At 71.0% G+C, this 57,376-nt stretch carries 46 protein-coding genes and 1 pseudogene (2 of these 47 only partly in view); 16 read left to right on the top strand and 31 right to left on the bottom strand.

All coding sequences use genetic code 11. From position 1 onward, the window contains the following. Positions 1–151, bottom strand: partial view of a class A beta-lactamase gene (gene bla / locus ACYQPG_RS03835; RefSeq protein ID WP_461230286.1) — the 5' end (the start) only. The gene continues 749 nt to the left of window position 1, outside the view; only the first 151 of its 900 coding nucleotides appear in the window; its start codon is at positions 149–151; its stop codon lies beyond the left edge, outside the window. 173 nt (positions 152–324) lie between these two features. Here bla and mnmE point away from each other — a divergent pair, with 173 nt between their 5' ends. Continuing rightward, a complete protein-coding gene (gene mnmE, locus ACYQPG_RS03830) occupies positions 325–1,650 on the top strand; it encodes a tRNA uridine-5-carboxymethylaminomethyl(34) synthesis GTPase MnmE (protein ID WP_461230285.1) in 1,326 nt (441 codons plus the stop codon). Positions 1,651–1,795: 145 nt separating this feature from the next. Here mnmE and ACYQPG_RS03825 read toward each other — a convergent pair whose 3' ends face one another. Further along, positions 1,796–2,275: a hypothetical protein gene (locus ACYQPG_RS03825; protein WP_461230284.1), complete on the bottom strand. Its 480-nt coding sequence runs from the start codon at positions 2,273–2,275 to the stop codon at positions 1,796–1,798. Positions 2,276–2,456: 181 nt separating this feature from the next. Then, complete coding sequence (locus ACYQPG_RS03820; protein ID WP_147941328.1) at positions 2,457–4,079, bottom strand: ABC-F family ATP-binding cassette domain-containing protein; 1,623 nt, start codon at positions 4,077–4,079, stop codon at positions 2,457–2,459. Positions 4,080–4,255: 176 nt separating this feature from the next. Between ACYQPG_RS03820 and ACYQPG_RS03815 the strand changes: the two genes are divergently transcribed. After that, a complete protein-coding gene (locus tag ACYQPG_RS03815; protein WP_147910434.1) occupies positions 4,256–4,516 on the top strand; it encodes a hypothetical protein in 261 nt (86 codons plus the stop codon). Positions 4,517–5,241: 725 nt separating this feature from the next. On the opposite strand, the gene ypfJ is transcribed toward ACYQPG_RS03815, so the two are convergent. Together ypfJ and ACYQPG_RS03805 are read right to left on the bottom strand one after the other, a co-directional pair. Then, positions 5,242–6,153, bottom strand: coding sequence for a KPN_02809 family neutral zinc metallopeptidase (gene ypfJ, locus ACYQPG_RS03810; RefSeq protein WP_147941327.1), 912 nt, complete (start codon positions 6,151–6,153; stop codon positions 5,242–5,244). A gap of 137 nt (positions 6,154–6,290) precedes the next feature. Next, on the bottom strand, positions 6,291–7,178 hold the full coding sequence (locus ACYQPG_RS03805; protein ID WP_461230283.1) for a uracil-DNA glycosylase: 888 nt from the start codon (positions 7,176–7,178) through the stop codon (positions 6,291–6,293). Between the two features lie 280 nt (positions 7,179–7,458). Between ACYQPG_RS03805 and ACYQPG_RS03800 the strand changes: the two genes are divergently transcribed. From ACYQPG_RS03800 to ACYQPG_RS03790, 3 genes are all read left to right on the top strand, one after another. Continuing rightward, positions 7,459–9,132: an electron transfer flavoprotein-ubiquinone oxidoreductase gene (locus ACYQPG_RS03800; RefSeq protein ID WP_147941730.1), complete on the top strand. Its 1,674-nt coding sequence runs from the start codon at positions 7,459–7,461 to the stop codon at positions 9,130–9,132. 743 nt (positions 9,133–9,875) lie between these two features. Then, complete coding sequence (locus ACYQPG_RS03795; RefSeq protein WP_147941729.1) at positions 9,876–11,744, top strand: tetratricopeptide repeat protein; 1,869 nt, start codon at positions 9,876–9,878, stop codon at positions 11,742–11,744. Between the two features lie 257 nt (positions 11,745–12,001). Next, a complete protein-coding gene (locus ACYQPG_RS03790) occupies positions 12,002–13,675 on the top strand; it encodes a formate--tetrahydrofolate ligase (RefSeq protein ID WP_461230282.1) in 1,674 nt (557 codons plus the stop codon). A gap of 338 nt (positions 13,676–14,013) precedes the next feature. Here the strand turns inward: ACYQPG_RS03790 and ACYQPG_RS03785 are convergent, their stop codons facing one another. Next, a complete protein-coding gene (locus ACYQPG_RS03785; protein ID WP_461230281.1) occupies positions 14,014–15,378 on the bottom strand; it encodes an 8-oxoguanine deaminase in 1,365 nt (454 codons plus the stop codon). Between the two features lie 273 nt (positions 15,379–15,651). On the opposite strand from ACYQPG_RS03785, the gene ACYQPG_RS03780 reads away from it, so the two are divergent. Both ACYQPG_RS03780 and ACYQPG_RS03775 read left to right on the top strand, forming a co-directional pair. Next, a complete protein-coding gene (locus ACYQPG_RS03780; RefSeq protein ID WP_147910186.1) occupies positions 15,652–16,143 on the top strand; it encodes a MarR family winged helix-turn-helix transcriptional regulator in 492 nt (163 codons plus the stop codon). Then, positions 16,140–16,847, top strand: a complete 708-nt coding sequence (locus ACYQPG_RS03775) for a response regulator (RefSeq protein WP_419828719.1) — start codon at positions 16,140–16,142, stop codon at positions 16,845–16,847. The genes ACYQPG_RS03780 and ACYQPG_RS03775 overlap by 4 nt, the downstream gene beginning before the upstream one ends. Before the next feature lie 10 nt (positions 16,848–16,857). Here ACYQPG_RS03775 and ACYQPG_RS03770 read toward each other — a convergent pair whose 3' ends face one another. The 6 genes from ACYQPG_RS03770 to ACYQPG_RS03745 all read right to left on the bottom strand — a co-directional run bounded on the left by ACYQPG_RS03770 (position 16,858) and on the right by ACYQPG_RS03745 (position 23,374). Further along, the gene (locus tag ACYQPG_RS03770; RefSeq protein WP_419828718.1) at positions 16,858–17,112 is read right to left on the bottom strand and encodes a hypothetical protein; all 255 of its coding nucleotides are present in this window, start codon (positions 17,110–17,112) and stop codon (positions 16,858–16,860) included. A 125-nt stretch (positions 17,113–17,237) separates the two neighbouring features. Then, positions 17,238–18,164, bottom strand: coding sequence for a 2-keto-4-pentenoate hydratase (locus ACYQPG_RS03765; RefSeq protein WP_461230280.1), 927 nt, complete (start codon positions 18,162–18,164; stop codon positions 17,238–17,240). Positions 18,165–18,200: 36 nt separating this feature from the next. Continuing rightward, positions 18,201–19,082, bottom strand: coding sequence for a TIGR01459 family HAD-type hydrolase (locus ACYQPG_RS03760; protein WP_147898346.1), 882 nt, complete (start codon positions 19,080–19,082; stop codon positions 18,201–18,203). A 195-nt stretch (positions 19,083–19,277) separates the two neighbouring features. Beyond that, entirely contained in the window at positions 19,278–20,588 is a 1,311-nt protein-coding gene (locus ACYQPG_RS03755) for an extracellular catalytic domain type 1 short-chain-length polyhydroxyalkanoate depolymerase (protein ID WP_461232415.1), read from the bottom strand. A gap of 136 nt (positions 20,589–20,724) precedes the next feature. Then, the gene (gene dnaQ, locus ACYQPG_RS03750) at positions 20,725–21,441 is read right to left on the bottom strand and encodes a DNA polymerase III subunit epsilon (protein WP_147910181.1); all 717 of its coding nucleotides are present in this window, start codon (positions 21,439–21,441) and stop codon (positions 20,725–20,727) included. Positions 21,442–21,589: 148 nt separating this feature from the next. Beyond that, entirely contained in the window at positions 21,590–23,374 is a 1,785-nt protein-coding gene (locus ACYQPG_RS03745; protein ID WP_461230279.1) for a glucan ABC transporter ATP-binding protein/ permease, read from the bottom strand. Between the two features lie 275 nt (positions 23,375–23,649). Between ACYQPG_RS03745 and ACYQPG_RS03740 the strand changes: the two are divergent. After that, positions 23,650–24,415: pseudogene (locus tag ACYQPG_RS03740) on the top strand (motility protein A). 99 nt (positions 24,416–24,514) lie between these two features. Here ACYQPG_RS03740 and ACYQPG_RS03735 read toward each other — a convergent pair. Together ACYQPG_RS03735 and ACYQPG_RS03730 are read right to left on the bottom strand one after the other, a co-directional pair. Next, a complete protein-coding gene (locus ACYQPG_RS03735) occupies positions 24,515–25,024 on the bottom strand; it encodes a CAP domain-containing protein (protein ID WP_187278597.1) in 510 nt (169 codons plus the stop codon). A gap of 101 nt (positions 25,025–25,125) precedes the next feature. Continuing rightward, positions 25,126–27,834, bottom strand: a complete 2,709-nt coding sequence (locus ACYQPG_RS03730) for a DUF3772 domain-containing protein (protein ID WP_461230278.1) — start codon at positions 27,832–27,834, stop codon at positions 25,126–25,128. Positions 27,835–28,616: 782 nt separating this feature from the next. Between ACYQPG_RS03730 and ACYQPG_RS03725 the strand changes: the two genes are divergently transcribed. Next, positions 28,617–29,165, top strand: coding sequence for an HNH endonuclease (locus tag ACYQPG_RS03725; RefSeq protein ID WP_007563401.1), 549 nt, complete (start codon positions 28,617–28,619; stop codon positions 29,163–29,165). 7 nt (positions 29,166–29,172) lie between these two features. Here ACYQPG_RS03725 and ACYQPG_RS03720 read toward each other — a convergent pair whose 3' ends face one another. From ACYQPG_RS03720 to ACYQPG_RS03710, 3 genes are all read right to left on the bottom strand, one after another. Further along, entirely contained in the window at positions 29,173–29,433 is a 261-nt protein-coding gene (locus tag ACYQPG_RS03720) for a hypothetical protein (protein WP_461230277.1), read from the bottom strand. Positions 29,434–29,461: 28 nt separating this feature from the next. Next, entirely contained in the window at positions 29,462–30,406 is a 945-nt protein-coding gene (locus ACYQPG_RS03715) for an outer membrane protein (protein ID WP_461230276.1), read from the bottom strand. 250 nt (positions 30,407–30,656) lie between these two features. Next, positions 30,657–31,649, bottom strand: a complete 993-nt coding sequence (locus ACYQPG_RS03710) for an outer membrane protein (protein WP_419828715.1) — start codon at positions 31,647–31,649, stop codon at positions 30,657–30,659. Between the two features lie 228 nt (positions 31,650–31,877). Here ACYQPG_RS03710 and ACYQPG_RS03705 point away from each other — a divergent pair, with 228 nt between their 5' ends. Next, entirely contained in the window at positions 31,878–32,210 is a 333-nt protein-coding gene (locus ACYQPG_RS03705) for an MmcQ/YjbR family DNA-binding protein (RefSeq protein ID WP_147855440.1), read from the top strand. Between the two features lie 70 nt (positions 32,211–32,280). Here the strand turns inward: ACYQPG_RS03705 and glmM are convergent, their stop codons facing one another. The 6 genes from glmM to pal form a co-directional block, all read right to left on the bottom strand. Further along, complete coding sequence (glmM, locus tag ACYQPG_RS03700; RefSeq protein WP_419828714.1) at positions 32,281–33,624, bottom strand: phosphoglucosamine mutase; 1,344 nt, start codon at positions 33,622–33,624, stop codon at positions 32,281–32,283. Between the two features lie 134 nt (positions 33,625–33,758). Continuing rightward, positions 33,759–34,505, bottom strand: a complete 747-nt coding sequence (locus tag ACYQPG_RS03695; RefSeq protein ID WP_461230275.1) for a sulfite exporter TauE/SafE family protein — start codon at positions 34,503–34,505, stop codon at positions 33,759–33,761. 405 nt (positions 34,506–34,910) lie between these two features. Beyond that, positions 34,911–36,833, bottom strand: coding sequence for an ATP-dependent zinc metalloprotease FtsH (gene ftsH, locus ACYQPG_RS03690; RefSeq protein ID WP_461230274.1), 1,923 nt, complete (start codon positions 36,831–36,833; stop codon positions 34,911–34,913). Between the two features lie 147 nt (positions 36,834–36,980). Next, a complete protein-coding gene (gene tilS, locus ACYQPG_RS03685; protein WP_147941700.1) occupies positions 36,981–37,991 on the bottom strand; it encodes a tRNA lysidine(34) synthetase TilS in 1,011 nt (336 codons plus the stop codon). Between the two features lie 106 nt (positions 37,992–38,097). Next, positions 38,098–39,105, bottom strand: coding sequence for a tol-pal system protein YbgF (gene ybgF / locus ACYQPG_RS03680; RefSeq protein WP_419828711.1), 1,008 nt, complete (start codon positions 39,103–39,105; stop codon positions 38,098–38,100). A 170-nt stretch (positions 39,106–39,275) separates the two neighbouring features. After that, positions 39,276–39,770 carry a peptidoglycan-associated lipoprotein Pal gene (gene pal, locus ACYQPG_RS03675; RefSeq protein WP_147909994.1) on the bottom strand — a complete coding sequence of 165 codons (495 nt, stop codon included), beginning with the start codon at positions 39,768–39,770 and terminating at the stop codon, positions 39,276–39,278. Positions 39,771–40,194: 424 nt separating this feature from the next. Between pal and ACYQPG_RS03670 the strand changes: the two genes are divergently transcribed. Then, the gene (locus ACYQPG_RS03670; RefSeq protein ID WP_419828710.1) at positions 40,195–40,587 is read left to right on the top strand and encodes a response regulator; all 393 of its coding nucleotides are present in this window, start codon (positions 40,195–40,197) and stop codon (positions 40,585–40,587) included. Between the two features lie 11 nt (positions 40,588–40,598). Here the strand turns inward: ACYQPG_RS03670 and ACYQPG_RS03665 are convergent, their stop codons facing one another. Beyond that, on the bottom strand, positions 40,599–41,633 hold the full coding sequence (locus ACYQPG_RS03665; RefSeq protein ID WP_419828709.1) for a WcbI family polysaccharide biosynthesis putative acetyltransferase: 1,035 nt from the start codon (positions 41,631–41,633) through the stop codon (positions 40,599–40,601). 73 nt (positions 41,634–41,706) lie between these two features. Here ACYQPG_RS03665 and ACYQPG_RS03660 point away from each other — a divergent pair, with 73 nt between their 5' ends. The 3 genes from ACYQPG_RS03660 (at position 41,707) to ACYQPG_RS03650 (ending at position 44,363) form a co-directional block, all read left to right on the top strand. Then, on the top strand, positions 41,707–42,774 hold the full coding sequence (locus ACYQPG_RS03660; protein ID WP_461230273.1) for a GSCFA domain-containing protein: 1,068 nt from the start codon (positions 41,707–41,709) through the stop codon (positions 42,772–42,774). Between the two features lie 82 nt (positions 42,775–42,856). Continuing rightward, entirely contained in the window at positions 42,857–43,456 is a 600-nt protein-coding gene (locus tag ACYQPG_RS03655; RefSeq protein WP_147909991.1) for a nitroreductase family protein, read from the top strand. 103 nt (positions 43,457–43,559) lie between these two features. Continuing rightward, on the top strand, positions 43,560–44,363 hold the full coding sequence (locus tag ACYQPG_RS03650) for an SHOCT domain-containing protein (RefSeq protein WP_461230272.1): 804 nt from the start codon (positions 43,560–43,562) through the stop codon (positions 44,361–44,363). A gap of 95 nt (positions 44,364–44,458) precedes the next feature. Here the strand turns inward: ACYQPG_RS03650 and ACYQPG_RS03645 are convergent, their stop codons facing one another. Then, on the bottom strand, positions 44,459–45,484 hold the full coding sequence (locus ACYQPG_RS03645; RefSeq protein ID WP_147909989.1) for a KpsF/GutQ family sugar-phosphate isomerase: 1,026 nt from the start codon (positions 45,482–45,484) through the stop codon (positions 44,459–44,461). A 199-nt stretch (positions 45,485–45,683) separates the two neighbouring features. On the opposite strand from ACYQPG_RS03645, the gene ACYQPG_RS03640 reads away from it, so the two are divergent. Continuing rightward, positions 45,684–47,126, top strand: coding sequence for an FAD-linked oxidase C-terminal domain-containing protein (locus ACYQPG_RS03640; RefSeq protein WP_461230271.1), 1,443 nt, complete (start codon positions 45,684–45,686; stop codon positions 47,124–47,126). A gap of 99 nt (positions 47,127–47,225) precedes the next feature. On the opposite strand, the gene ACYQPG_RS03635 is transcribed toward ACYQPG_RS03640, so the two are convergent. From ACYQPG_RS03635 to ACYQPG_RS03610, 6 genes are all read right to left on the bottom strand, one after another. After that, on the bottom strand, positions 47,226–50,021 hold the full coding sequence (locus tag ACYQPG_RS03635) for a bifunctional diguanylate cyclase/phosphodiesterase (protein ID WP_147909987.1): 2,796 nt from the start codon (positions 50,019–50,021) through the stop codon (positions 47,226–47,228). 170 nt (positions 50,022–50,191) lie between these two features. Then, positions 50,192–52,441: a putative bifunctional diguanylate cyclase/phosphodiesterase gene (locus ACYQPG_RS03630; RefSeq protein WP_147909986.1), complete on the bottom strand. Its 2,250-nt coding sequence runs from the start codon at positions 52,439–52,441 to the stop codon at positions 50,192–50,194. Between the two features lie 305 nt (positions 52,442–52,746). Next, complete coding sequence (locus ACYQPG_RS03625) at positions 52,747–53,304, bottom strand: Ros/MucR family transcriptional regulator (RefSeq protein ID WP_147909985.1); 558 nt, start codon at positions 53,302–53,304, stop codon at positions 52,747–52,749. 400 nt (positions 53,305–53,704) lie between these two features. After that, the gene (locus ACYQPG_RS03620; RefSeq protein ID WP_419828707.1) at positions 53,705–54,919 is read right to left on the bottom strand and encodes an ABC transporter permease; all 1,215 of its coding nucleotides are present in this window, start codon (positions 54,917–54,919) and stop codon (positions 53,705–53,707) included. Between the two features lie 235 nt (positions 54,920–55,154). Then, positions 55,155–55,658 (bottom strand): DUF4112 domain-containing protein, encoded by a 504-nt coding sequence (locus ACYQPG_RS03615; RefSeq protein WP_147909983.1) that lies wholly within the window; start codon positions 55,656–55,658, stop codon positions 55,155–55,157. A gap of 81 nt (positions 55,659–55,739) precedes the next feature. Next, entirely contained in the window at positions 55,740–56,894 is a 1,155-nt protein-coding gene (locus ACYQPG_RS03610) for an aminotransferase (protein WP_461230270.1), read from the bottom strand. Between the two features lie 332 nt (positions 56,895–57,226). Here ACYQPG_RS03610 and ACYQPG_RS03605 point away from each other — a divergent pair, with 332 nt between their 5' ends. Continuing rightward, a protein-coding gene (locus tag ACYQPG_RS03605; RefSeq protein WP_461230269.1) for a hypothetical protein crosses the window boundary here: on the top strand, positions 57,227–57,376 show its 5' portion. 30 nt of this gene lie beyond the right edge of the window; 150 of the gene's 180 nt are visible here — the first part of the coding sequence; the start codon lies at positions 57,227–57,229; its stop codon lies off the right edge, out of view.

Raw genomic sequence — 57,376 nt, 5'->3', positions numbered from 1 at the left:
TCCCGGCCAAGACCCCGAGACGGCCGCCGAGACGCCGTTCGATCTCCGCCAGGGTCGGGGCCGTCTCATCGGCCCGGACGGTCCCCTGGCTCAGGATTAACGGTGCGGCGAGGACGCCGAGGCAAACGGTACGGCGGGTCCAGGACGTCACGGCGTCTCGCTCTCTCGGTGGATCGTCCCGCCGATCTTAAGCGTCGGCGTGACCGATCGATGACGCCAGGGGCGCGACTCGCCGCATCGGAGTGATACACGGGCTGGAGCGCGTGTTTCACGTGAAACGCGTCGGATTCCAAGCGGCCGCGCACCACCGCCAGTGACACCAGCATGACCGAGTCCGATACCCTCTTCGCACCGGCCACCGGTTTCGGCCGCGCCGCCGTCTCAGTGATCCGGGTGAGCGGGCCAGGCGCCCGGGCGGTGCTGGGCGCCCTTGCCGGACCTCTGCCATCTCCCCGGCGCCTGTCGCTGCGTACCCTGCGGGATCCCGCGGACGGCACCGAACTCGACCGCGCCCTGGTCGCGTGGTTTCCGGGGCCCGACACCTATAGCGGCGAGGACATGGCCGAGCTGCACCTGCATGGCGGGACGGCGGTGCGGATGGGTGTGCTCACGGCGCTGGCCCGGATCCCAGGCTGCCGGGCGGCCGGCCCCGGGGCGTTCACCCGCCGGGCGGTGCTCAACGGCCGCATGGACCTCGCCGAAGCCGAGGCGGTGGCCGACCTGATCGACGCCGAGACCGAAGGGCAGCGCAGGCAGGCCCTGCGCCAACTCGACGGGGCGCTGAGCCGCCAGGTCGCGGCATGGCGGGCGGAGGCGATCGATTGCCTGGCGGCGGCCGAGGCGGCGCTCGATTTCGCCGATGAGGGTGACGTCGATGATGCCAGCCTCGACGCCGCACTGTTCGGCCGCGTGTCCGGCCTGCGCCACGCTATCGCGACCGCCCTGCACGATGGCCGCCGGGGCGAGCGCCTGCGCGAGGGGTTTGTCGTGGTGCTGGCCGGTGCGCCCAATGCCGGAAAATCGACGTTGCTGAATGCGCTCAGCCGGCGGGACGTCGCGATCGTGTCGGATGTGCCCGGCACCACCCGGGACGCCATCGAGATCCGCCTCGATCTCGGCGGCCTGCCGGTTTTCCTGGTCGACACCGCCGGCTTGCGCGAGACCGCCGAGCCGGTGGAGGCCGAGGGCATCCGGCGCAGCCGCGCCCGCATCGGCACGGCCGACCTCGTCTTGGCCCTCGTCCCCCCGGACGGGAGCGGGCCGGATCTCGGTGCGGCCGACCTTCCCGTTCTCCCGGTGCGCACCAAGATCGATCTTTTTGCCGGCTTAACAAACACCGTGGCGCCCGGAGCACTGGCGGTCTCGGCCCGGACCGGGGCCGGGCTGGACGCGCTGCTGGACGCGATTCAGATCGCGGCGGAAGCCGGGCTCGGCACCGGCGACGCGCTGGTTACGCGGGCCCGCCACCGGGCGGCGCTGGAGGCCTGCGTGGCACATCTCGACCGGCTTCTCGCCGGGGCGGGCGCGCTGCCCGAACTCGCTGCAGAAGATCTCCGGCTCGCAGTGAGGTCGCTGGGCGAGGTCGGCGGGCATGTCGGCGTCGAGGATGTGCTGGACCGGCTGTTTTCCGGTTTCTGCATCGGAAAGTAGTTTGTTAGCCGGCGTATTTCGAGGGATCTGGCGGTCGCGCCGGGCTCGGCAATCGCGTTTATCCTGCCGACCGCCGCCCTCGAACCGCGGCCTTTTCCGCGTGCGGACGAACAGGTCCCCGAGTCCGCCAGGCCGGCCATTGGGGCTATTGTGGGATCCGCAGGATCCGCGGGCGCCAGATCCCCAGGGCCACGTTGGCGGCCGACACCGCCAGCAGCACCCAGAGCGTGCCGCGCTCGCCCTCCAGCGAGGCGGCCAGGGCGGCGGGATCCAGCAGGCCGGCGAGCGCCCGGGCGCTGCGCTCGGCCTCGCGGTTCATCGGCCCCTGCACGTAGACCAGGCCGCCCTCGAACATCAGGACCCCGGTGGCGAGCTTCACCCAGGCCCAGCCGGCGTTGAGGTAGGCCCGGTTGAGCGCCATCGCGAGCAGGCCGGACAGCAGGGTCGCGGCGAGCGACGGCAGGAACACCCAGGTGGCGACGGCCCCCATGGCGCCCCGGATCGCCGCGTAGCCGGGCAGGGCGGCCGGCGCGGGAACCAGCGCCAGGAGGACCACCAGGGACGCCATCGCCCCCAGCAACCCGGCCGACCCCATCGTGTGGAGGAATTTCAGCAGGCGTCGCACGGCATCTGGCCCCCGGCCCGGTCGCCACGAGCTTAGCGCCGGAAACCCGGCGCGGGAGCGGGCCCGAAGGTCGCGGCCCACCCCCGTCAATCGTGCAGGCCCCTGTGAGCTGCGCAGGCCTCGTTCACCTGTGCAGGCTTCCTTTGGCTGCGCAGGCTTCGTTCCGCTGCGCAGGCTTGGTTTAGCTGCGCAGGCCTGGCGCCTCCTGGCCGGTGCGGGCCACGTACTCGGTGTAGCCGCCGCCGTACTGGTGGATGCCCTCGGGCGTCACCTCCAGCACCCGGTTCGACAGCGCCGCCAGGAAATGCCGATCGTGGGAGACGAACAGCATCGTGCCCTCGTAGTTGGCAAGCGCGGTGATCAGCATCTCCTTGGTGCCCATGTCGAGGTGGTTGGTCGGCTCGTCGAGCACCAGGAAGTTCGGCGGGTCGTACAGCATCAGGGCCATCACCAGCCGGGCCTTCTCGCCGCCCGAGAGCACCCGGCAGCGCTTCTCGACGTCGTCGCCCGAGAAGCCGAAGCAGCCGGCCAGCGCCCGCAGCGAGCCCTGCCCGGCCTGCGGGAACGCGTCCTCCAGGGTCTGGAACACGGTGCGGTCGCCGTCGAGCAGGTCCATGGCGTGCTGGGCGAAGTAGCCGAGCTTGACGCTGCCGCCGACCATGACCGAGCCGTCGTCCGGCGCGGTGGTGCCGGTGACGAGCTTCAGCAGCGTCGACTTGCCGGCGCCGTTGATCCCCATCACGCACCAGCGCTCCCGGCGCCGCACCGAGAAGTCCAGCCCCTCGTAGATCGTGCGGCTGCCGTAGCGCTTGTGGACGCCCTTCAGCATCACGACGTCGTCGCCCGAGCGCGGCGCCGGCTGGAACTCGAACGCCACCGATTGCCGCCGCCGGGGCGGCTCGACCCGCTCGATCTTATCGAGCTTCTTCACCCGGCTCTGGACCTGGGCGGCGTGGGAGGCCCGAGCCTTGAACCGCTCGATGAAGGCGATCTCCTTGGCCAGCATCGCCTGCTGGCGCTCGAACTGCGCCTGCTGCTGCGCCTCATTCAGCTTCCGCTGGCCCTCGTAGAAGGCGTAGTCGCCCGAGAAGGTGGTCAGCGCGCCGCCGTCGATCTCGATCACCTTGGTGACGATCCGGTTCATGAACTCGCGGTCGTGCGAGGTCATCAGCAGGGCGCCGTCATAGGCCTTCAGGAACGATTCGAGCCAGATCAGGCTCTCGAGATCAAGGTGGTTGGACGGCTCGTCCAGCAGCATCACGTCCGGGCGCATCAGCAGGATGCGGGCGAGCGCGACCCGCATCTTCCAGCCCCCCGAGAGGGCGCCGACATCGCCGTCCATCATCTCCTGGCTGAAGCTGAGGCCGTCGAGCACCTCCCGGGCGCGCCCCTCCAGGGCGTAGCCGTCGAGTTCCTCGAACCGGGCCTGGACCTCGCCGTAGCGCTCCACCAGGGCGTCCATCTCGTCGGCCCGGTCCGGGTCGGCGAGCGCGGCGCCGAGCTCCGCCAATTCGGCCGCCACCGTGCTCACCGGACCGGCGCCGTCCATCACCTCGGTGACGACGCTGCGCCCGGCCATCTCGCCGACATCCTGGCTGAAATACCCGATGGTGATGCCCCGGTCGGCCGCGACCTGGCCCTCGTCGGGCTGCTCCTGGCCGATGATCATCCGGAACAGGGTGGTCTTGCCGGCCCCGTTCGGACCCACGAGCCCGATCTTCTCGCCCCGCTGGAGCGCGGCCGAGGCCTCGATGAAGACGAGCTGCCGCCCGTTCTGCTTGGTGATTTTGTCCAGGCGTATCATGAAGGGCGGTTGCCGTGTCCGGGGGAAATGCTTCGGGCCGCTTACGGCATGGATCGAGACGGCGCAAAGACGAAGCCGGGGTCGGGGGGCCGCTTGCCGCTCACGCAACCGTGGGATCGGCGCCGGGAGCCAAGCACAGGCAGGGCCGTTGCCCCGCGCGAGACACAAGGAACGCGATGCTGTTCGGTTGGTGGAAGACGAGCCTGGACATGGCCATGCTGGGCCTGGAGGCCCAGGGGGTGATCGCACAGCGCATGGCGATGTTCGCGGTGGGCGGCCCGGCCGCGCAGATCGAGGCGCAGCGCATGGTGACGGAGAAGATCATGGCGGCCAGCGAAGCGGCCCTGATGGTCGCCTCGGGCGCCTCGAACGGCAAGGTGATCCGCAGCTACCGCCGGAAGGTCCAGGCCAACGCCCTGCGGTTGAGCCAGCGCTGAGAAGCCCGGCCCGGGACGCATCGCGACCGGAGCCGCGTTCCGCACAGGCGCTGCGCGGCCTCCCCGTGCCGGGCCCGCGACGTCACAGCCTCCTGGTCGAAGGAGACGACGATCTCACCGGCGAGCCGCCGGCCTTCCTACGCCAGGACGCCGTCGGCGAAGTCGCCACCGGCCTCTCGCGGCCTGAGTCCGAGCCAACACGGCGGTGTCAAGGGACATGTTCGTGCGTCGTCCGGCGCACCAGCCCAAGCCCGCCTCCGCCCGGGCGTTCATCGCCTCGATCGTCCGAGGCGCATGCCGCGTCACGTCTGCGTCGAAGGCTTGGACGACATCGGCGATGGTGCCGGATGGCCGGGCCGCCCGCGCAGCGCACCACTTGGCCACGTCTCGCAGGTCGACCCGCTCCTCCGGCGAGAGGCCGAGATGTTGCAGCAGGTCCCGTCTCAGGGCGCCCTGTCCTTTCGCAGCCACGGCGAGGGACGCCATCGCGATCTGCATGGATCGGAATGGATGGATCGGACTGGGACAGGGCGTACGCCTGTCGCCATCCACGTCGCCGGGATGCCGGCGCGCGCGAGAGAGCGGGGTCGATGCCCGTCACGGAACGAGCGCAGCGAAGCGACCTGGGGAAGCGTCCGGTCAGGGAGCGTAGCGCCGCAGGGTTGCGTCGCTACGCTCGCATAGACAGGGCCTGCTCGCCGTATCCCCGGAGCCCTGACCGAGCCTCAGTTGTTCGCCGTCCGGAACGTGTCGCAGGCCTTGGTCTGCCCGCTCTTGTAGCCGGCGGTGAACCAGCGCTGGCGCTGGGCCGAGGAGCCGTGCGTGAAGGAATCCGGCACCACGTAGCCCTGCGAGCGCTTCTGCAGCGAATCGTCGCCGATCTGGGCGGCGGCGTTCAGGGCCTCGTCGATGTCGCCCTGCTCCAGCTCCGCGTACTTGTCGTTCGAGTTCTTGGCCCAGACGCCGGCCAGGCAATCGGCCATCAGCTCGATCCGCACCGACAGGGCATTCGCCTCGGTCTTGCTGGAGGCCTGCTGCTGGCGGGCCTGGACCTTGCCGAGGATGCCAAGAACGTCCTGGACGTGGTGGCCGACCTCGTGGGCGATGACGTACGCGTAGGCGAAGTCGCCCTTCACGCCGAACTTGCTCGCCATCTCCTTGAAGAAGCCGGTGTCCAGGTAGACCTTCTTGTCGAGCGGGCAGTAGAACGGGCCCATGGCGGCCTGGGCCGAGCCGCAGCCCGAGCGGGTGCCGCCGGTGTAGAGCACCAGGGTCGTCGGGGTGTATTGCTTGCCGGTCTGCTGCGGCAGGATCTGGCTCCACACGTCCTCGGTGTTGCCCAGGATCTTCGAGGCGAACCGGCCGCTCTCGTCCGTCGGGGCCTGGCGGCGCCGGGACTGGGTTTGCGGGTCGGCCGTCTGCTCCTGCTGGCCGCCGCCGCGGCCGATCTGCTGGGCGCCACCGATCAGGATCGCCGGGTTGATGCCGGTGAAGTAGCCGATGATCATCAGCACCACGATGGTGCCGATCCCGAGGCCGCCCGCGCCGCCGCCCGGGAAGCCCATGCCGCCGCCGCCACCGCCCTCACCGCGGCGATCCTCGACGTTGTCGGAGCTGCGTAGATCGTCCCAGCGCATGGTCCCGCCCTGATGCCGCGCCTGCCGCCGGGCAGGGTGCGGTCCTAACTGTGCATCGCCTATGTCCGAAAGCCGGCAGACACCGTTCGGGACGAAACTCTAATGACGGGAGGGAACGCCCGGTTCCGCGGCTCCGGTCAAGCTTTCCCGTCGAGCAGGGCGCGCAAGGCGCGAAAATCCCGCCATGCGAGGCGCTTCTGCACCGGCTGTCGCAGCAGGAAGGCCGGGTGGAGGGTGGCCAGGAGCTTCGCCTCGCCGGTCGGCAGCTTGTACGGGAACAGCCGGCCGCGGGTCCGCAGGATCCCGTCCTTGGTGCCGGTCAGCGTCTGGGTCGCGGGGGCGCCGAGGCAGACGATCACCTCCGGATCGACCAGCTCGATCTGGCGCTCCACGAAGGGCCGGCACACCGCCACCTCCTGGGGTGTCGGGTTGCGGTTGCCCGGGGGCCGCCACGGGACGATGTTGCCGATATAGGCGCTGGTCCGATCGAGGCCGATCGCCGCCATCATCTTGTCGAGGAGCTGGCCCGAGCGGCCCATGAACGGCTTGCCGATCCGGTCCTCGTCGGCGCCCGGGGCCTCCCCGAGAAACATCACCCGCGCCTCGGGATTGCCGTCGGCGAAGACCAGGTTCTTGGCTGTGAAGCGCAGCGGGCAGGCGTCGAAATCCGCCAGGATCTTTTCCAGCTCGTCGAGGCTCTTGGCCTCGCGCGCCCGGGCGCGGGCATCGCTCGCCGCCTCCTCCGGCTGGGCGCTCGCCGCACGCCCGAAGGTGCGGGCCGGGGCCGGGGCCGGGGAGGGGGGTGAGCCCGGGGGCGGCACGAGGCTGTGGGACGGGGCGGCGGGCCGGGGCGAAGCCGCCGGGCGCCGGGGCGCCCGCAGGGTCGGGGCCGGCGTGTCGGCCTCGCCGAAGTGGTCGTGCGGCCGCTCGTCGAGGACCGCGTCGGCGCCGGCCTCCACGTGGAAATCGAGATAGGCGATGAGGTCGGCTTGCGCGTCGGTGGGGCTCGGCATGCTGGTCAGCATGTGGGGCGCTCGATGCCTGTGGACAACTCTTGAAACCCGCTCGACGGCAAGGACTTGCGTGACCGAACGGCGCGGCCCTCGGCGCCCTGCCGCACGCGACGGTGACCGCCGGGTCGCCCCGAGCCCGTCCGTATTCCCCCCATGCGGCATAGGAGAGCTTTCGCTCAAGTCCGGGCTCCGGCCGCTTGCCTTTCCAGTCTGGAATCGCTTGAGACGGCGACACGTACTGCCGATCCGGCAACGGATCGGGCATAGCGACAAGAAAACAGGAGGCTCGACGATGGCGCTGCCCGAACGCGAAAGCATGGATTTCGACGTGGTCGTGGTCGGCGCCGGGCCGGCCGGGCTCGCCGCCGCGATCCGCCTGAAGCAGCGCGCGGCCGAGATCGGAGAGGAGATCTCCGTCGTCGTGGTGGAAAAAGGCTCCGAGGTCGGCGCCCACATCCTGTCGGGCGCGGTGATCGACCCGATCGGCCTCGACCGGCTGCTCCCGGACTGGCGCACCGATCCGGAGCGGCCGCTCAAGACCGAGGTCCGGCGTGACGAGTTCATGATGCTGACCAAGAACAGCGGCGTGACCCTGCCGAACGTGTTCTTCCCCAAGCTCATGTCGAACCACGGCAACTTCGTCGGCTCGCTGTCGAACACCTGCAAGTATCTGGGCGCCCAGGCGGAGGCGCTCGGCGTCGAGATCTATCCGGGCTTCCCGGCCTCCGAGGTGCTGTTCGACGAGGCCGGCGCGGTGGCGGGCATCGCCACGGGCGACCTCGGGATCGGCCGTTCGGGTGATCCGCGCGAGGACTACACCCGCGGCATGGAGCTGCGCGGCAAGTACACGGTGTTCGGCGAGGGCGCCCGGGGCAACCTGACCAAGGGGCTGATCCAGCGGTTCTCGCTCAATCGCCACAGCGACCACTTCAAGTACGGGCTCGGCGTCAAGGAGCTGTGGCAGCTGCCGGATTCCACCTTCGAGCCGGGGCTGGTGCGCCACACGATGGGCTGGCCCCTGCCGAACCGGGCCGGCGGCGGCTCCTGGCTGTACCATTTCGACGACAACCTGCTGTCGGTCGGCTTCGTGACGCACCTGAACTACGAGAACCCGACCCTGTCGCCGTTCGAGGAGTTCCAGCGCTTCAAGACCCACCCGATGATCGCCGACACCTTCGCGGGCGCCAAGCGCATCGGCTACGGCGCGCGCGCCATCATGGAGGGCGGCTGGCAATCGGTGCCCAAACTGGTCTTCCCGGGCGGCTGCCTGGTCGGCTGCTCGGCGGGCTTCGTCAACGTGCCGCGGATCAAGGGCTCGCACAACGCGATCCTGTCCGGGATGCAGGCGGCCGACGCCATCGCGGACGCCCTGAAGGCCGGCCGGGCCGGAGACGAGCTCGCCGCCTACGATGCCGGCTGGCGCGACAGCCCGATCGGGCAGGACCTCAAGGCCGTGCGCAACGTCAAGCCGCTCTGGTCGCGCTACGGCACCCTGGTGGGGGTGGGGCTCGGCGGGGTCGACATGTGGGCGACCAGCCTGCTCGGCGCCTCGCCGTTCGGCACGCTCAAGCACGGCAAGCCGGACCATGCCTGCCTCAAGCCGCTCTCGGAGGTGACGCCGATCACCTACCCGAAGCCGGACGGCAAGCTGACCTTCGACCGGCTCTCCTCGGTCTACCTCTCGAACACCAACCACGAGGAGGACCAGCCGCCCCACCTCAAGGTCCGCGATCTGGAGCTGCAGAAGCGCTCGGAGCACGACGTCTACGGCGGCCCCTCGTCCCGCTACTGCCCGGCCGGCGTCTACGAGTGGGTGGAGGACGCAGCCGCCAGCGACGGCGTGCGCTACCAGATCAACGCGCAGAACTGCGTCCACTGCAAGACCTGCGATATCAAGGACCCGAACCAGAACATCGATTGGGTGACGCCGGAGGGCCCGGGCGGACCGAACTATCCGAACATGTGAGGGACGGCCGATACATATCGGCCGTCTGACGCGTTCGCCGTTCGTCGGACAGGCGGGCGTACCCATATGTTTGCGATCAGCCGGCAGCGGGTTTGGGTCGCCGAGCCCCGGCGCCTCCCACGGGATGGCGCTCCGGTTGCCCCCGTTTCATTAGAGAAATACGTTTCGTCCGACCGTCCGGGTGTTGAGCGCGACGTCAGGGCGCGCGCTGTGGCAATCGTGACAAAGCATCGGGGCGGCTTCCTCGCCCCGAAGACCTTCCTCGCCCCGAAGACCTTCCTCGCCCCGAAGACCTTCCTCGCCCCGAAGACCTTCCTCGAGCCGAAGACCTTCCTCGCGCCGTTGCGCGATCTCGACCCGGCTGCCTCGACCCGTCCGGACCTCTGGCCTGGGGTAGCCGCGTGCCGGAGTGCCGGTCTCGCTATCCCTGTGAGCGTGCCTCGCCCCTCGACGAACACGCTTCCGGCGATGCTTCCGAGCAAACCTCCGGCCAATCTGTTCGCCGCGGGCGGCAACGTTGTCGCAGCTAGCGACGAGGGCCCGCGCGGGTGCAAGCCTGACAGAGGTGCGCGAGTCCGAGGACGCCGGCTACCGCGCCGGCCTGAATCCGTAAGCCCCCGCGCCATCCTTTCGCCTTGCGGGGCTGGCGGGATGCGTTCAGTGTCCCCAGCGATTTTCGGGGATGCCCCGCCATTCTCGCGCCCGGCCCCCGTAGGCCGGCGCCCAGGAGCCGCGACCGGTTCATGATGACAACACGCGCCCGCCGGAGCGTCTCGGCGCTCGCCCTGATGCTCGCCGCCGGCCTGCCTCAGACCGTTCTGGCCGCCCAGCCGCGCGAGTCGGCCCCGCTGCTCGAATACGAGCCCGCGGAATCCCTGGAGGGCAACTTCCTGTCCGCCTACATCGCGGGCGCCTCCCGGGACACGGCGGCGGCGGCGACCTTCTACCGCGAGGCGGTCAAGGCCGACCCGCGCAACGCCGAGCTGGTCGAGCGCGCCTTCATCTCGCTGCTCGCCGACGGCGCCCTGCCGGACGCGTTCCGGGCCGGCGAGAAGCTGATCGCACGCGATCCCACCAACGGGCTCGCCAACCTCTCCCTCGGGGTGCGCCAGATCAAGGCCGGCCAGTGGGCCGCCGCCCGCCAGAATTTTTCGAGGAGCGGCCGGGGCGCGGCCACCGACCTGACCGCGACGCTGCTGACCGCTTGGTCCTATGCCGGCGCGGGTGACGGCAAGAAGGCGCTGGAGACGGTCAACAAGCTCCGGGGCGAGCGCTACTACAACACCTTCCGCGACTACCATGCCGGCCTGATCGCCTCGGTGATCGGCGACAACGCCGAGGCCGAGCGGCGGCTCAAGGCCGCCTACGAGGCCGACCGCAACACCCTGCGGATCGTCGATGCCTACGCCCGGCTGGAGGCCAGCCTCGGCCGCACCGACCTGGCGATCCAGGCCTATTCCGACTTCGACCAGCTCTCGCCCCGGCACCCGCTGGTGCGCGACGCCCTGGACAAGCTCAAGGACGGCAAGCCGCTGGCCCGCCTGATCGGCAACGCCCAGGAGGGCGCCGCCGAGGTGCTGTACGGGCTGGGCTCGGCGGGCTCGACGCAGGGCGACGAGCTGCCCGCGGTGATCTACCTGCGGCTCGCGCTCTACCTCGCCCCCGACCACGCGCTGGCCCGGCTGACGCTCGCCGACACCCTGGACCGGATGAAGCAGACCGAGCGGGCCAACGAGGCCTACGCGCAGATCCCCGCGACCTCGCCGCTCAAGCTCAACGCCGACATCCAGGTCGGCCTCAACCTGGAGCAGATGGGCAAGGGCGACGAGGCGCTGGCCCATCTCGACGCCGCCATGAAGGCGCATCCGGACGACATCGACGTGATCACCGCGCTGGGCAACGTCCAGCGGGCGCGCAAGAAGTACGAGGAGGCGGCCGCCACCTATACCCGCGCCATCGACCTGATCGGCGACCGGCCGCTGGCGAATTACTGGACGACCTTCTACTTCCGCGGCACCGCCTACGAGCGCGCCAAGCAATGGCCCAAGGCCGAGGCCGACCTGAAGAAGGCCCTGTCCCTGGTGCCGGCGAGCCAGCCGGCCGCCAAGGCCCAGGTGATGAACTATCTCGGCTATTCCTGGGTCGACCAGAAGATCAACATCGACGAGGCGTTCAAGCTGCTGCAGCAGGCCGCCGACGCGAGCCCCCGGGACGGCATGATCGTCGACAGCCTGGGCTGGGCCTATTACCGCCTCGGCCGCTGGGACGACGCTGTGCGCGAGCTGGAGAAGGCGGTCGAGCTGAAGCCCGGTGACCCGACCATCAACGACCACCTCGGCGACGCCTACTGGCGTTCGGGCCGGCGCCTCGAGGGCAAGTTCCAGTGGCAGCACGCCAAGGACCTGAACCCCGAGCCGGACGACCTCGCGCAGATCAACGACAAGCTGAAGGACGGCCTGCCGGAGATCGAGAAGCCCACCGCGACGGCCGAGACCGTGCCGGCCCCGGTGGCGGCCCCGCACAACGCCGAGAATCCGGAACTGCCCAAGGGCGCCCCGCAGCCGCACGAGGCCCCGGGCGCCGCCGACAAGGCCAAGAAGTCGGGGGGTTAAAAGCTGCCTCCTCCGGGGCGCGCATACTCTCCGGGCCGGCAAGACTAATTTGTCCGTCGGCTCATAAAAATCGACGCGCTTTTCCGGTCGGTTTGACGCACAGTGCCGCGGCTGCCCTCGGGCGGCCTCGCCGCGTCCCGGGCTGCGTCCGCGCATCCGAGCGACCGGCGCTGCACATCATCGCGAGGCAAGATCCCCGTACGATAACAGTCGGCGGGTGGGCGGGCGCCGGGCCCGCGGAGCCAGGGAGAACGCCCATGCCGTCAGATATCGAGATCGCCCGCGCCGCGACCCTGAAGCCGATCGCACAGGTTGCCGAGAAGCTCGGCATCCCGGACGAGGCGCTGCACAATTACGGCAAGCACATCGCCAAGCTCGACCACGGCTACATCGCCGGGCTCGAGGGCAAGGCGCCGGGCAAGCTCGTGCTGGTGACGGCGATCTCGCCGACGCCCGCGGGCGAGGGCAAGACCACCACCACGGTGGGCCTCGGCGACGCGCTGAACCGCATCGGCCAGAAGACCATGATCTGCCTGCGCGAGCCCTCGCTCGGCCCCTGCTTCGGCATGAAGGGCGGGGCGGCCGGCGGCGGCAAGGCCCAGGTCGTGCCGATGGAGCAGATCAACCTGCACTTCACGGGCGACTTCCACGCCATCACGTCGGCCCACAGCCTGGCGGCCGCCCTGATCGACAACCACGTCTACTGGGCGAACGAGCTCAACATCGACGTGCGCCGGATCCACTGGCGCCGGGTCGTCGACATGAACGACCGGGCCCTGCGCCAGATCACCCAGTCGCTCGGCGGCGTCGCCAACGGCTTCCCCCGGGAGGACGGGTTCGACATCACGGTCGCCTCCGAGGTGATGGCGGTGTTCTGCCTCGCCAAGGACCTCGCCGACCTCGAGGAGCGCCTGGGCCGGATCGTCATCGCCGAGACCCGCGACCGCAAGCTCGTCACGCTCAAGGACGTGAAGGCCACGGGCGCCATGACGGTGCTGCTCAAGGACGCCCTGCAGCCGAACCTCGTGCAGACGCTCGAGGGCAACCCCGCGCTGATCCACGGCGGCCCGTTCGCCAACATCGCCCATGGCTGCAACTCGGTGATCGCCACCCGGGCCGGCCTGCGGCTGGCCGACTACACCGTGACCGAGGCCGGGTTCGGCGCCGATCTGGGCGCGGAGAAGTTCCTGGACATCAAGTGCCGGCAGGCCGGCCTGAGCCCCTCGGCGGTCGTGGTGGTGGCCACGATCCGCGCGCTCAAGATGCACGGCGGCGTCGATAAGAAGAGCCTCGGGGCCGAGAACATCGGCGCCCTCGAGACGGGGTTCGCCAACCTCGCCCGGCACGTGACCAACCTGCGCGGCTTCGGCCTGCCCGTTGTGGTCGCGGTCAACCACTTCCACGCCGACACCGACGCCGAGCACGCCCGGCTGAAGGAGCTGTGCCGGGAACGCCTCGACGTCGAGGCGATCACCTGCCGCCACTGGGCCGAGGGCGGCGCCGGCGCCGAGGAGCTGGCGCACGCGGTGGTGCGGCTCGCCGCCAAGGAGCCGGCCCCGATCCGCTACGCCTACGAAACCGAGGCGCCGCTTTCGGAAAAAATCCGGGCGATCGCCACCAAGCTGTACGGCGCCGCCCACATCCAGATCGAGACCAAGGCCGCGGGCAAGCTCGCCACCTTCGAGAAGGACGGCTACGGCCACCTGCCGATCTGCATGGCCAAGACCCAGTACTCGTTCTCCACCGACCCGAGCCTGATGGGCGCCCCCGAGGGCCACGTCGTCGGGGTGCGCGACGTCCGGCTCTCGGCCGGTGCCGGCTTCGTGGTGGCGATCTGCGGGGAGATCATGACCATGCCGGGCCTGCCCCGGGTCCCCGCCGCCGACACGATCCGCCTCGATGCCGACGGGCAGATCGACGGGCTGTTCTAAGCGGGGTCGCTCGGGCTGCGCCTCTGCAGGCAAAGTCAGTCAGACGTCGCTGCTGAATCAGGCTGACGGCTGGACGCACGCGCATCTCCCGCCCCTGCGGGGGAAGGTGGCACCCGAAGCCGGGCCGGGACGGGACGAAGGCCCGTGCGAGGGGCGCAACGTGCAGCCTATGGCTGCGGCCGTCATGCCCGCTCGGCTTCATCCAGAAGCCGGGTTCCCCTTTGCCGCCCCCTGCCGATGCTGCGCCCTCCCGCCCCCACAGATGGGGGAGGGCGCAGCATCGGCACCGCCCTTGGCCCTCGTCCGCGACGCGGCGGAAACCCGGCCGCCTTCGAGGCTCATCCCGCCCCGAACAGCGCCACCGCCAGCCGCGAATGGTCCTCGCGCAGGCGGCCCGTATCCACACCCAGCGGCTCACCGTCGATCACCCGCCAGCGGCCGGCCACCATCACCCGGTCGGCCCGGGTCGCGCCGCACAGGACCAGGGCGGCCAGCGGATCGTGGGCGCCGGAGAAGCGCAGCTCGTCCAGGGTGAACAGGGCGAGGTCGGCCTCCAGGCCCGGCGCGATCCGGCCGATATCGGCGCGTCCCAGGCAGGCGGCCGAGCCCTGCGTGGCCCAGCGCAGGGCATCGCGATGGGTCACGGCCTCCGCCCCGTAGGTGAGCCGGCTCAGCATCAGCGCGTGCCGCACCCCCTCCATGAGGTTGGAGCTGTCGTTGGAGGCCGATCCGTCGACCCCGAGGCCCACGGGCGAGCCCGCCGCCTCCAGTTCGCAGGTGCGGCAGCGGCCCGACGCCAGGGTCATGTTTGAGGTTGGGCAATGGCACACGCCGACCCCGGCCTTGCCGAGCCGGGCGACCTCGGCGTCGTTGAAGTGGATGCCGTGGGCGAGCCAGACCCGGTCGGTCATCCAGCCGACCCGTTCCAGGTAGTCCACCGGTCGGCAGCCGAACATCGACTGGCAGTAGCCGTCCTCGTCCAGCGTCTCGCCGAGATGGGTGTGCAGGCGGCAGCCGTGCCGGGCGGCCAGCTCCGCGCTCTCGCGCATCAGCCGCTCGGTCACCGCGAAGGGCGAGCACGGCGCCAGGCCGATCTGCACCATCGCCCCGGGGGCGGGGTCGTGGAACAGGTTCAGCACCCGCTCGCAATCGGCCAGGATCGTGTCGTCGTCCTGCGTCAGCGTCTTGGGGGGCAGGCCGCCCTCCCGGTCGGACAGGCTCATCGACCCACGGGTCACGGCGGCGCGGATTCCGAGGCTCCGGGCCTCCTCGACCTGGACGTCCACCGAGTCCTCGAGTCCCTCCGGGAACAGGTAATGGTGATCGCCCGCCGTGGTGCAGCCCGAGAGCAGCAATTCGGTATAGGCCACCCGGGTGGCGAGCCGGAACGCCTCCGGGGTGATCCGGCCCCAGACCGTGTAGAGCGCCTTCAGCCACGGGAAGAGCGGCTTGTTGATCGCCAGCGGGTGCGCCCGGGTGAGCGTCTGGAAGGCGTGGTGGTGGGTGTTGATCAGCCCCGGGACGATCACGTGGCGCGCGGCGTCGAAGGTCTCGTCCACCGGGGCGGCCGGCCGGGCGCCCGCCGGCACGCATTCGACGATCCGGCTGCCCTCCACCACGACGCCGCCCCCGGCCCCCTCGGCCAGGATGGCCAGCGGATCGCGGATCCAGACCCGGCGGCCCCGTATCTCGGCGTCGCGCATGCTGTTCCCCTCGGGTCCCGACCTCGCACCGGACCGGTATCGGACCCGGCGCGGCGGCCGGCAAGCCCCGGACGGGTCAGGGGCGGCTGTCTCGCGGGCCGGCGCCCCCGGGCTTGACGCTCCCGGGCGGCGCTGAGACATGTCAGCGGGACTGACCTTCTTATCATCCGGTCTGCTTAAAGTGACGGTCTGCCCCCCGTGACGTCATCGGTTCAGCGCGACGGCCTGCGCGTCTCCGGGCTGCCTGCCGCGGCGCCCCGTCGGCCGGACGGCGTGGCCGCGACCGCCGCGCACGCCCTCGGCAGCGACGACCTGATCGAGCTGCTGTTCTTCGCCTACCGGGATTTCGTCGGCGACCCGGACCGGATCCTGGCCGCCTACGGCTTCGGCCGTGCGCATCACCGGGTGCTGCACTTCGTCGACCGCTATCCGGGGCTGACCATCGCGGAGCTGCTCGACATCCTGCGGATCACCAAGCAGAGCCTCAACCGGGTGCTGAAGGACCTGATCGGGCAGAGCTACGTCACCCAGAAGACCGGGCCGAGCGACCGGCGCCAGCGCCTGCTGTACTGCACGCCGTCCGGTGCCGAGCTGGCCGCCGACCTCACCCGCGTCCAGGCCCGACGCCTGGCCCGGGCGCTCGCCGCGCCGGACGCGCTGGGCTCCCCGGAGGATTTTCTGATGGCGATGATCGAGCCGGAGGACCGGCCTGCGGTCCGGCGCCTGATGGCCCGGCGCGGGCCGACCGGCGGTGGCGGCGCGTGACGGCCGCCCCCCGGGCCGACTTGCCCGACGCGGCGCCGCACGTCCTCGTGGTCGACGACGACCGCCGCCTGCGCGAACTGCTGGCCCGCTACCTGACCGACCAGGGGTTTCGCGTCACCGTGGCGGCCAGCGCCGCCGAGGCCCGGGCCCGGGCCCAGAGCGTCGTGTTCGACGCGATGGTGCTCGACGTGATGATGCCCGGCGAGAACGGCTTCGACTACGCCCGCAGCGTCCGCGAGACCTCCCGGGTGCCGATCCTGATGCTCACCGCCCGCTCCAACCCGAACGACCGGGTGATGGGCCTGGAGATCGGCGCCGACGACTACCTGCCCAAGCCGTTCGAGCCCCGGGAGCTGACGCTCCGGCTCAGCAACATCATCAAGCGCAGCGACCACCCGCGCGAGGCGGCGGCGGAGTCGGTGACCTTCGGGCCGTTCGCGTTCCGCATCGACCGGGGTGAATTGCGCCGGGACGACGCGCTGATCCGGATCACGGACCGGGAGCGCGAGATCCTGACGATCCTGGCCACGGCCGGGGGCGCCAACGTCGAGCGCGAGCAGCTCGCCGGCCCCGGGGGCGCCGCCGCGGAGCGCACGGTCGACGTGCAGATCAACCGCCTGCGCCGCAAGACCGAGGTCGACCCCGCCAACCCGGTCTTCCTGCAGACGGTGCGGGGCGTCGGCTACCGGCTCGCGGTGGACTGATCCGGGCCCGCTACACCACCCGCGGCTCGCCCGGCTTCAGCTTCAGCCCCTTGGACACCCGGGTGGAGAGGCTGCCCACGACGGCGACGGCGACCGGCCCCTCGGCCAGCGCACGGACCGCCGCCAGGGCGGCCTCGGCGTTCGGCTTCATCACGGCGTAGACCAGGGGAGCGGGTTTGGAACCCGACCGGCCGCGGCCGCCGGATCGCTCCGCGGTCACGGACACCAGGAAGGTCGTGTGGCGGCTCCGGGCGCGTCCAGGCATGTCTCAGCATGTGGCATGTCGGCTAATCATCACCAACGCCCCACCTCCCGGAAGGGCCGGGATGGAGAACGCGGATGTGCGGCACAGGGCGAATCGCGTGCCGCGATCGGCCGCCCCATCTCGCCTTACCCCATCCGGCGGCACCCGCGACGGATTTCGCGCGAATACTCTGCGGCTTTGTGTCGAAGACGCGCGATCACGGGCGTTCCGGGGGGGCCGTCGGCGCGTCCGGCCAGAACGAGGTCGAGGCCCGGCAGCGGGAGCCCCGCGAGCCGGGTGCTCCAGACTTGGCCGGGCGCCACCGGCAGGGCGTCGGTGAGCGTCCCGGTCGTGACGATCTCACCAGGCGCGAGCGGCGGGCTCGCAGGATCGTTAGCCAGAACATCAACGAGATGGCCGAGGGCCGAAAGGGGGCCGCCGCCGAGCACGTTGCGGGCGCGGCCCCGGTCGGCGACCGCGCCGTCGCACAGCAGGTCGACCGAGAAACTCGCCAGCGCATCGATCCAGGCGGGCGTCGAAGCCGGTATGAGCGGCACCCGCTCGCCCAGCACCAGCAGGCCGTGCAGCCCGAACGCCGCCACGGTGTCGGGGGCGGCGAAGCGCCAGCCGGGAAACAGCGACTGCACGAGTTCGAAACCCTGGGCCACCCAGTCGAGGCACCCGATCAGGGCGGCCGGGTCCATGCCGGGCTCGGGCGCCCGGGCCAGCCCGAACACGATCTCCGGCTCGATCCGCGGCTCGACCAGGGCGGCGAGCGGCACCGGCCCGGTCAGGTCGGCGCGCGCCCGCAGGGTCGTGTCGTAGACGTGGCCCCAGATCGGGGCGCGGACCCCGTAGGCGTCCCAGAGCGTCGTGTTGGTGAAGCCGATCTTGCGGCCCACCGGCCGCTCGCCCCGCGCCGCGCGCAGGCACCGGACCGCCTCGGCGACCCGGTAGGCGGCGGGCAGGTCCAGGCCGGCATCCCAGCCGCTCAGGGGCGGGATCTGGCGGCGATGCTCGTGAGCCGCCAGGATGGTGCGGGCATGGGTGGCGGCGGGGACGGGATCGCTCATCCCCGGACCTGTAGCATGGCGGCCGGCGGGGATGCGCTACCAGACCAGCCGTTCGATCACCGCGTCCGGGTGGACGGCCTGGCGCCCGAGCCATTCGGCGACGTCGCCGAGGCGGTGGTGCTCGGCCGAGACGCCGAGTTCCTCCGCGTGGATGCCGCGGGCCACCAAGAGGCTGGCGATGCCGAAGCCGCGGGCGCCGGCGATGTCGGTGCGGATCGCGTCGCCGATCGCCATCACGCGGCCCGGGTCCACCGGCGCGCCCGCGAGGTCGGCAGCCTTGGCGAGCGCCGCCTCGTAGACCGGGCGGTGGGGCTTGCCGGCGTAGATCACGGCGCCGCCGAGTTCGGCATAGGCCGCCGCGAGCAGGCCCGCGCAGGGGATCAGCCGGTTGCCGCTCTCGACCACGAGGTCGGGATTGGCGCAGATCAGGGTCAGCCCCCGGGCTGCCAGGCGCATGAGTTCGTCGCGGTAATCGTCGGCGGTCTCGCTGCGGTCGTCGAACAGGCCGGTGCAGACCACCAGGTCGGCCTCCACCTCCGGGACGAGGCTGAGGTCGAGGCCCTGGAAGATGCCGAGGTCGCGCTCGGGCCCGAGATGCCGGATCCGGGCGCCCGGGCGCTCGGCGATCAGCCCGCGGGTGAGGTCCCCCGAGGTCAGGATCGCGTCGTAGGCCTCCCGGGGCACGCCGAACCGGTCGAGGATCCGGCCGACGCCGTCCCCGGGCCGCGGCGCGTTCGAGACCAGGATCACCCGGCGCGGCCGCGCGCCCGGCAGGCCGCGGTACCGGATCAGCGCCTCGCCGGCCGGGACATGGGCCTTCTGGCCGTCATGCAGCACGCCCCAGACGTCGCAGAGGAGCAGGTCGTAGCGCTCCGCCACCTGCGCGAGGCCGTCGAGGGTCGGGATCGGTGCGGTCATGGAGGGATCCGGTCACGGTTTCAAAAGGTCCGGGACCTTTTGCGGGTGCAGGGCGGCGCGCTGCAAGCCTCCGGGCTCGCGCGACCCCAAGGCTTAGAGCGCTCGCCGCCCGACCGGGGACCGGTCCGGCGTGAGCGCGGGCGTCGAACCAAGGCCTGGGAGCCGTTCCCGCTTGCAGCGCGGTCGGGCGCTGTTCTACCGCGGCCCGAGCTTTTGCTCGGTGAAGAAATCGAGCATGGCCCGCGACGCGTCGGGCCCGTCGGTATCGGTGTAGCTGCCCTCGGGGCGGCCGCCGGACCAGGCATGGCCGGCGCCCCGGATCCGCCAATCCTCGACCACGACCCGGCCGGCCTCGTCCCGGAAGCGCGTGCGGGTGAAGGGATGGCCGCGGTCCTCGAAGGTCTCGGACCGGGCGGTCAGGCCGGCGACGTTGGCCTGGGCCAGCACCTGGTCGGCGTTGCGCACGCTGACGGTGCCGTCGTCCTCGCCGTGGAACACGATGGTGGGGATGCGCTGCCCGGCCGGGGCCGCCCCGAACGACGCCGCGGTGCCGAGGCCGGGCGCGCCGACCTGCATGGCCATCAGCGCAGAGCCGAGGTCGCGGGCGCAGCCGGCGGCGAGGCCCGAATGGACCCCCACGGCGGCGTAGAGGTCCGGATAGGCTCGGGCGATGTTCAACGCGGCCGCGCCGCCCGCCGACATGCCGGCGATGTAGACCCGGGCCGGGTCGATCGCGTGGGCCGCCATCACGGCCCGGGTGAGCCCCGCGATGATCGCGGCCTCGCCGGATTCCCGGCGCTGGTCGCGCGGATCGTACCAGTTCCAGCAGCGCTGGACATGGGCCTGCCGGCTCTGGCCCGGATAGGCGACGAAGATGCCGGCGCGCTCGGCCAGCACGTTCATGCCGGTGCCGGCGGCGAAATCGTCCGGGTTCTGCATGCAGCCGTGCAGCATCACGATCAGCGGCGCCGGCTCGGCCGGATTCCCCGGGATGAACAGCTTGTAGTCGCGGCTGCCGGCCGGCTCGGCGTGGCTGAGGCCGACGAACCGGCTCTCGGCCGGCGGCTTGCGGGATGCCGGCTTGCCGGGCGCCGGCGGCCGCGCGGGTCCGCGCCGCGGTTGCCCGAACCCCTTGAGCACCGGCGCGAGCCCGCGCACGACCTTGCCGACCGCGTTGCGGACCCGCAGCGCCGGATCGGAGATCGGGTTGCGGGCGGGCTCGATGCGCGCCGCGCGCCGCGCCGGTGCCGGAGCCTCCGTCCCGGCATGCCCGGGGGCCGCGCTCGGCGCATCCGGGCGTTGCACCTGGGGCTGCGCCTGGAGCTGCACCTGGGGCTGCTGCGGGGTCTCGGCGGTCTCCGGCGGCGGCGGGGCCGCGTAGCCGCCGAAGCTGCGCTGGATCAGGGTGGTCGCCTCGTCCAGGCGGCCCAGGCTGGTCAGGCGTGTGGCCTCGATCATGTCGGCGAAGGGCGAATGCGTGGCCCGGTCGCGGGCACCGTCCTGCATAGCCTTCAGCTTGCCGAAGGGATCCATGATGGGTGCGCGCTTGGTCACATCAGCGTCCGTGTCGCGGCCGGGATGGCCCGCGGGTCGGCATATGGTGCGATGCAATAGAGGCCGATGTGCGATGCGGCAAGGCCGGTCAGGACGGGTCGTCGGCGCCGATATACTCGGCCCAGATCGGTGCCGCACCGAGGCTCGCGCGGAAGCTGTCGTGCCGCGCCCGCTCCTCATCCGTAAGGCGGCTCCGATATGGCCGAGGGGCCGCCGGAGCCGCCTGGACGACGGTCCGGACCGCCGGGCCGGACTGGGCGTCCAGGAGCCCAAGGCTGGTCTGCTTGCCGCCGAGCAGCTCGACATAGACCTCCGCCAGGATCTGCGCGTCGAGGAGCGCCCCGTGTTTGGTGCGTCGGCTGGTGTCGATGCCGTAGCGGTTGCACAGGGCGTCGAGGTTGTTGGCCGCGCCCGGGTGCTTGCGCCGGGCCATGGGCAGGGTGTCGACCACGTCGTCCAGCTGAATCGGCGGCGGCGCGTTCGCCCCGAGCCGGGCATATTCCATGTTGAGGAAGCCGACGTCGAAGGGCGCGTTGTGGATGACCAGGCGCCCGTCGGCCAGGAAGGCCTGCAGCTCGCCGACGATGTCGGCGAAGAGCGGCTTGTCCGACAGGAACGCGTCCGACAGCCCGTGGACGTTGAACGCCCCCTCGGAGACCGCCCGCTGCGGGTTGCAGTAGCGGTGGAAGGTCCGGCCCGTGGGGATGTGGTTGAACAGCTCGAGCGCGCCGATCTCGATCAGCCGGTCGCCGTTCCGCGCCTCGGTGCCGGTGGTCTCGGTGTCGAGGACGATCTCACGCAGCATTTTTGCGACTCAGGGGTCAGGATCACGCGCCCGATCGGCGATGGGGCTCCGGGGCGGGTGACCGCTTGCGGAGGACTCTGTCGCCCGAAAGGTTGACACTTCCTTGGACGCCGGCGGACCGGCGCCCGTGTGCCTGGCGGCGAGCGCCTCAGGCCGCCAGGGCCAGCCGCCCCTCGTCCTCGTCGGCCTCGGCCGCCATGAACTGGGCCCGGGCGAGTTCGGCGAAGCGGCCGTTCTGGGCGACCAGCGCGTCGAACGTGCCGGCCTCGACGATCCGGCCCTCGTGGAAGACCAGGATGCGGTCGGCGTCCCGGATCGTGGCGAGCCGGTGGGCGATCACGAAGGTGGTGCGCCCCTCCATGACGGCCTCCAGGGCGCCCTGGAGCTTGCGCTCGGTGGCGGCGTCCAGCGCCGAGGTCGCCTCGTCGAGGATCAGGATCGGCGGGTTCTTCAGGAGCGCCCGGGCGATCGAGAGCCGCTGGCGCTCGCCCCCCGAGAGCGACCGGCCGCGCTCGCCGATCACCGTGTCGAGCCCGTCCTGCTGGCGCGCCATGAAGGCGCCGGCCTGGGCCCGATCGAGGGCGTCGAGCATCTCGGCATCGGTGGCGTCGGGGCAGCCGACCTGCAGGTTCTCGCGGATCGAGCGGGCGAACAGCATCGGCTCCTGGAACACCACGCCGATGTTGTGGCGCAGGGACGACAGGCCGATGTCGCGCACGTCGAGGCCGTCGATGCGGATCGCCCCGGAGGACGGATCGAAGCTGCGGTGCAGGAGGCCCAGCGTCGTCGACTTGCCCGAGCCGGTGGTGCCGACCAGCGCCACGGTCTCGCCCGGGCGGGCCGAGAACGAGACGCCGTCCAGCGCCTTGCGCCGGCCGTCATACGAGAAGGCGACGTCGTCGAAGGTGACCTCGCCCTCGAAGCGGGCGACCTGCCGGGCATGGGGACGGTCGGCCACGGCCGGCACGGTGTCGTAGATTTCGAAGAACTCGGCGATCTTGGGCGCCTGCTGGAACAATCCGTTAACGAAGCCGACCACATGGTCGAGCCGCGCCACGAAGGCGGTGGCCAGGCTCATGAAGGCCACGACCTCGCCCACCGTGGTGGTGCCGGCCTGGTACAGCCAGATGCCGGTGACGAAGATCGCCGTCATGGTGATGGTCGCCGAGGCGCGGGTCGCCACGTTGGCGAGCGCCCACCAGGACAAGACCGGGATCTGCGCGGCGAGCAGGTTGGTGATGATGCCGCGCATCGCGTCCTTCTCGGCCTTGGCGCGGGTGAAGGACTGGATCACCGCGACGTTGCCCAGCGCGTCCGAGGCGTGGGCGGCGAGGCCGGAATTGAATTCCTCGACCTGGCCCTGGAGCGTCTCGGTCCGGCGCATCACGAAGGTGGTCAGCGCCGTGAAGGCCACCACCAGCACCACCAGGATCGAGCCGAGCTGCCAGTTGATGAACAGGGTCATCGGCAGGAGCACGACCAGCGAGACCAGGGCGACGAGGTGGTCGCGGAAGAAGCCGAGCCACAGCCAGGCCATGCCGTTGGTGCCCTCCAGCATCGCCTTCAGGACCCGGCCGGAATGGTTGGCCGAGTGGAAGGCCAGCGGCAGGTCGAGGACGTGCTCGAAGTAACTCGCCATCGAGGACAGGCGGTTGCGGTGGGCCAGCCGGTCGGCGTGGAGCGCGATGAACACGCCCGCCGCGATGGTGAAGAAGCCGAACGCCACCCAGGCCGCCAGCAGGGGCAGCATCGTGGCCATGGCGTTGCCGCCGCGCTTGAGGTGGGTCAGCTGATCGATGATCCGGCCCATCAGCAGCGGTTCGGCGAAGGCCGCCACCGCCAGCACGACGTTGGTGGCCGCCAAGCCGATGGCCAGCCGCCGATCCGCCTTCAGGAAACCCAGGACCCGCCCGTACAGACGAACCATCGCCACCGCTCCGCCACCCCCGGCGCGGCCCGTGTATCCGGGTCTCGCGCCACTTCTTAAGGTCCGTGCGACGGGCGGCCACCGCCGATTCCGCCGCCAAACCCCTCGCACCACACGGCTTATGCCCGGGCCCGCCTGAACGGGCGATGACGGCCCTATACAGGGTCGAAGCGTCCGCCTTTACGGTTCGTTCAGCAAGATTTCCTAACGCTGCGAATAACCCGGCCGCAAGCCACAGCGGGGGGCGACTCGTTGACGATTTGCATCGGGCGCCCAGGGCCGTGGATCGCGCAACCGCACTCGGCCTCCTCTCAAGCCTCGGCGTCGTGGTCGGGCTGATCCTCCTCGACGGCGGCCATATCGGTGCCTCCGCGTCGGAGTACGCGGCGGGGGTGGTGTTCGGGGACGCCACCGCGGCCACGATGATCCGCGTCCCGTTCCCGGTGATCGTGCACGGCCTGCCGATGGGCCTGCGCTACGCCTTCGTGATGCGCTCGGTGATGCCGCAGGCGCCGATCTGAGGAGATCACCAAGATCGCCGACGTGGTCCGCGAGTCCGGCCCGATGGCGCTGGAGAACATGGAGATCTCCGACCCGTTCCTCGCCCAGGGCGCGCGCGGCATCGCCGACGGCTACGACCGGGACTTCATCCGCGACACGATGGAGCGCGACCGCGACAACGTCCTCACGCATCCCGATGAGGGCTCGAAGGTCTGCCGGGCCTACGGCGACTGCGCCCCGGCCTGGGGCCTGATCGGCCCGATCCTCGGCCCGGTGGCGATGTTCGCCAACATGTCCGCCCCCTCGAAGCTCGGGCCCGCCATGGCGACCGCGCCGCTGGCCACGCTCTACGGCGCCGGGATCGCCAACCTGATCACCCTGCCGCTCGCCGACAAGCTGCCCGTGAAGCTCGAGGAGGCGGACGTCTCGCGCTCGCTGATCATCGACGGCATCCCCGACACCCCCGACCTGGCGGCCAACCGGCGGGTGACCGTGACGCTGCTGACGGAGGCGCCGCCGGTGCCGAACGTGAAGGGACTGCCGTAGGGCGACCCACCGCCGACGGTCGGGGTTTCGAGAGGTCCGCGCCCTCTTGCGGGTGCAGGGCAGAGCCCTTCGAAACCGTCTTTCCGCTGGTGTCGCGTCCTACTTGGCGGTGAGCAGCGCCCAGTAGACCTTGTACTTCGAGCCCGGCGCGTACGCGGTGGCGATCCCCATCCGGGTCGCCCGGGGGTCGAGCATGGTGGCGTCGTGCGGGGGGCTCTCGCGCCAGCCCGAGAAGGCTTCGGCCAGGGTGTGGTAGCCGGCCGACAGGTTGGCGTTCACGTCGGAGAAGCCGAGCCGTCCGACCGCGGACTTCACGGTCTGCGCCCGGCTCGGCCGGTCGGCGAGCGCCATGGCGGCCACCTCCGCCTCGGCCAGCCGCTGCAGTTCGGGATCCACCGTCAGCGGGCCGGCGCCGCGGTTGCGGCGATAGGACGAGATCATGTCCCGGGCGGCGTCGGTGTCGACATGGGCGGTCTGGCTGGCCAGCGGCAGGTAGATGCTCGGCAGCGCCGTCGTGGTCGGCACCTGGGCGGCACAGGCACCGAGCAGCGCCAGCGCCGGGATACAGGCCGCCGCCCGGAAGCCGCGTCTCAGGTTGCGTCCGCCCACGTTCGAAGGTCCATGCTCTGCGCATCCGGCTTGGACGCCCGAGCGATATAGGGAGCGCGGGGCGATTGCGCGACCGGCTCCGCCGCCCGGGCCGCCCGTCCTCAGCCTCCGGCGCTGCGGAGCCCACGGTCGCGCTGCTGTTGGGCCGGCAATGCCCCGGCCTCCTTCGCCTCTTGAGGGTCGGAGACTGACGCACCCTGCCCGAACCGGCTCGCGATCTCGCCCATGGCGGCCTGCATCGCCTCGAAGCCCTGCACGGTCACGATGCTGGCGCCGGGGCCGAGCGGTGGGATGAAGCCCGCCCCCGAGAGGGTCGCGAACACCGCGTAGTTCAGGTCGGTCTGGACCTTCTGGCCGAGGCTGACATCGACGATCCAGACCAGCAGCTCGAATTCCAGGAACGGGTCGCCGATCTTCTTGAACACCACCCGGGGCGCCGGGTCCTTCAGCACGTCGGCATGGCCCTGCGCGCAGCCGACGATCATCTCGGCGGCCCGCACCGGATCCTGGTTGCGCAGGACGCTGACCGTGATGCTGACCCGGCCGGAGCGGTCGCCGCGCACCCGGTTCTTGACCACCCCGGAGATCAGGTTCGAGTTCGGTACGATCACGGACGAGCGGTCGAAGGTCTGGATCTCGGTGGAGCGCACCGAGATGCGCTTCACGATGCCCTCCGAATCGCCGATCACCACCTGGTCGCCGACCCGGATCGGGCGCTCCCAGAGCAGCAGCAGGCCGGAGACGAAGTTGTTGACGATCGATTGCAGGCCGAAACCGATACCGACCGACAGGGCGCCGGCCACGATGGTGAGCTTCTCCAGGCTCAGGCCCAGATACGAGAAGGCGAGCGCCAGGGCGAGCAGGAAGCCGCAATAGCCCGCGATCGTGGTGATCGAGTTGCGCAGGCCGGCGTCCAGGTCGGTGGCCGGCAGGTAGGTCAGTTCGAGCCAGCGCTGCACCGCCCGGGTGACGAACACGCCGAGCACCAGGATGCCGATGCCGAACGCGATGCTCGAGAGCGAGATCGTGACGTCGCCGACCTTGAAGCCGAAGAAGGCCTGCCGGATCGACGAGACGATGTCGGTGGAATCGAGCCCCCAGGGCGCCAGCACCAGCAGCGCCGCCACCAGGATCAGCACCACCCGGGCGGCCCCGGTCGCCAGCACCGAGATCTGGTTCAGCGAGCGCTTGCGCAGGCCGGTATTGGCCTGGAGCGTGGTGGCCAGCCGGGTCTCGTCGGTGAGCGCGCGGCCGATGAACGTGTCGACGCTCTGGACCAGCAGGTAGAGCAGGACCAGGACGCTCGCGGCCCAGATCAGCTGATCGATCAGGAAGGCTGCGAAGGCGACGTAGCCCACCAGCGCGCCGAGCCCGATCAGCCCCACGGCGGCCCAGCCGAGCAGCCGGGCCGGGCCGCCGATGCCCGTGGTGGTCTTGGTCGGCACGTAGGGGCCGAAGCAGGCCTCCTCCTCCTGATCGGTGTCGGCGAACCGGTGCAGGCCGACCGCCAGGATCAGCGCCGTGGCCACGGCGCCGAGGCCCCGGGTCGCGATCGAGATCGGCAGGGCCGCCGAGATCCCGGAATTCAAGGCCTCCACGGATTTCACCACGGTGAGCACCGTGGCGATGCCGACCGCCAGCCGGGTCAGCCGGGTGGCCGCCGCGTCGCCGACCGGGGCGGGGCGCCAGGCCGGCTTGTCGGGGCTGAGCAGCCCGTCGCACAGGGCCTCCACGAAGGCGATGAAGGCGAGGCCGCCCAGGATCGCGGCGGCCACCGGAAGCAGCCGGGAGGGCAGCAGGTTGGTGGCGTCGAGCGCGTAGTAGACCGCGTAGGAGCCCGCCACCGCCGGCACGGTGCCGAGCAGGATCACCCGCCAGGCGGCCAGCAGGGTCGCGCGCCGCGACGGCTCGGCGGTGGCGGCATCCCGCCGGGCGGCCCGGGGGGCGATGTTGCGCCGCCCGAAATACAGCGCGATCGAGATCCCGAAGGCGAGCCCCAGGAACAGCAGGTTGCCGATGCTGCCGTTGCGGGAGAACAGCAGCCCGATATCCGACACGGCGCTCTGCAGGGAGCGGGTATCCCGCGGCACGTCGGCCATGACCTTGGTCCAAAGGCCCGGCCCGACCAGGGGCTGCGAGCGCTGGAACAGGTCGCGGGTGAACGATTCGCGGCGGCGGTTCGAAACCCGGTCGATGATCTGGTCGCCCTGCACCTGCAGGGAGCGGGCGAGGCGCTGGGTCTCGTCGATGCGGGCGACGGCGGCATCGCGCTCCACCCGCTGCTCGGCGACGTCGGGGCTCTCCTGGGTGTCCTTGGGCTTCGGGCCGAGCTGGGTCAGCCGCTCGCGCGCCGCCTCGAGCGGCGTGTCGAGCCGGGTGATCAGCGCGCGGATCTCCTCCGTGACGGTGGCGGCGCTGTCGCGAATCGACGCCAGGTCCGTCGGGGTCAGGTCGGGATGCCCGAGCTGCTTCTCGCGGGCCTCGAGCTCGGCCTTGGCGGCGTCGAGCTGGGCCCGGACCGCCTTGAGCGGCTCGGACATCTCGGGCTGGGGCGCGGCGGGCTTCGGCGCGGCCGGCTTCCCGTCAGCCCCTTTGGCGTCGGAAGATTTGGCATCAGAAGGCTTGGCATCAGAAGGCTTGGCATCGGCAGGCTTGCCCTCCGCGGCCTGTCCGGCCGGGCTCCCGCCCTGCGCCGAGGCCGGCGGCACGGCCGCCGGGATCCCCAGCATCAGAGCGGCCAGGACGGCCAGCACGACGGGGGCGCGCGGCGCGGCGTTCGGCTTCCGGGAGCGCACCAGCGTGCGGATCATGGGCTACCTCTCGTCGGGCGCGGCAGGCGCGCGTTCGGGGCCCGGCATCGGCGGACCGGCGGTCGTCGGGAACCGCGCGGGCCGCCTGCGGGCCTCTTGGAGCGCCCGCCGCCGGAGGGGACATCGGTTCGGCGTCGGCGAGCACGGGATATCGAAGCCGCGCGAATCGGGACCGCCGGCGGCGCGGCCGGGCCCGATTCGCGCGGCCGAGCGCTGTGGGCGAGCAATAGGGCCAAACCGTGCCCCTGCCCACCCTCGGGCCGATCGCCCGTTCCCGCGGCGAGCTCCGGGACAGGCTTCAGGACCGGCTTCGGGACAGGTTTGGGGACCGGCTTTGGGACCGGCTTCGGGACAGGTTTGGGGACCGGCTTTGGGACAGGCTTTGGGACAGGCTTCGGGACTGGCTTGGGGGCCGGCTTCGGGACTGGCTTGGGGGCCGGCTGTGGGTGCGTCCCCGGGACCCGGCGGGAAAAGCTTCACAAGGGTGTCACGGTGGGATTAGATGAACACCTTATGGACAGGGCCTTTTCGTCGTCACGCGAAAGGGTTCGGCCGGCTCCGAAGCCGGTCCGGCCCGGCCGCGTTCCGGTTGCTACCGCACCGACTGGCGCCTTCGCGCGCCGGCCCGCCGCCCTGTTGCTCCTTCCGCCTCTCCCGCCGAGCCGACGCCCCGTCCGCCGGCCCGTCCTGCACCGGCCCCCGGCTGCGTCGGACGGGCCGGTGGGGCGACGGCGCGTTCCCGCGCGTTACACGCGTCAGAGATAGTCTGAAGAGTCGCGCCGATGATGGATCTCCAAACCCTCGTCCTGAACGCGGATTATCGGCCGCTCTCGTACAATCCGCTCTCGCTCTGGTCGTGGAAGGACGCCTTCACGGCCCTGTTCCTCGATCGCGTCACCTTGGTGGCGAGCTACGACGTCGAGGCGCGCTCGCCCTCGCGAGCGCTGCGGGTGCCGAGCGTGGTGGCGCTGAAGAACTACGTGACGCTGGCCCGCAGCCCGGCCTTCACCCGCTACAACATCTACCTGCGCGACGGCTTCAGCTGTCAGTATTGCGGGTTGCGGCTGCCCTCGGGCGGCCTGACCTTCGACCACGTGGTGCCGCGCTCCCGGGGCGGCCTGTCGAGCTGGGAGAACGTGGTGGCGGCCTGCTCGCCCTGCAACCTGCGCAAGGCCAACCGCACCCCGCAGGAGGCCGACATGCCCCTCGCCACCGAGCCGCGCCGGCCGACCCGCTACGAGCTGCACCACCGGCAGCCCGAGTTCGACCACCGCCAGTATCACCACACCTGGCTCGACTACCTGTACTGGGACAGCGAACTGGAGAGCTGAGACTGATTCACCAAGCCGGCCCGCGGCGGGGCGGCTCGTTGTACATCGGGACGTTGTGGTTGCGGGGCAGGTAGCCCCGGACGATCACGGGCGGCGGCACGGCCGCCAGGTCGGGCCGCACGCGGACGACGCGCCGGAGGCGGGGCGGATCGAAGCCGCGATCCTCGGGCCAGGCGGAGGCCGGGGCGGGAGCGAGGGCGGCGAGCAGGATGGTCGCGAGCATGGCCCGCGCGCGCATCGGCAGTCGGGCGGAGCAGGGCGCTGTCATGGTCGGTCTCCGGCCGGCATCGGGGCGATCAGAACTTGAGGGCCGCGCCGCCACGGATGGTGTTCAGCTCGGCACGGTGCCCGTTGAAGCTCTGGAACAGCACGTACTGGTACTCGCCCCGCAGCAGGATGTTGGGCGTGATCGCGTATTCGAGACCGAATCCTAGGGCGACGCCGCCGATCGTCTTGGTCTTGGCGTTGGCCACCAGCGTGCTCGGGCCGTACGGAATGGTCTGGGCGCCCTGTCCGGCCGGGGTCGACCGGTTCAGCGGGAAGTTTTGGTTGAAGCTGGCATAGCCGTGATTGTAGACGGCCGCCGGCAGGCCCGTGGTCAGGGCTTGGTTGGCCGCATAGGTCGTAGCGCCGTAGCCGTAATTCTGGACCGCGACGGTGTCGTCGATCGTCACCCGGCCGACCGCAAGGCCTCCGGTCACGTAGGGCAGCAGGTTGCCGAAGGCGTAGCCGGCCCGGGCGCGGATGCTGCCGTAATCGTCGATCCGCGTGTTCGACGTACCCGAGAGATTGACCGATTCGGAATTGCCCGCGGCCGTCGTCATGATCCGGCTGATGCCGTTGGTCGACCAGCTGTTCATGTCCGCGTGCGTGTAGTCGGCCTCGATACCCAGGACGATCTCGTCGAACTGGATGTTGTAGCCGGCAAACGCACCGAAGCTGGCGCTCTTCACGCGGGTCCCGGGCAGCGACAGAAACTTCGAGACGCCGAACTCGCTCTCGACCGCGCTGTAGCTGAAGTCTTGCGCGAGGGTCGATTGCAGGGCATCGCGCTGCGCCAGGCCGCCCGACGTATACCCGCCATGGCCGCCGACATACACGCCGCTCCAGTCGAGCACCGGAGCCGGGACCGGGTCGTAATCGGCGCCGCGCAGGTAATCGTAATCCAGGTCGGCGGCCCGGGCGGTGCTCGCGCCGCAGAGGCCGAGGATCGCCAGCAGCGGCAGGGTGACGGTGCGCATCGGGATCGTCCTGGAACTGCGAGACGGACGGCAGATCGGGCCTCGATGCAGAGATAGTTGGGTAACCTTAAGCGTCCGTTATTTCAGAGCTCTTCGCGCGTCCCGTTTCGATCATTGCGACTTGGATCAAACTATCCGGCAGCCCGATTCTGGTCTCCCACTCCTCCCGTTCCGCCGAAGCCCGGTCGCAAAACGAAAAACGGCGCGGAGGACATCCGCGCCGTCGGCCGTCAGAGCGTTGAGAAAAAAATCAGTACTTGCGGACCAGCGGTCCGGGGATCGGCTCCGGCATCAGCGGCGGCAGGGGCGCCGCGACGAGGCCGCCGAGGTAATAGCGCAGGCCGATCTTCACGTCGTGCGCCTCAATGTCCTTCACCTTGATCGCCTGCAGGCTGCCGGTGCAGCACGGCACGAAGCCCGGGCCGGTCTCGGCCTTGCCGAGGTTGAGGTAGCGGTACGCCACCTCGATCTTCAGGGCGTCGCTGACGTCATAGGCGAGACCGGCATGCAGCGCCCAGGCGAAGCTGCCGCTGGTCTTGCTCTTGTAGAACTTGCTGCCGCTGTTGGTGTTGTATACCGGATTGCCGTTGCTGTCGTAGACTGGCGCGTAGTTGTAGTACGCCTGCCCACACTTGCAGTCGTAGATCGGGTTGCCGTAATCGTAGGCGTAGGTCGGGCTGGTGAACTGCTGGTTCGTCGAGTAGCCCGAGACGTGGTTGAAGGCGTAGCCGACACCGCCGCCGATGAACGGCGTGATGCCGTACCACGTGCCGAGGTCGAAATACGCGTTGGCCAGCACCACCGCGGAATCGAAGTTGCTGGACGACTTGTTGACCCCGTAGGAGCCGAGGCCGTTGTCGAACTCGGGGCCCTTGTAATACTCACTGCCGCGCAGGCCGGTGGAGTAACGATACTCGCCGGTCACGTCGCCGCGCAGGAACGGGGTGAACTGATAGCCGACGCCGACGCCCGCGAACCCGCCGCCGCCGATCTCGTTGCCGAACGAGCGGTTGGCATCCGGATAGCCGGTGTAATCGTAGGCCTCGCTGTATCGCGGCCGCGTGTAGACGCTCGCGCCGACGTCGCCGCGCAGGTACCAGCCGCCGCCGACCTCGATCGGGGGCGGAGGGGGCGGCGGCGGAGGCGGGGGCAACAGGTCCGCGGCAGCGGCCAGGCAGGGCGCGCCGACGCTCGCCGCGAGCGTCAGGCTGCGCACCAAAGCGTTCAGCTTGGAGCGGGCCATGGAGATTCCTTCACTAGACTCGTGTGCCGGAGGCTTGGCATGCCGGCTCTGTTGACGAGGCGAAGGATGGATCGAACGTCTTAAATCCGGCTTAACGTTAAATGTTAGCCTTGCCGGCTGCTTACGGTCCGCAAACCTGCACCCCAGGGAAGGATTTGCTAGTCTTGCCCGCACCATCCCGCACCGTCAGGACGACGACGACGCCCGCCGGCGGATCGGGCTGAGCCGGTGTTGCCCGAGGACGTGCGCATCCTGGCGCTGATGCTGCCGGAGACGGTGGCGGGCGCCCACCGCGGCAACCCGGATTTCCGCGTCGGCGGCCGGGTGTTCGCGACCCTGTGGGTGGAGGAGGCCCGGGTGGTGCTGCGCTTGGCCCCCGTGGACCAGGCCGAACTGTGCGAGGCCGAGCCGGACCTGTTCACGCCGCTCGACGGCGCCTGGGGCCGGCGCGGCTGGACCAATCTCGACCTCGATCTCTGCGAGGAGGAATCCCTGCGCGCCGCCCTGCTGGCGGCTTGGCGGACCACCGCACCGGCCGTGCTGCGCGCCGCCTACGCGTGAGCACCGAGCCCTCAGGGGCTCCGCCCCCGAACCCTGCCAAAGGGCCGCAGGCCCTTTGGGATCCCGGATCTTAGGCCGCGACTTTGGTGACGGCCTCGACGACCTCGTCGACCACTTCGTTGACGAGGCCGCGGTCGTCGCCCTCCGCCATCACGCGGATCACCGGCTCGGTTCCGGAGGGGCGGATCACCAGGCGGCCGCCATTGCCCAGCCGGGCGCGGGCCTGGGCGATGGCGCTGACCACGCTGTCCTGGCTGAGCGGCTCGCCGGCCCGGTAGCGGACGTTCTTGAGGATCTGCGGCAGCGGGTCGAAGCAGTGGCAGACCTCGCTCACCGGCCGGCCCTGGCGCTGGACCACGCTCAGGATCTGCAGGGCCGCCACCAGGCCGTCACCCGTGGTGGTGTAGTCCGACATGATGATGTGGCCGGATTGCTCGCCGCCGAGGTTGTAGCCGTGCTCGCGCATGTGCTCGAGCACGTAGCGGTCGCCGACCGCGGTGCGGGCCAGCGACAGGCCGAGGCCGCCGAGATACCGCTCCAGGCCGAGATTGGACATGATGGTGGCCACCAGCCCCGGCTGGGTCAGCCGCTCGTCCTCCTGCCAGGAGCGCGCGACCACGGCCATCAGCTGGTCGCCGTCGACCACGTGGCCCTTCTCGTCGACGATCAGCACCCGGTCGGCGTCGCCGTCCAGCGCGATGCCGATATCGGCCCGGCGCTCGCGCACCTTGGCGACCAGGGCGGCCGGGGCGGTGGAGCCGACATCCCGGTTGATGTTGAACCCGTCCGGCTCGGTGCCGATGGCGATCACCTCGGCGCCGAGCTCCCACAGGGTCTCGGGGGCGACCCGGTAGGCGGCGCCGTTGGCGCAATCGACCACCACCCGCAGGCCGTCGAGGGTCACGTGCCGGGGCAGGGTGCGCTTGGCGAACTCGATGTAGCGGGCGTGCACACTCTCGATCCGCTTGGCCCGGCCGAGGTCGGCGGAGCCGGCCAGCTTGGTGTGCAGCTCGGCGTCGATCAGCTCCTCGATCTCACGCTCGATCGCGTCGTTGAGCTTGAACCCGTCGGGCCCGAACAGCTTGATGCCGTTATCCTCGAAGGCGTTGTGCGAGGCCGAGATCATCACCCCGATATCGGCCCGCATCGAGCGGGTCAGCATCGCCACCGCGGGGGTCGGCACCGGGCCGAGCAGCAGCACGTCCATGCCGACCGAGGTGAAGCCCGCCACCAGGGCGGTCTCGATCATGTAGCCCGACAGGCGGGTGTCCTTGCCGATCACCACCCGGTGGCGGTGGTCGCCGCGCTGGAACACCAGACCCGCCGCCTGGCCGACCTTCAGGGCGAGTTCCGGGGTGATCACCCCGTTGGCCCGGCCCCGGATGCCGTCGGTTCCGAAATACTTGCGCGCCATCACGATCTCCGGTGCCGGGCCTCTCGTCCGGCCAACGCGGCGACAGAGTAGCGCGACAGAACTTAGCAGATTGGATTGCCCCGGGTGCTCCCCGACAAAGACGGTCGAAATGCGGCGTGCCCCGGCGCGGGGCGCTACAGCACCCGCGGGAGCGCCGCCGTGAGCAGCGTCACGCCGGAGACCGTCAGGAGGCCGAGCACCACCCGGCGGAACGCCGTCTCGCTCAGGCCGACATAGACCCGTGTGCCGAGGAAGACCGGGATCAGCATGGCGGGCAGCACCACGGCCAGCATCGGCAGCGCCGTCCGGGTGACGAGTCCGGAGCCGAGATAAACCAGCATCGTGACCGCCAGCATCGTCAGGTTGAAGTTCTGGATGATCGTGCGCTGGACGTCGCGCTCGTAGCCGCGCAGGACGCACCACAGGGTCGGCAGCGTGCCGGTGAAGCCGCCGAGCCCGCCGAGCAGGCCGCCGCCCAGGCCGACGACGGCATCCGCCAGCCGCCCGCCCACGGTGATCCGCGGCAGGTCCTTGGCGAGCAGCATCGCCGGGCACCACACGACCAGCAGGGTGCCGAGCACCAGCTTGAACCAGTCGGCATTGAGGTGCGGCAGCAGGAGCACGCCCAGCGGAATCCCGGCCAGCCCGCCCAGCACGAACGGGGCGAGGCGGGCCCGGTCGAAGCCGCGCCGGACCGTCACGGCGGCCACGATCTGGCCGGTCAGGGATCCGGCCACCGCCAGGACGGCGGCCAGTTGCGGATCGATCACCCAGGCCCAGAACGACAGGGCCACGAGCCCGAAGGCGAAGCCCGACAGCCCCTGCACGAACCCGGCGACCGCGGCCCCGAAGCCGACGACGAGATAAACGGACAACGCCATCGGGTACGCGGCTCGGAAAGATCCCGCTCCCGGTCTTTCCGATTCGCCCACCGGATCCGAGCCTCCGGCCGAGCTTGCGGGGGGTGTTCGCGGACAGCCGGGGCGGATTGTCAGGGGGGGCTGGAGGCTCCGGTCCGGAACCGAGACGCGCCCTCGCTGCGCGGCGATCCGGGGGGTTCACATATCGGTCGGCGTTGATCGCGACGTGCCCCGTCTCCCGTGCGAGAGAGGCAGGGGTGAAGGATACGCCCTCTCCGGAAGAACCCGTCCCCTCAACCCTGTCCCTCTCGCTAACGGGAGAGGGGACCCGCGCCACAGCGTTCACGGCCGGAGACCGCTTGACGCGGAAAACCCAACGAAAAAGGGCGCCTCGCGGCGCCCTTCTCGTATCGTCGTCGACCGGGATCAGGCCTGCGGCTGCGGCTCCAGGCTACCGTCGCTCTCCTTCGGGCGGCCACGGCCCGCGGAGGGGACCGAGGAGCCCCGGGCCGGGGTCGGGGGCACGTCGCCGCCGTCGCGGAGCGGGGGCTGGCCCTTCAGCAGGTTGCGGATCTCGTCGCCCGAGAGGGTCTCGTATTCGAGCAGCCCTTGAGCGAGCGCCTCCAGGTCGTCCTTGTGCTCGGCCAGGATGCGCCGGGCCTCCTCCAGGCCGGTCTCGACCAGGCGGCGGACTTCGGCGTCGATCTTCTGGGCGGTCGATTCCGACACCGATTGCTGCCGGCCCATCGACATGCCGAGGAAGACCTCGTCGTTATTCTCGCCGTACGCCACGGTGCCGAGCTCAGGCGAGAAGCCCCAGCGGGTCACCATCATCTTGGCGAGACGGGTCGCCTGCTCGATGTCCGACTGGGCGCCCGACGTGACCTTGTCCCGGCCGAAGGTCATCTCCTCGGCGATGCGGCCGCCCATCATAATCGCCAGCCGCGAGGTCATCTGCTCGAAGCTCATGGAGAGCTTGTCGCGCTCGGGCAGCTGCATGACCATGCCGAGCGCCCGGCCGCGCGGGATGATGGTCGCCTTGTGCACCGGGTCGGTGGCCGGGACATTGAACGCCACGATGGCGTGGCCGCCCTCGTGATAGGCGGTGAGCCGCTTCTCGTCCTCGGTCATCACCAGGGTGCGCCGCTCGGCGCCCATCATGACCTTGTCCTTGGCGTCCTCGAACTCGTGCATCGTGACGATGCGCTTGCCGCGACGGGCCGCCAGCAGCGCCGACTCGTTGACGAGGTTCATCAGGTCGGCACCCGAGAAGCCGGGGGTGCCGCGGGCGATCACCTTGAGGTCGACATCGGGGGCCAGCGGCACCTTGCGGACATGGACCCGCAGGATGCGCTCGCGGCCGGTGACGTCCGGGTTCGGCACCATGATCTGGCGGTCGAACCGGCCCGGGCGCAGCAGCGCCGGGTCGAGCACGTCGGGGCGGTTGGTCGCCGCGATGATGATGACGCCTTCGTTGGCCTCGAACCCGTCCATCTCCACGAGGAGCTGGTTCAGGGTCTGCTCGCGCTCGTCGTTGCCGCCGCCGAGGCCGGCGCCGCGATGGCGGCCGACCGCGTCAATCTCGTCGATGAAGATGATGCAGGGCGCGTTCTTCTTGGCCTGCTCGAACATGTCGCGCACGCGGCTGGCACCGACGCCCACGAACATCTCGACGAAGTCGGAGCCCGAGATGGTGAAGAACGGCACGTTGGCCTCGCCCGCGACCGCCCGGGCGATCAACGTCTTACCGGTGCCGGGCGGGCCGACGAGCAGCACGCCGCGCGGGATCCGGCCGCCGAGCCGCTGGAACTTTTGCGGGTCGCGGAGGAATTCCACGATCTCCTGGAGGTCTTCCTTGGCCTCCTCGACGCCCGCGACGTCGTCGAACGACACGCGGCCGTGCGCTTCGTTCAGGAGCTTGGCCTTGGACTTGCCGAAGCCCATGGCGCGGCCGGCGCCGGACTGCATCTGGCGGCTGAGGAAGATCCAAGCGCCGATGAAGACGAGGATCGGCAGCCAGCTCACGAGCAGCTGGATGAACCAGGGGGTGTTGTCGGACGGCGGGCGGGCCGTGATCGTCACGCCCTTACCCTGGAGCTTGGAGACCAAGCTCGGGTCGTTGGGCGCGTAGCTGGTGAAGTTGCCGCCCCCGACATAGGTGCCGGACACGTCCTGCCCGGAGATCACCACCGACTGGATCTTGCCGGCATCGGCATCGTTGAGCAGCTGGCTATAGGCGATCTCGCTGCCGCCGCCCCGGTGACCCGGGTTCTGGAACAGCGTGACGAGGGCCAGCACCAGCAGGAAGATGACGACCCACAAGGCAAAGTTGCGAAAATTCGGGTTCATCGATCGATCCTTGGTGCGTGCGGCCCCCTAGACGGACACCTCGCGCGGCTTTGCCGGTCCATCCGTGCACACCTCGCCAATGTAGGCGGGGGGGGCTGCGTTGCCAAGTAAGCCGCTCCCCCCTGCGGCGAGGGCAGCATCTATCCGTCAATCGGCGGTCTTGTGCCGGCGGGGCGGCGCGGCCGCCAGGCTGACCGTGCCGGCGGCATCCGCGGCGATCAGGATCCCGGCCAGGGTCCGCCGGATCGGCTCCCGGCGGCGCAGGGCCGGCAGCAGCGCCCCGAGGACCAGGGATTCCAGGCGCTCGAGGCGGCGCGGCGCGGCCCCGGCCCGGGTGAGGGCGGCGTCGAGACAGCGCAGGGCCGTGGCCTCCGGCAGGGTCGCCAGCACGGCGCCGTCGAGGCGCAGCGCGGCGGCATCGGTATTCTTTGCCGGGAGCACAGCCGCCGCGAGGGCGTGTGCGGCCATGACCCGGAGGGCGGCGTCGTCCCGGGCGGCCCGCTCGGCCAGGCGGGCGAGCCGTGCCGGGCTCAGGCCCTCGGCCGCCAGGGCCGTCCAGGCGGCGCGCAGGCGGGCGCGGGCGAAGCGCGGATCGGCATTGGCCGGATCGCGGACATGCGGGATGCCGCGGGTCTCGCACCACGCCGTCAGGGTCGCCTTCGGCAGGGCCAGGAACGGCCGACCGAGGGTGATGCCGGGGGCGAGCGGGCGCTCGGCCCGCATGCCGGCGAGCCCGGCCGGTCCGCTGCCCGCGGCAAGCCGCATCAGCACGGTCTCGGCCTGGTCGTCCCGGGTATGGCCGGTGAGCACAAGGCCGGCGCCGACCGCCTCGGCATGGGCGGCCAGCAGCCGGTAGCGGGCAGCCCGGGCCGCGTCCTGCAGGCCGGTGCCGGGCTTCGAGCCAGCCCAGGCGAGGACCGCGTGCGGCAGGCCGAGCGCCCGGGCCGCCCGGCCGACGCCCTCGGCTTCCGGGCCTGAATCCGGGCGCAGGCCGTGATCGACGGTGGCGACCCGCACAGTTGCCCCAAGCGCGGCGGCGGCGTGCATCAGCGCGCTCGAATCGGGCCCCCCCGAGACGGCGAGCAGCACGCCGCGCTCGGGCCGACCAAGCCAGGGCGCGAGGGCGCGGAGGACCGGATCGTCCGACGGTCCAGTCATGGATTCAAAAGGTCCCCGACCTTTTGCGGGTCCAGGGCAGAGCCCTGGTATCTCGTGGGCTCCGCCCCCGAACCCCGCCAAAGGGCACGCCCTTTGGGATCCCCGATCAGGCCGCGCAGCGGGCGCGCTTCTGCTCCCGGGCGACGCCCTGGCGGACGCCGGAGCCGGCATTGGGGAATTTCCGGTCCAGCTCGGCGAGCGTCGCGCAGGCCTGCTCGCGGGCGCCCAGCGCGTTGAGCGTGACGCCGAGCTTCAGCATCGCGTCCGGCGCCTGGGACGAGCGGGCGTAATCGGTGGAGACCTTCAGGAACTGCTCGGCCGCCTCGCGGTTGCGGCCGCGGGCCAGGTAGCTCTCGCCGAGCCAGTAGGTCGCGCCGGCGACCCGGTTGTCGCGGGGATGCGACTGGATGAACTGGCGCAGGCCCATCTCGGCCTGCTCGTACTGCTTGGAACGGTAGAGCTCGACCGCGGTCTCGTAATCGGCGGACGGATCTCCGGTCCGGGTGGCGGCCACGCTCTCGGCGGGGCGGGCCGCCGGGACCGGGATCGCGCCGGTGCGGGCGGGCGGGCGCAGGTCCACGGGCTCGTCGTAGCCGGGGGCGGCGCCCTCGGCGTCCGGATCCTCGTCGTCGATCGCGGCCCGGGGCACCGCCTGCGGCCGCACAGGGGCCGCCTCGGCGGCCTCCCGGGCCGGCAGCGGCGGGGAGGCCGGCGTGCTGCCGAGCGGCATCGGCGCTCCGGGTGCGCCAGGGGCCTGGGACGGGTCGAAGGCGTCGCCGCGCTTGCCGGGGCGGCCGGAGCCCGGATTTCCACCGTTGACCGTACCGGACGGGGCGGGGGCCGCCGAGGGCGCCGACGGGCTGGATCTGCCGCCGCCCTTACCCTCGTTCAGGCGAAACTCGACATCCTCCTGGAACTTGCGCAGCTGCTCTTTCAGCTGCCGGTTCTCGTATTGGAGGGTCTCGATCTGCCCGGACATGATCCGGGACTGGTTCTCGATGCGACCCAGGCGCACCACCAGTTCCGAGGCATCCTGCGCGGCGGCCGGATGGCCGAGGAGCAGGGCCCCGAGGATCGTGGTGAGCGCGAGGCGGGTGCGAAGGCGGGCGGGCATGATGGGCTGCGGTCCGATGGAAGCGCGAGGCCCTATCAGATGCGCCGTTCCGCGGCAAAACTGCGGCGCGGTCCGGTCGAACCCGGGGCCGACGCTGTCTTCGCAGAAAAGCCTGCCGACTCTGTGAAGAATCGGCAGGCGGACGGACCTCTTGGCCGTCTCTGCGAAGATTACGCCCCGGCGCCGCGGTCGAGCACGATCACCGCGCGGCGGTTCTGCGACCAGCACGAGATGTCGTTGCACACCGCCACCGGCCGCTCCTTGCCGTACGAGACCGTGCGCATCCGACTCGCCCCGATGCCCCGGGTGGCCATGTAGTCGTTGACCGCCTGGGCCCGGCGGGCGCCCAGCGAGAAGTTGTATTCGCGGGTGCCGCGCTCGTCGGCATGGCCCTCGATGATGAAGGTGTAGCGCGGGTAGCGCTGCAACCAGGCGGCCTGCTTGTCGAGGGTCGCGGTGGCGGTGGGGGTCAGATCGGTGGAATCCGATTCGAAGAAGACCCGGTCGCCGATATTGACGACGAAGTCCTGTGCGCTGCCCGGGGTCGCGGCGCCGGCGCCGAACGCGGAGGCGTCGGCGAGGTCCTTGTCGTTGCTGCAGGCGCCGAGTCCGAGGCCGGCGCAGAGCGCGAGGCCGAGGGCGAGTGCGCGGAAACGCTGGGGCATGATCGTTCAACTCCTCGAGCGGGGCCGAAGGCCGGCTGCGGGTCTTCGAGGCGGGTCCGCGTCGTCCTGAGCGCCGGTGATAGGCGCGGATGGTTAAGCGACGGTTCCGGCGGGCGCCGCGCAACGTCCTGCGGGCCCGCTTCGGTCGGCGGCGTGCGCTGCCGCACGCACGGCCATGCTGACGCGCCCGGATTGCGGCACCGCCGGGGCGATCGGGCCGGGCGATCGATCAAGCCGAGCCGTTTCCGCCCCGCGAGTTGCCGCGATGCAACAGGGCCGGATACCGCATCCGGGAGCGTTTTAAGACATTCTCAACCCTGTCGGGCCTTGATTCGCCCGGAGCGCTCGCCGTCGACGCGGCTACCGGTTCGGCACACGCGAGCGCTTTCCGATCCAAAGACGCCGCGCGATTCCCGGACCCCCAATGCGCCCCGCCCAGTGCGTCCTCATCGTTGAGGACAGCTACCTGCTCCTCGAGATCATCGCGAGCCTGTGCGAGACGCAGGGCATCCGGGTGATCGAGGCCTCCACCGGGGAGGCGGCGCTGACGCTCCTGCGGGCGCGGGGCCACGAGATCGACTGGCTGTTCACCGACATCCACCTGCCCGGCCTGATCGACGGCTGGACCGTGGCCCACGCGTTCCGGGCGCTCCATGCCGACCGGCCGGTGGTCTACACCTCGACCGATGCGAGCGGCGGCCGGGGCGTGGCCGGCAGCCTGTTCCTGCGCAAGCCGTTCCAGGTGGAGGCGGTCAACCGGCTGGTCCGGATGATGGGCGACGGCCTGAGCGACGCCCCGCTCTGCGCGGTGGGCTGAGCGCGCCCCGGTTACCCGGCCCGGAACAGCGCGACGATCTCGGGGGTGGCGAGCCAGGTCTCGACCCGCTGGCACGCGAGGTCGCCGGCCGGCAGGGCGTCGTAGAGGGAAAAGCTCGCCGCGATGAAGCCCGGCAGGTCGTAGAGCCTCGGGAAGTCGTCGCCCCGGGGCTTGGTCTTGAAGAGGTACGAGCCGATGAGGCCGAAATGCTCGGCAATCGGCGGGTAGAGCGGCCAGACCACGTCCTGGACCAGCTCGTCGCCGAGGTAATCCTCGATCTCCACGGGCTCCGGCGTGAACCCGCTCTCCTGAAGCAGGCGCCGGGCGATGTCGCCGATGACGAAGGCCTTGGGGTGGTTCATCAGGTGCATGAAGGCGCCGCGCCGCGCCCAGCGGGTCACCTCCCGGTCCAGGCCGAAGCCCAGGGCGGCGGCGGCTCCGACCAGCTCGCGCACGGCCGGGTCCCAGTGGTCGAGGTAGCCCAGGCGCCGGAACACGGCCTCGCGGAACAGGCCTGCGGTGCGGCCGGCATCGAGGCCGAGCCGGTGGGCGCAGAGGGCGATCGCCGAGTGGTACTGCCCCGTCGGCGAGGGCGCGAGCTTCAGGGCGGCGAGGTCCGAGGCCTGGCCGGCATAGACCATGTCCGGGTGGAAGGCCGAGAACACGATCGCCGGGAACAGCTTGAGCCGTGGGTCGGCCGCCCGCAGAGTGGCGACGTCGCCGCCCGGGATCAGCCCGGCCGGGAAGGTCTGCGAGAAGACGTGATCGTGGGAGCGGAGCGTCCGGACCAGACCGTCGATATGGCCGTGGTCGCGCTTGAGGTAACCCATCGGTATGTAGCGCACGGGGCTGCGCGGGGCGAGCAGGCGCATCGCCTGCGCGATGCCCCGGGCCTGGCAATTGCCGAGCACCGCGATGGCCGGCCCGTCACGGGTCGTGGCGGCGCGCGCGCGGTTTCGCCATGGTGTCGCCCAGGTGGGCGCCCAACTGGGTGTCGACAGGGACAACGCGCTGCGGGCGCGCCGGGGCAGATCGTTCAGGGCCACGTCGCGTGCCGGGGTCAGCGGACGGATCAGCAGCCCCGAGGGCAGTTGCCGTCGTGAAGAAGAGGGTTCGAAGATGGCGTTGAATCCGTATACGGGTCTACCGGCCGAGCGATTCTGGCGCAAGGTCGTGACGAACGTGCCGCCCTTCGCGGTCAATCCGCACCCGAAGGACACGTTCGCGATCGGGCCGACCGACAAGGTCGCCACCGGCGGCTCGTGCTTCGCGCAGCGGGTGGCCGAGGCGGTGCGCGGCGCCGGCTTCAACTACTACCTGACCGAGCCGCCGCCCCCCGGCATGAGCGCCGAGGAGGCCAATGCCCGCCAGTTCGGCACCTTCTCGGCCCGCTACGGCAATCTCTATTACACGCGCCAGTTCGTGCAGCTGTTCGACCGGGCCTATGGCCGGTTCGAGCCCGAGCTGAAGGCGTGGCTGCGCGACGACGGCCGCTACGTCGACCCGTTCCGCCCCACCGTCGAGCCGACGGGTTTCGCCAGCGAGGCCGAGGTGGTCGCCGCCCGCGACGCGCATCTGGCCGAGGTGCGCCGCCTGTTCGAGACCCTCGACGTGTTCGTGCTGACGCTGGGCCTCACCGAGGGCTGGCGCTGGCGGGGCGACGGCGCGGCGCTGCCCCTCGCCCCCGGGGTCGCGGGCGGCACCTTCGATCCCGAACTCTACGAGTGCGTCAACGCCGGCGCCGGCGAGGTGCTGGGCGACCTCAACGGCTTCCTGGACCGGCTCTGGAGCGTGAACCCGAAGGCCCGGGTGATCTTCACGGTCTCGCCCGTGCCGATGATCGCCACCTACATGGACCGGCACGTGATGGAGTCGAACAGCTACTCCAAGTCGGTGCTGCGGGTGGCGGCCGGCGAGGTGGTCGGCCGGGGCGATCCGCGGGCGGTGTACTTCCCGGCCTACGACATCGTCACCAGCAACGTGAATGCCGGGCGCTACTACAACGAGGACCAGCGCACCATCAACGACGCGGGCGTGCGCCACGTCATGCGGCTGTTCCTGTCGACCTTCGCGCGCGACCGCGCCGCCGCGGCCCCGACCCACGCCCCCGTGGACCTCGCGGCCGAGTTCGAGGGCAATGCCGGCGTGATCTGCGACGAGGAGGAGATCGAGCGCAGCGTGGCGTGAGCGGCGGGGGATTTGCCTCCGGGCAGGTGTTTCGGGCAAGCTCAGCAGCCTGGGCGCTCGCGCCCGTCCGGAGTCGATCCCCTTGAGCCTGCCCCCGCCCCGCCAGCCCGACCACGCGATCGACCCGGTCTTCGTGGCGCGGCACTCGCCCCGCGCCTTCACGGGCGAGGCGCTGCCCGAAGCCGAGCTGATGCGGATGATCGAGGCGGCGCGCTGGTCGCCGTCGGCCTACAATTCGCAGCCGTGGCGCTTCCTCTACGCGCTGCGCGGGGACGCGAACTGGGAGACGTTCTTCGGCCTGCTCGTGCCCGGCAACCAGAAATGGGTCTCGGGCACCGGCGCGATCCTGTTCCTGGTCTCGAACGGACTCATGAAGGTCGGCGACGAACTGAAGCCGTCCTACAGCCACTCCTTCGACGCCGGCACCGCCTCGCTCGCCTTCCAGCTCCAGGCGATCCACCAGGGCTGGCACGCCCACGGCATGGTCGGGTTCGACCATGTCCGCGCGCCCGAGGTGCTGCGCCTGCCCGAGAACCACCGGATCGAGGCCGCCTTCGCGGTGGGCCGCAAGGTCGCGGAGGCCGACCTCACCGAGGAGCAGCGTCCGCGGGAGGCCCCGAACGGCCGCCGCCCGATCACCGACTTCGTCATCGCCGGCGCGTTCCCGCCCTCCGGCACCTGAGGCGGTCCGGAACCGGAGTCTACGACCAAGGATTGTGTCGGCAGCGCAACGGCGCCGGCCCGCGCCCCGCCTTCTCCCGCCCCGCCACGATCGGAGCCTGCCCATGGACCCGAAAGCCTCGGTCCCGCCCGGCGGCAGCGCCGTGCCTGATCCGTTCCTCGACGCGGGTGGGTTCGACCATGCCTCCGGCCTCCAGACCGTGGCCGACCGCCACGGGGTGAGCCTCGATGCGGTGCGCCACCTGGTCCAGGCGCTGGAACGCGGGCACGGCACGATGGCGCAGTTCAACCATCCCGACCTCGGCGGGATGGGCCAGTGGTTTTCCGGCGGCATGGTGATGGTCGGCCGGATGTTCGACGACGGCCTCAAGGCCCGGGTCGACGCCCTTTGCACCGAACTCGCCGCGGCGTTGCCGGCGGGCGGCTTCACGGAGGTCGGGCCTGCGTCGCAGCGCGGCGGCGGTGAGTGGTGGCCCGCCGGCCTCGGGGCTCCGGCGAGCACCGGCGCGCAGGACGGCCTGCGCTACGCCTATTTCCCCGACACGCGGCGGCTCGCGATCGAATCGGGCACCGGCATCGCGCTCTACGATACCGGCGAGCACCACATCTCCGGGGTGTCGCAGGCAAACGGCAGCCTCGATTTCACCGGCCCCCGGGGCGTCGTCGCCCTCGACCGCCTGCGCCGCATCGAGGCGGAGACGGCGGCCCCCCGGCAGGCCGATCCGGCCGAACCGCCGCCTGTCCAACCGAGCGCGCCCCCTGCCCAGCCGAGCGCGCCCGCGCCGGTGCCGGCCACCTCGGGCGACGTGCTGGCCACGATCGAGCGCCTGGCGGAGCTGCACGCCCGGGGCGTGCTCAGCGCGGCGGAATTCTCGGACAAGAAGGCGGAACTGCTGGCGCGGCTCTGAGTCTTGGCGCTCCCGACACGCCCACCTGCGCCCTCGTCCTGAAGGGAGGCGGAGGGGCGTGTCCTAGGTTGTCAGCCGTCCGGATACCGACCCGGTCAGGCGATGCCGGCGCGCAGCAGATCGTGGACGTGCACGATGCCGACGGGCCGGCCGTCGGTCACCGCGAAGACCGCGGTGATCAGCCGGCGGTTCATGAGCTCGAGGGCGGCCTGGGCGAGCTTGTGCGGCTCCACTGTGATCGGCTCGCGGGTCATGATCGCCGAGACCGGGGTGTCGAGGATCTCGGGGCCCATGTGGCGGCGCAGGTCGCCGTCCGTGATGATGCCGACGAGGCGCCCGGCGCCGTCCGTGACGCCGACGCAGCCGTAGCGCCGCGCCGCGATCTCGATCAGCACCTCGGACATCAGCGCGGTCTCGTGGACCAGCGGCATGTCTTGGGGGCCGTGCATCACCTGCTGCACGGTCTTGAGGCGGGCCGCCAGCGTGCCGCCGGGATGGAGGGTGTGGAAGCGGGCCGAGGTGAAGCCGCGCCGCTCCAGCAGCGCCACCGCCAGGGCGTCGCCGAGCGCCAGCTGGATCAGGCTGGAGGAGGTCGGGGCGAGGTCGTGCGGGCAGGCCTCGCGCACCCGCGGCAATTCCAGCAGCACGTCGGCGGCCTTGCCCAGCGTGCTGGCGCCGTTGCGGGTGATGGCCACCAGCGGGATCGAGAAGCGCCGGCTGAAGCCGACGAGGTCGGAGAGCTCCGCGGTCTCCCCGGACCAGGACAGGGCGATGATCACGTCGTCGCGGGCGATCATGCCGAGGTCGCCGTGGCTCGCCTCGGTGGGGTGGACGAAGAACGCGTGGGTGCCCGTGGAGGCCAGCGTCGCGGCGATCTTGCGGCCGATATGCCCGCTCTTGCCGATGCCGCTGACGATGACCCGGCCCTTGCTCTGCAGGATGGTCTGCACCGCCTCCTCGAACGCGACGCCGAGGCTGCCCTGGAACGCCGCGCTGGTCTCCTGCAGGGCGGCGATGCCCAGTTGCAGGCTGCGGATCCCGATATCGCGGGTGCCCGCGAGATGCGGCGAGGGCGCGTCGTAGGGGTCGTCGCGCAGGGCGCTGGAAGCGGGAGCGGTCATCGGTTCCGTTCTGGACCCGTCGAGCAGGGTCCGGCGCCGCGAAGGCGAAGCGAAGCGAGGTTTTCGACGCTAGGGAGCCGTCATGGTTGAAATGTGACGCCGGGACGACATGCCGCCCCTCTCTGTCCGCCCGGCGGTTGAAGGCCCGCTCCGGCGGGTCCATGCTCCGCATACGCCAGCCAAAAAGGGCCCGAGCCCCATGACCATCCGCTTCCCCGATCCCGACCCGAACATCCTCGCCCGGCGGGGGGAGATCCTGGCGGGCCTCGCGCCCCTGGTCGCCCCGGAGGCGCTGGTGGTGAGCGAGGACGAGCGCCGGGCCTTCGAGACCGACGGGCTCACCGCCTACCGGCAGATGCCGCTGGCCGTGGTGCTGCCCTCGACCACGCGGGAGGTGGCGGCCGTGATGGCCTATTGCCACGCCGCGGGCGTGCGGGTGGTGCCGCGGGGCGCCGGCACGTCGCTCGCCGGTGGGGCGATCGCGCAGGGCGACGCGATCATCCTCGGCGTCGGCAAGATGACCCAGGTGCTCGACCTCGACTTCGAGAACCGCACCGCCCGGGTACAGAGCGGGCTGACCAACCTGGCAATCTCGGGCGCGGTCGCTTACGAGGGCTTCTTCTACGCCCCCGACCCGTCGAGCCAGCTCGCCTGCACGATCGCAGGCAACATCGCGATGAATTCCGGCGGGGCGCACTGCCTGAAATACGGCGTGACCACCAACAACCTGCTGGGCGTCACCCTGGTGCTCAACGACGGCACCGTGGTGGAGGTGGGCGGCCAGCACCTCGACAGCCCCGGCTACGATCTCCTGGGCCTCATCTGCGGGTCGGAGGGGCAGCTCGGCATCGTCACCGAGGCGACCGTGCGGATCCTGCGCGCCGCCGAGGGCGCGCGGCCGGTGCTGGTCGGCTTCTCGAAGGTCGAGGATGCGGGCGATTGCGTCGCCGCGATCATCGCGGCCGGCATCATCCCGGTGGCGATCGAGTACATGGACCGCGAGGCGATCCTGATCACCGAGGACTTCGCCCAGGCCGGCTACCCGCGCGACGCCGAGGCGATGCTGATCATCGAGGTCGAAGGCTCGGATGCCGAGTGCGACGCGATGCTGGGGCGCATCGAGGCGATCGCCAAGGACTTCAGGCCGACCAGCGTGCGGGTGTCCCGCTCGGAAGCCGAATCCGCCGCGATCTGGAAGGGCCGCAAGTCGGCCTTCGGGGCGACGGGGCGCATCTCCGACTACATCTGCATGGACGGCACCATCCCGACCGGCCAGCTCGGCCCGGTGCTGGAGCGGATCGGGGCGATCTGCGCCGGCCACGGCCTGCGGGTGGCCAACGTGTTCCACGCGGGCGACGGCAACCTGCACCCGCTGATCCTGTTCGACATCAACACGCCGGGCGAATTGCAGAAGGCCGAGGCCGCGGGCGACGCGATCCTGAAGCTCTGCGTCGAGGTCGGCGGCTGCCTCACCGGCGAGCACGGCGTCGGGATCGAGAAGCGCGACCTGATGCGGTTCCAGTACGCGCAGGTCGATCTGGAGCAGCAGATGCGGGTGAAGGCGGTGTTCGACCCCGACTGGATGCTCAACCCCGCCAAGGTGTTCCCACTGGACGGACGCCTGGACAGCAAGGCGGCCTAGAGCCCTTGATAGAGCGCCCGCGCAGTCCCGGGCTTCCAAGGGGCTCAGCCCCTGGGCGGGTCGTCAGGGCGGAGCCCTGATGGAGCCCCGGCCTCCCGGTCAGGCCGCCACGCCGCCGCGGGTCGGCCCGGCCTCGGGCCGGCGCAGGCTGCCGGCGGTCCGGGCCAGGATCGCGGCGAGGTCGGCCACCGGGGCGGGCGGGCCGAACAAATTGCCCTGCAGCTCCTGGCAGCCTTCCTCCCGCAGGATCCGCGCCTGCTCGGGAGTCTCGACGCCCTCGGCCAGGACGTCGATCTTCAGGGCGCGCCCGAGCCAGATCATGGCCCGCAGGATCTCGACGCTGCCGCCGTCCCGCGCGAGGCTGCGCACGAAGCCCGGGTCGATCTTGAGCTTGTCGAACGGGAACCGGTGCAGGGTGCCGAGGCTCGAATAGCCGGTCCCGAACTCGTCCATGGCGATCCGCACGCCCGCGGCGCGGAACGCCCGCAGGAGCGACAGGTTCGCGGCGTTGTCCTGCAGCAGCACCGCTTCGGTGATCTCGAGTTCCAGGCGGTCCGGCCTGAGCCCGCTGTCGGCGAGCGCCGCCCGGACATCCGCTTCGAGGCCGAGGCCGGCGCATTGCAGCGGGGACAGGTTGACCGCGACCTTGACCGGGTCCGGCCAGGACGCGGCGGCCCGGCAGGCCGTGGCGAGGATCCAGGCGCCCAGCGGCCCGAGCAGCCCGACCTCCTCGGCCAGCGGGATGAACTCCGCCGGGCCGACCTCGCCGTGCTCGGGATGGTGCCAGCGCGGCAGGGCCTCGAAGCCGTGCAGGGCCTGGCCGTGCGCCCCGACGATCGGCTGATAGTGCAGCACGAACTGGCCCCCGGCCAGCGCCCCGCGCAAATCGCCCCCGAGTTGCCGGCGGCGCTGGATCTCGACATCCATGGCCGGGTCGAAGAAGCGCCACGTACCCCGCCCGGCGGCCTTGGCCTGGTACAGGGCGATGTCGGCCTGCCGCAGCAGCGTGGCGGCGGTGCCGGACGGATCTTCGGCGATGGCGATGCCGATGCTGGTGCCGATCACCAGGGTGTGGCCGTTCACCGCGACCGGCGTCTCGAGGGCCGCCACGAGGCGCCGTGCCAGGCGCGCGGCGTCGGCGGGCAGGGGCGCCGTGCCGAGGACGATGGCGAACTCGTCGCCGCCGAGCCGGGCCACGAGGTCACCGACCGCCACCGTGGCGGCGAACCGGGCCGCCACCGCGCAGAGCAGCGCGTCGCCGACCGGATGCCCGTAGGTGTCGTTCACGACCTTGAAGCCGTCGAGGTCGAGGCACAGCACGGTCGCCGGCGCGCGGGCGTCGCAGCTGGCCAGGGCCGCGTCCATGCGCTCCTTCAGGACGAGGCGGTTCGGAAGGCCCGTGAGCGCGTCGTGCCGGGCCATGTGGGCGACCCGGGCCTCGCTCCGGCGCCGCTCGGTGACGTCCTCGTGGGTGCAGAGCCAGCCGCCGCCGGGGATCGGGGCGTGGACCACGTCGACCGCCCGGCCGTCGGCGAAGTCGCAGGTCAGCGACACCGCGTGGCCCTGCGCGGCGGTGCGCTCGCAGGCCGCCACTAGCGCCCCCGCGGCCGCGGATCCGAGGCCGTTGCGCGGGTCGCTCAGGTGGCCGAGGAGGGCCGGGAGGGCGGTCCCGGGCCGGCGCAGCTCCTCCGGGACCGCGTACATCCGCGCGTAGCGGGCGTTCATGACGATGAGGGCGTCGTCCCGGTCGAACAGGCACAGGCCCTGGACCATGTTGTCGAGGGCGATGCCGAACCGGGCGTCCTGGAGCCGCAGCGCCCGCTCGCCGCGCTCGCGCGCCTCGGCCGCGGCCCGGGCCGCCTCGGCCTGGGCGAGCTGATCCTGCGCGCGGGCCTGCCGGCGGCCGAGCAGCACCAGCGCGAGCAGGCCGAGATCGAGCAGGAACGCCGCCACCCCCACGATGGTCGCCTGCTGGTGCGCGGCCGCCAGGCAGGCCTCCGCGGTGCGGCTGATGCTGAGGACCAGCGGGTAGTTCTTCAGGGCGTGGGCGGCGATGAGCCGATCCTGGCCGTCGATCGGGCTGACGGTTCGCAGGACGCCGCCCTGCGCGGCCCGGGCGGTGATCAGGGATGCGCCGGCGCTGGGGAAGATCCGGCCGATCGTCCCCTCGCGGTGCGGGTGCCGGACCAGCAGCATGCCGTCGTTGCGGAACAACGACACCACGGCGTCGTCCGCGGGCGCGATCTGATCGTACAGGCTCTCGAAATAGCTCAGCTCGACCGCGCCCAGGATCAAGCCCAGGAACGTGCCGTCCGGGGCCGCGACCTTCCGGGCGATGTAGATCGTCCAGGCGCCGTCCCCCCGGTTCGGGACCGGGCGGCCGACGTAGCGCTGCAGGGTCGGGTCGGCGGACAGCGCCTTGAAGTAGTCCCGGTCGGCGATGTTGACGGACGGGATCGGCCAGTAGCGGCTGAAGTTCAGCAGCTGTCCGGTCCGGTCCACCAGGGTGATGGCGTTGGCCTGCGGCAGCGCCGCGATCCAGGTCTTCAGCGCCGTGTGCATGGAGGGACGGGACGCCGCCTCGGCATAATGCGCGCCATCGGCGATCCCCGCCTGGCGGAATTCGGCCAGCACGGCGTCCTGGACGAGCTCGATCGCCTGCAGCGCCCGGTCCGCCTGGTCGGCCAGGACCGTGGCGAGGCCGCCGAGGCTGCGCTCGTTGTCGTCGACCGCGCGCGTCTCCAGGTGGGCGATGAACAGCGCGGCCGCGGCCGTGATCACCAGCCCGAGGCCGATGGCCGTCCAGGCGCGCAGATCGCGGGCCTGCCGCCACCGCCGCAGGCGCACATGCCGGGCCGCCCGAGCGAAAAACGGGAAGATTGACTTATAACCCACCAGAACACGCTCGGACTACGCTCTATAACAGGGCTATATTGCCCCCGTTAATGAGTTGTTGTGCCGAAAGCGTAAACCAGAGGACAATCCTGCCATACATCCTTCTCGATGGATGGCCGCCCGCGTCCGCGAACAGGAGGGCGCGCAGCGGGAAGTCGGAAGCGGGCGCCTCACCCGGCCGCGCGCAGGACCGGGACCGTCGTCAGCCATGCGCCGGTCTCCGGGCGCTCCGCCATGAGGCGCGTCAGGGCGGCGGCCGGCATCGCCCGTCCGTAGTGGAAGCCCTGGCCGACCTTGCAGCCCAGCGCCCGCAGGACGACCTCCTGGCCCTCGGTCTCGATGCCCTCGGCGACCGTGTCGAGGCCGAGGTCGTTGCTCATCCGGATGATCGCACGGGTGATCGCGGCATCGTTGGCCTCGGTGAGCAGGTCGCTCACGAAGGTGCGATCGATCTTCAGGGTCGTCAGCGGGAAGCGCTTGAGGCTGCTCAGCGAGGCGTAGCCGGTGCCGAAATCGTCGAACGCGATCCGAACGCCCAGGGCGCGCAGGTCCCGGATCGTCCCGAGGGTGCGGTCGTCGTTCTGCAGCACGACCCGCTCGGTGATCTCCAGCTCCAGCGCCTCCGGGGGGACCCGGTGGCGGGCCAGCGCGTCGGAGACCTCGCGGACGAGGTTTCCGGTCTTGAACTGGGCGGAGAACAGGTTCGCCCCAACCCGGAACGGTGGCAGCCCCTGGTCCCGCCAGGCCGCGATCTGCCGGCAGGCGGCATCCAGCACCCAGGCGCCGACCGGGAGCGCCAGCGGGCTCATCTTGATGGCCGGGAGGAACGTGCCGGGCAGGAGCAGGCCGCGCTCCGGGTGCTGCCAGCGGAGCAGGGCCTCGGCGCCGACGAGCCGGCCGCTCGTGAGGCAGATCTGCGGCTGGTAATGCAGCACCAGCTCGTCGCCGTGCAGGGCGCGCAGCAGCGCGTCCTGGGTGTTGCGCAAGGCCGTCGCGGCATGGCGCATCTCGGAGGCGAACATCCGGGCGGAGCCGCCGCCCTCCTGCTTGGCCCGGTACAGCGCGAAATCGGCGCTGGCCAGCAGCTCCTCGCCGTCGCGGCCGTGCTCGGGGGCGAGGGCGAAGCCGATGCTCGCGCCGGCCCGCAGCACGTGCGTCTCGACCACGACCGGGTCGGCCAGCGCGGCCAGGACCGCGGTGGCGCAGGCGCGCGCCGCCAGGGGGTCGCCGGTGCCGGGCAGCAGCACCACGAACTCGTCGCCGCCCAGGCGCGCCATCACGGCCCGGCGCGGCAGCACCGCCGGGATCCGCACCGCGAGCGCCTGCAGGAGCGCATCGCCGACCGCGTGGCCGAGGCTGTCGTTGATCGCCTTGAACCCGTCGAGATCGACCAGCAGCACCGCGGCCGGCTGGCCGCGCCGGTAGAGGTCGTTCAGCAGGGTTTCGAACCGGCGGCGGTTGGTCAGGCCGGTCAGGGCATCCTGGTGGGCGAGGCGGAGCAGGCCGGCCTCACGCCGGCGCCGCTCCGAGATGTCCCGGATGATGGCGCCGAGATTCGGCCCGCCCTCGTCGTGCCAGACCGACAGGGCGATCTCGGCCGGGCATTCCGCACCGTCCTTGCGCCGGACCATCACCTCGATGGTGCGGCCGGCGACCTTGGCCGCGTCGCCCGCGAAGATCCGTTTCAATCCGGCCGTGTGGGCCGCACGCATGCGCTCGGGCACGATCAGATCGAAGGGCTCCCCCAGCATCTCGTCGTGGGTGTAGCCGAACAGCGCGGCGGCGGCCTGGTTGGCGAACCGGATCCGGCCCTCGCGGCTGATCGCCAGCAGCGCCAGCTCGGTGGCGTTGGCGAAGCCCATCATGGACACCCGGGCCAGCTCGCTGCGCCGCAGGGTCATCTGCTGGACCACCAGGGCGGCGAGGTCGGCGAGCGCCCGGCGGTCCCGGGCCGGGAAGTGGCGGCGCGGCACCGTATCGGCCACGCACAGCGCCCCCAGCCGGAAGCCGTCCGCGGTGATCAGCGGGGCGCCGGCGTAGAAGCGGACGAAGGGCGGTCCCACGGCGAGGGGATTGTCGGAGAAGCGCGGATCGCGCCGCGTATCCGGGATGACCAGGAGATCGTCGGACCGGATCGTGTGGGTGCAGAACGAGGCGCCGCGGGCCGTCGGCGCGGGATCGAGACCGACCTGATCGAGGCCCACCTGATCGAGACCGACTTGCGCCTTGATCCATTGATGGTGCTGATCGATCAGCGAGACGTAGGCGATCGGCGCGCGGAACAGCCGTGCCGCCAGCTGGGCGATGGCGTCGAACCGCTCCTCGGGGGCGGTCCCGGCGATCTGGAACGTGCCCAGGGCGTGAAGACGCAGGGTCTCCTGCTCGGCCAGGACGCAGTCCGACGTGGTCGCTGCCGACACCGATTTCGCTCCCGGCCCTTCAGCTCGACCCTAATGGGCGCTGCAGGACACGACTGTAAACAGCGAATCTTATCGTAGGTTTAAATCAGCGGTTGTCGATCTACGGTGATCACCAGCCCGGCCGTAGAAGCAGGGCCGCATGCTGGTATCCATGACATGGCTCCCGGCCGTCTCCGGTCGAGAGCCAGTATCCGGCCGGCCCGTGGCGCGGCGATCCAGTTTGTTTCCGGTCCGATTGCTGCGGGCCGGCTGCGCGAAAGCCTCCCTCTGCGCCGAGCGGCGCGGAGGGAGACCGGGGCTGGCGCTCAGGCGGCCTCGACGGACTTGCGGCTGGTGCTGCGGCCCTTGGCGGGGGCGGACTCGGCCTTCTCGGCCTTGCGGCGGCCGCCGCGGGCCGGCGCGGGCGCCGCGGCAGACTCGACGTCCGGCTCCTTCTCGGATGGCTGGGTGCGGCCGGGCTGGCCGAGACCGAGGCTCTTGGCCAGCGCCGAGCGTTGCGCCGAGTAGTTCGCCGAGGTGGTCGGGTAATCCGCCGGCAGGCCGTACCGCTCGCGGTAGCCCTGCGGATCGAGGCCGTGCTTGGTCAGGTGGCGCTTCAGGGTCTTGTACGACTTGCCGTCGATGAAGCTGACGAGACCATCCGGGCGGATCGACTTGCGGACCTGCGCCGGGGTCGGCCGCTCGACAGTGTCTTCCGCCGCGGTGGAAGGCCCGGAGCCGATCGAATTCAGCGCCTCATGGATGCTCGCGATCAGCGCGGGCAATTCGGTCGGGGGCAGGGAATTGTTGGCGACATAGGCCGCAACGACGTCCACGGTCCGTTCGATATAGTGCGCTTGGGATGCGGACGCTTCTTCGGACATTCTTGCTTTCCTTGAGTTGGATGTGTGTGGGAATGGCGGCTTACTGCGAGTTAAGACAGCCGCAGGAAAAAGCAAGGTGATCCATACAATTCCATGTGATCGATTGAAAGTTCAGGTCTACATCGGCCGGCCAAGGTTACAGGTTGAAGTTGCATTGGCGCCATTATCCAGGCACTTGCGCGGCGCTATATCCTGGCCTGCGCGACGAATGCTGGCACTGGCTGGAAGCGAGGTTTTCGTTGGTGGGAGAGACCGTTACGGCCAAGGTCAGCAGTTCCCGCGGGGGGTCTTGGCGCGACTTTCCCGGCCGTTGACCGGTCTTGCCGCCGCGCCGCAAAATATTTTTGCAGGATCGCCGATCGCCTGTGGGTTCCGGCACCGTTGAGGGCGGGATCCGGGCTCAGGCGAAGGACTTGCGGGGGTCGAACGCGTCGCGCACTGCTTCGCCGGCAAAGACCAGGAGGCTCAGCATCACGGCGATGACCAGGAATCCGGTGAGACCGAGCCACGGCGCGGTCAGGTTGTCCTTACCCTGTGCCAGCAGCTCCCCCAGGGAGGGCGAGCCCGGCGGCAGGCCGAAGCCCAGGAAGTCGAGGGAGGTCAGCGTGGTGATCGAGCCGTTCAGGATGAAGGGCAGGAAGGTCAGCGTCGCCACCATGGCGTTGGGCAGCAGGTGGACCGTCATGATGCGCAGGTTCGACAGGCCGAGCGCCCGCGCGGCCCGGACGTATTCGAAGTTCCGCGCCCGCAGGAACTCCGCGCGCACGACGCTGACCAGCGCCACCCACGAGAACAGCAGCATGATCCCGAGCAGGACGAAGAAGCCGGGGGCGATGAAGGCCGAGATGATGATGATCAGGTAGAGGGTCGGTATCCCGCCCCAGACCTCGATGAACCGCTGGAACGCGAGATCGACCCAGCCGCCGAAATAGCCCTGCACGGCCCCGGCCACGACCCCGATCGCCGAGGAGACCGCGGCCAGGATCAGCCCGAACAGCACCGAGATGCGGAACCCGTAGATCACCCGCGCCAGCACGTCCCGGGTGGTGTTGTCGGTGCCGAGCCAGTGCCACGGGATGTCGGCGCAGGTCGCCCCGCCGAGTTTTTCCGCCACCGGCTTGCACTGGGCGTCCGAGAGCATCCAGGTCGGCGGCGACGGCGAGGGTGTCGGCAAATCCTCGTTGATCGTGTCGTAGGAGAACCGGATCGGCGGCCAGAGCGCCCAGCCGTGCTCGGCGATCTCCTTGCGGATCTCGGGCGACCGGAAATCCGTGACCGCCAGGAAGCCGCCGAACGTCTCCTCGGGGTAGTCCACCAGCACCGGGACCAGCCACTCGCCCTTGTAGGACAGGACGATCGGGCGGTCGTTGGCGATGAACTCGGCGAACAGGCTGAGGACGAACAGCGCCGCGAAGATCAGGAACGACCAGGAACCGAGGCGGTTGCGGCGGAAGGTGTCGAGCCGGCGCCGGTTGAGCGGCGACAGCCAGCCGCGCCCGCCCGAAACAGGGGCCGGCGCGGGAACGGCCTCATCGGGCCGCAGGACGGTCGGCTGGGCGCCCGGCAACGGCACCGTGACGACCTCGCTCTCACCGGCGCGCGCGGTCTCGTTCATGGCCGCGGACCCTGTGGAACCAGAAGATTCTTGAGGACCGGAAGAGCCTTGCTGTGGCAGAGCAAGGTGCCGGATCCAGACGAGACCGGGCAAGGCGCCGGTCTCGTCCCCCGTGCGGGCGAGGGGGCACGGCGCAGCCGGAACGAGCCGACGCGTAAAAACCGCAGATCGGACAGCGAGACGGTCACGGAACGGGGGCTACGACCCTTCGACCCTCGTAAACCCCGGACACCACTCAGGCGTCGAGGCGGGTCGCGGTGCCCTCGATCTCGTTCGGGCGGACGCCGCCGGACCGCTCCATCCAGCGGCGCAGCAGGCGGACATTGCGGCGGTTGGCCTTGAAGGCGGCGTCGAACAGGTCGCCCGCCAGGGGGACGACGCCGAGCAGACCGTCGAAGGCGACGTTCAGCCCCATCCGGGCCACCAGCCAGCGGGGGGCGCCCAGGCGCTTGGCCTCGTAGACGATGAACGAGGAGATCACCATGCCGGCCACGTCGCCGATCACTGGCACGAGCCCGATCAACGCGTCGAACCCGACCCGCCGGTTGATCCCCGGGATCACGAAGGCCGTGTCCATGAAATGCGCCAGCGTCTCCAGCCGGGCGAGGCTGGCCTCGCGGTCGAGATCGGCCGACAGGAACGGCGGCAGGCGCGACGACGCGCTGCCGGGAAAGGTGCTGCCGGGAAAGGTCTTGGCGCCGGCGGAGGGGCCGGTCCGGGAAGCCTGGGAGAAATCCATCGTGGGGATCCGTCGGAGAGCCATCACCGTCAACGAGGTGGCCCCCCCGGGGGATCCCCGCAAGCAAAGCGCCTGCGACCATCATGCCGCACCCCCGGCCACGCCGCGCATCCGCGCGAGGGCGGTGTCCAGGGTGGCGTCGGCCTTGGCGAAGCACAGGCGCACGAGGCTGCGCACCGAGCCGTCCGGGTAGAACGCGCTCACCGGGATCGCGGCGACGCCGTGGCGGGTGACCAGAGCCTCGCAGAAGGCGACGTCGTCGGCGTAGCCGAGCCCGGTGATGTCGATGTTGAGGAACCATGTGGCCTGCGCCGGCAGGACCCGGAAGCCGAGGTCGCGCAGGCCGGAGGCCAGCCGGTCGCGCGAGGCCGCGTAGCCGGCCCGCATGGCCTCGAACCACGGCTCGGGCTTGCCGAGGCCGTACGCCACCGCCTCCTGCAGGTTGGGGGGCGTGGTGAAGGTGAGGAACTGGTGCGCCTTGGCCAGGACCGGCATCAGCCGGGCATCGGCCATCACGAAGCCGACCTTCCAGCCGGTGAGCGAGAAGATCTTTCCCGCCGAGCCGATCTTGACCGTCCGCTCGCGCATCCCGGGCAGCGCCATCAGCGGCCGGTGGCGGGCGCCGTCGAAGACCACGTGCTCCCAGACCTCGTCGCAGATCGCGGTGACGTCGAACCGCGTGCAGTACCGGGCGAGCAGCGCCAGGTCGTCCGGGTCGAACAGGGTCGCGCTGGGGTTCAGCGGATTATTGAGCACCACAACCTTCGTGCGCGGGCCGAACGCGGCGGCCAGCGCCGCCTCGTCGAGCCGGAAGGCCGGCGGCTGCAGGGCCACGATCCGCGGAACGCCGCCCGCCCGCTGCACCAGCGGCAGGTAGGCGTCGTACATCGGCGCGAACAGCACGACCTCGTCGCCGGGCTCGATCAGCGCCAGCAGGGCCCCGGCGAGCGCCTCGGTCGCCCCGGAGGTCACCATCACCTCGGTCTCGGGGTCGAGGGCGAGGTCCTGGTGCCGGGCGTAATGCGCGGCCACGGCCTCGCGCAGGGCCGGCACTCCCATCATCGGCGGATACTGGTTCCAGCCGTCGAGGAGCGCCCGGGCGCCGTGCTCGCGCACGTCCGCGGGGCCGGGATCGTCCGGGAAGCCCTGCCCGAGATTGACCGCGTCGTGGGCCCGGGCGAGCCGCGACATGGTCTCGAACACCGTGGTCGGCAGGGCGGCAAAGACCGGATTCATGCGGTGCGGGACGCCGCTTGGGGCGCAGCAGACAGGCTGGACATCGGCGGGATGTAGCATGGGGTCGGCAGCGTGCGGAATGTGCGCACCCGCACAGACCCATCCATCCGGGCGAACGGCGGGGCTGACGAATGTTGACATTCATCAGTCGTAACGTAGGTTCGTCTCACGGCTGGAGCGGCGCTCTCGCCGGCGGGGCTTTGCCCCCTCGCTCCGTCAGCGAGACGCCGCTCCGGTCCTCTTCGAGGGCCATCGATCTCCGGATCGGTGGCCCTTTCGGCATGTGATCGGTCGCGCGATCTGGTAGCGTGCCGGGCCCACCGGATGCGACCATGCGGACGACGCACGCCCTACGCCTCGCCCTGCTGATCGCCGGCCTGGGCCTCGTCCTCCGGCTCGACCTGCCGGTGGCGCCCGTGGACGCGCCGTTCCGCGCGGTGCTGAAGGCCTATGCGGCGCCGGACCCGTCCGCCGCGGCGCCC

It is taken from the genome of Methylobacterium sp. CM6246, assembly GCF_054818005.1.
The sequence above is the reverse complement of the archived record's forward strand: the minus strand, read 5'-3'. Positions and strand labels throughout refer to the sequence as shown.

Excerpts from the sequence above, each read along its gene's own strand:
- ACYQPG_RS03720 (WP_461230277.1), bottom strand. The coding sequence starts at position 29,433 with ATGACAGCGCCCTGCTCCGCCCGACTGCCGATGCGCGCGCGGGCCATG.
- ACYQPG_RS03760 (WP_147898346.1), bottom strand. The coding sequence starts at position 19,082 with ATGACCGCACCGATCCCGACCCTCGACGGCCTCGCGCAGGTGGCGGAG.
- tilS (WP_147941700.1), bottom strand. The coding sequence starts at position 37,991 with ATGACTGGACCGTCGGACGATCCGGTCCTCCGCGCCCTCGCGCCCTGG.
- ybgF (WP_419828711.1), bottom strand. The coding sequence starts at position 39,105 with ATGCCCGCCCGCCTTCGCACCCGCCTCGCGCTCACCACGATCCTCGGG.
- ACYQPG_RS03795 (WP_147941729.1), top strand. The coding sequence starts at position 9,876 with ATGATGACAACACGCGCCCGCCGGAGCGTCTCGGCGCTCGCCCTGATG.
- ACYQPG_RS03730 (WP_461230278.1), bottom strand. The coding sequence starts at position 27,834 with ATGATCCGCACGCTGGTGCGCTCCCGGAAGCCGAACGCCGCGCCGCGC.
- ACYQPG_RS03695 (WP_461230275.1), bottom strand. The coding sequence starts at position 34,505 with ATGGCGTTGTCCGTTTATCTCGTCGTCGGCTTCGGGGCCGCGGTCGCC.
- ypfJ (WP_147941327.1), bottom strand. The coding sequence starts at position 6,153 with ATGCGCTGGGACGATCTACGCAGCTCCGACAACGTCGAGGATCGCCGC.
- ACYQPG_RS03670 (WP_419828710.1), top strand. The coding sequence starts at position 40,195 with ATGCGCCCCGCCCAGTGCGTCCTCATCGTTGAGGACAGCTACCTGCTC.
- ACYQPG_RS03755 (WP_461232415.1), bottom strand. The coding sequence starts at position 20,588 with ATGCAGGACGGTGCCCGCGACCGGGCCACGCATTCGCCCTTCGCCGAC.
- mnmE (WP_461230285.1), top strand. The coding sequence starts at position 325 with ATGACCGAGTCCGATACCCTCTTCGCACCGGCCACCGGTTTCGGCCGC.
- ACYQPG_RS03650 (WP_461230272.1), top strand. The coding sequence starts at position 43,560 with ATGGACCCGAAAGCCTCGGTCCCGCCCGGCGGCAGCGCCGTGCCTGAT.
- ACYQPG_RS03815 (WP_147910434.1), top strand. The coding sequence starts at position 4,256 with ATGCTGTTCGGTTGGTGGAAGACGAGCCTGGACATGGCCATGCTGGGC.
- ACYQPG_RS03785 (WP_461230281.1), bottom strand. The coding sequence starts at position 15,378 with ATGCGCGACGCCGAGATACGGGGCCGCCGGGTCTGGATCCGCGATCCG.
- ACYQPG_RS03765 (WP_461230280.1), bottom strand. The coding sequence starts at position 18,164 with ATGAGCGATCCCGTCCCCGCCGCCACCCATGCCCGCACCATCCTGGCG.
- ACYQPG_RS03620 (WP_419828707.1), bottom strand. The coding sequence starts at position 54,919 with ATGAACGAGACCGCGCGCGCCGGTGAGAGCGAGGTCGTCACGGTGCCG.
- ACYQPG_RS03640 (WP_461230271.1), top strand. The coding sequence starts at position 45,684 with ATGACCATCCGCTTCCCCGATCCCGACCCGAACATCCTCGCCCGGCGG.
- ACYQPG_RS03610 (WP_461230270.1), bottom strand. The coding sequence starts at position 56,894 with ATGAATCCGGTCTTTGCCGCCCTGCCGACCACGGTGTTCGAGACCATG.
- dnaQ (WP_147910181.1), bottom strand. The coding sequence starts at position 21,441 with ATGCTGCGTGAGATCGTCCTCGACACCGAGACCACCGGCACCGAGGCG.
- ACYQPG_RS03790 (WP_461230282.1), top strand. The coding sequence starts at position 12,002 with ATGCCGTCAGATATCGAGATCGCCCGCGCCGCGACCCTGAAGCCGATC.
- pal (WP_147909994.1), bottom strand. The coding sequence starts at position 39,770 with ATGCCCCAGCGTTTCCGCGCACTCGCCCTCGGCCTCGCGCTCTGCGCC.
- ACYQPG_RS03820 (WP_147941328.1), bottom strand. The coding sequence starts at position 4,079 with ATGATACGCCTGGACAAAATCACCAAGCAGAACGGGCGGCAGCTCGTC.
- ACYQPG_RS03710 (WP_419828715.1), bottom strand. The coding sequence starts at position 31,649 with ATGGCCCGCTCCAAGCTGAACGCTTTGGTGCGCAGCCTGACGCTCGCG.
- glmM (WP_419828714.1), bottom strand. The coding sequence starts at position 33,624 with ATGGCGCGCAAGTATTTCGGAACCGACGGCATCCGGGGCCGGGCCAAC.
- ACYQPG_RS03715 (WP_461230276.1), bottom strand. The coding sequence starts at position 30,406 with ATGCGCACCGTCACCCTGCCGCTGCTGGCGATCCTCGGCCTCTGCGGC.
- ftsH (WP_461230274.1), bottom strand. The coding sequence starts at position 36,833 with ATGAACCCGAATTTTCGCAACTTTGCCTTGTGGGTCGTCATCTTCCTG.
- ACYQPG_RS03625 (WP_147909985.1), bottom strand. The coding sequence starts at position 53,304 with ATGTCCGAAGAAGCGTCCGCATCCCAAGCGCACTATATCGAACGGACC.
- ACYQPG_RS03805 (WP_461230283.1), bottom strand. The coding sequence starts at position 7,178 with ATGCTGACCAGCATGCCGAGCCCCACCGACGCGCAAGCCGACCTCATC.
- ACYQPG_RS03660 (WP_461230273.1), top strand. The coding sequence starts at position 41,707 with ATGGCGTTGAATCCGTATACGGGTCTACCGGCCGAGCGATTCTGGCGC.
- ACYQPG_RS03800 (WP_147941730.1), top strand. The coding sequence starts at position 7,459 with ATGGCGCTGCCCGAACGCGAAAGCATGGATTTCGACGTGGTCGTGGTC.
- ACYQPG_RS03725 (WP_007563401.1), top strand. The coding sequence starts at position 28,617 with ATGATGGATCTCCAAACCCTCGTCCTGAACGCGGATTATCGGCCGCTC.
- ACYQPG_RS03645 (WP_147909989.1), bottom strand. The coding sequence starts at position 45,484 with ATGACCGCTCCCGCTTCCAGCGCCCTGCGCGACGACCCCTACGACGCG.
- ACYQPG_RS03770 (WP_419828718.1), bottom strand. The coding sequence starts at position 17,112 with ATGCCTGGACGCGCCCGGAGCCGCCACACGACCTTCCTGGTGTCCGTG.
- ACYQPG_RS03615 (WP_147909983.1), bottom strand. The coding sequence starts at position 55,658 with ATGGATTTCTCCCAGGCTTCCCGGACCGGCCCCTCCGCCGGCGCCAAG.